61 protein-coding genes (1 of these 61 running past the window's edge) are annotated in these 57,671 nt (G+C 48.3%); 8 read left to right on the forward strand and 53 right to left on the reverse strand.

Annotated features, from left to right (window positions below):
* The coding region (locus H6A34_RS02465; RefSeq protein ID WP_205103261.1) for an ATP-dependent Clp protease ATP-binding subunit at positions 1 to 1,774 on the reverse strand (1,774 nt) is incomplete at its 3' end.
* A 447-nt stretch (positions 1,775 to 2,221) separates the two neighbouring features.
* Positions 2,222 to 3,118 (reverse strand): YitT family protein, encoded by an 897-nt coding sequence (locus tag H6A34_RS02470; RefSeq protein ID WP_021947688.1) that lies wholly within the window; start codon positions 3,116 to 3,118, stop codon positions 2,222 to 2,224.
* Positions 3,119 to 3,710: 592 nt separating this feature from the next.
* On the opposite strand from H6A34_RS02470, the gene ilvA reads away from it, so the two are divergent.
* Together ilvA and H6A34_RS02480 are read left to right on the forward strand one after the other, a co-directional pair.
* Complete coding sequence (gene ilvA / locus H6A34_RS02475) at positions 3,711 to 4,904, forward strand: threonine ammonia-lyase (RefSeq protein WP_205103262.1); 1,194 nt, start codon at positions 3,711 to 3,713, stop codon at positions 4,902 to 4,904.
* Between the two features lie 204 nt (positions 4,905 to 5,108).
* On the forward strand, positions 5,109 to 5,483 hold the full coding sequence (locus tag H6A34_RS02480) for a RidA family protein (protein ID WP_021947691.1): 375 nt from the start codon (positions 5,109 to 5,111) through the stop codon (positions 5,481 to 5,483).
* Between the two features lie 85 nt (positions 5,484 to 5,568).
* Here H6A34_RS02480 and H6A34_RS02485 read toward each other — a convergent pair whose 3' ends face one another.
* The 5 genes from H6A34_RS02485 to H6A34_RS02505 form a co-directional block, all read right to left on the reverse strand.
* Positions 5,569 to 5,859: a winged helix-turn-helix domain-containing protein gene (locus tag H6A34_RS02485; protein ID WP_021947692.1), complete on the reverse strand. Its 291-nt coding sequence runs from the start codon at positions 5,857 to 5,859 to the stop codon at positions 5,569 to 5,571.
* Positions 5,860 to 5,870: 11 nt separating this feature from the next.
* Positions 5,871 to 6,431: a hypothetical protein gene (locus tag H6A34_RS02490; RefSeq protein ID WP_205103263.1), complete on the reverse strand. Its 561-nt coding sequence runs from the start codon at positions 6,429 to 6,431 to the stop codon at positions 5,871 to 5,873.
* Positions 6,409 to 7,038, reverse strand: coding sequence for a hypothetical protein (locus H6A34_RS02495; RefSeq protein ID WP_205103265.1), 630 nt, complete (start codon positions 7,036 to 7,038; stop codon positions 6,409 to 6,411). The genes H6A34_RS02490 and H6A34_RS02495 overlap by 23 nt, the downstream gene beginning before the upstream one ends.
* A 4-nt stretch (positions 7,039 to 7,042) precedes the next feature.
* Entirely contained in the window at positions 7,043 to 7,654 is a 612-nt protein-coding gene (locus H6A34_RS02500; RefSeq protein ID WP_205103267.1) for a hypothetical protein, read from the reverse strand.
* A 77-nt stretch (positions 7,655 to 7,731) separates the two neighbouring features.
* On the reverse strand, positions 7,732 to 8,118 hold the full coding sequence (locus tag H6A34_RS02505; RefSeq protein WP_205103269.1) for a DUF2141 domain-containing protein: 387 nt from the start codon (positions 8,116 to 8,118) through the stop codon (positions 7,732 to 7,734).
* A gap of 816 nt (positions 8,119 to 8,934) precedes the next feature.
* On the opposite strand from H6A34_RS02505, the gene H6A34_RS02510 reads away from it, so the two are divergent.
* On the forward strand, positions 8,935 to 9,378 hold the full coding sequence (locus H6A34_RS02510) for a DUF1810 domain-containing protein (RefSeq protein ID WP_021947697.1): 444 nt from the start codon (positions 8,935 to 8,937) through the stop codon (positions 9,376 to 9,378).
* Between the two features lie 34 nt (positions 9,379 to 9,412).
* A complete protein-coding gene (locus tag H6A34_RS02515; RefSeq protein WP_205103270.1) occupies positions 9,413 to 10,165 on the forward strand; it encodes an arginase family protein in 753 nt (250 codons plus the stop codon).
* A gap of 275 nt (positions 10,166 to 10,440) precedes the next feature.
* Here the strand turns inward: H6A34_RS02515 and rplQ are convergent, their stop codons facing one another.
* The 38 genes from rplQ to H6A34_RS02705 all read right to left on the reverse strand — a co-directional run bounded on the left by rplQ (position 10,441) and on the right by H6A34_RS02705 (position 34,069).
* Positions 10,441 to 10,959 (reverse strand): 50S ribosomal protein L17, encoded by a 519-nt coding sequence (rplQ, locus tag H6A34_RS02520; protein ID WP_205103271.1) that lies wholly within the window; start codon positions 10,957 to 10,959, stop codon positions 10,441 to 10,443.
* Positions 10,960 to 11,033: 74 nt separating this feature from the next.
* Positions 11,034 to 12,026 (reverse strand): DNA-directed RNA polymerase subunit alpha, encoded by a 993-nt coding sequence (locus tag H6A34_RS02525; RefSeq protein WP_021852514.1) that lies wholly within the window; start codon positions 12,024 to 12,026, stop codon positions 11,034 to 11,036.
* Positions 12,027 to 12,038: 12 nt separating this feature from the next.
* A complete protein-coding gene (gene rpsD / locus H6A34_RS02530) occupies positions 12,039 to 12,644 on the reverse strand; it encodes a 30S ribosomal protein S4 (protein ID WP_021947617.1) in 606 nt (201 codons plus the stop codon).
* A gap of 76 nt (positions 12,645 to 12,720) precedes the next feature.
* Positions 12,721 to 13,110: a 30S ribosomal protein S11 gene (gene rpsK, locus H6A34_RS02535; protein ID WP_021947616.1), complete on the reverse strand. Its 390-nt coding sequence runs from the start codon at positions 13,108 to 13,110 to the stop codon at positions 12,721 to 12,723.
* Positions 13,111 to 13,119: 9 nt separating this feature from the next.
* Complete coding sequence (gene rpsM, locus H6A34_RS02540) at positions 13,120 to 13,500, reverse strand: 30S ribosomal protein S13 (protein ID WP_205103272.1); 381 nt, start codon at positions 13,498 to 13,500, stop codon at positions 13,120 to 13,122.
* A gap of 32 nt (positions 13,501 to 13,532) precedes the next feature.
* The gene (rpmJ, locus tag H6A34_RS02545) at positions 13,533 to 13,649 is read right to left on the reverse strand and encodes a 50S ribosomal protein L36 (RefSeq protein ID WP_006950529.1); all 117 of its coding nucleotides are present in this window, start codon (positions 13,647 to 13,649) and stop codon (positions 13,533 to 13,535) included.
* Between the two features lie 14 nt (positions 13,650 to 13,663).
* Positions 13,664 to 13,882 carry a translation initiation factor IF-1 gene (infA, locus tag H6A34_RS02550; RefSeq protein ID WP_021855189.1) on the reverse strand — a complete coding sequence of 73 codons (219 nt, stop codon included), beginning with the start codon at positions 13,880 to 13,882 and terminating at the stop codon, positions 13,664 to 13,666.
* A gap of 6 nt (positions 13,883 to 13,888) precedes the next feature.
* Positions 13,889 to 14,689: a type I methionyl aminopeptidase gene (map, locus tag H6A34_RS02555; protein ID WP_021948236.1), complete on the reverse strand. Its 801-nt coding sequence runs from the start codon at positions 14,687 to 14,689 to the stop codon at positions 13,889 to 13,891.
* A gap of 19 nt (positions 14,690 to 14,708) precedes the next feature.
* Positions 14,709 to 16,052 (reverse strand): preprotein translocase subunit SecY, encoded by a 1,344-nt coding sequence (secY, locus tag H6A34_RS02560; protein WP_021948237.1) that lies wholly within the window; start codon positions 16,050 to 16,052, stop codon positions 14,709 to 14,711.
* A gap of 4 nt (positions 16,053 to 16,056) precedes the next feature.
* Positions 16,057 to 16,503 carry a 50S ribosomal protein L15 gene (gene rplO / locus H6A34_RS02565; protein WP_021948238.1) on the reverse strand — a complete coding sequence of 149 codons (447 nt, stop codon included), beginning with the start codon at positions 16,501 to 16,503 and terminating at the stop codon, positions 16,057 to 16,059.
* 26 nt (positions 16,504 to 16,529) lie between these two features.
* Complete coding sequence (rpmD, locus tag H6A34_RS02570; RefSeq protein ID WP_205103273.1) at positions 16,530 to 16,706, reverse strand: 50S ribosomal protein L30; 177 nt, start codon at positions 16,704 to 16,706, stop codon at positions 16,530 to 16,532.
* Between the two features lie 11 nt (positions 16,707 to 16,717).
* A complete protein-coding gene (gene rpsE, locus H6A34_RS02575) occupies positions 16,718 to 17,230 on the reverse strand; it encodes a 30S ribosomal protein S5 (RefSeq protein ID WP_205103274.1) in 513 nt (170 codons plus the stop codon).
* A gap of 6 nt (positions 17,231 to 17,236) precedes the next feature.
* Entirely contained in the window at positions 17,237 to 17,581 is a 345-nt protein-coding gene (gene rplR / locus H6A34_RS02580) for a 50S ribosomal protein L18 (RefSeq protein ID WP_205103275.1), read from the reverse strand.
* 18 nt (positions 17,582 to 17,599) lie between these two features.
* On the reverse strand, positions 17,600 to 18,166 hold the full coding sequence (gene rplF / locus H6A34_RS02585; protein WP_205103277.1) for a 50S ribosomal protein L6: 567 nt from the start codon (positions 18,164 to 18,166) through the stop codon (positions 17,600 to 17,602).
* Positions 18,167 to 18,182: 16 nt separating this feature from the next.
* Entirely contained in the window at positions 18,183 to 18,578 is a 396-nt protein-coding gene (gene rpsH, locus H6A34_RS02590; protein WP_205103279.1) for a 30S ribosomal protein S8, read from the reverse strand.
* Positions 18,579 to 18,639: 61 nt separating this feature from the next.
* The gene (rpsN, locus tag H6A34_RS02595; RefSeq protein WP_205103281.1) at positions 18,640 to 18,942 is read right to left on the reverse strand and encodes a 30S ribosomal protein S14; all 303 of its coding nucleotides are present in this window, start codon (positions 18,940 to 18,942) and stop codon (positions 18,640 to 18,642) included.
* 5 nt (positions 18,943 to 18,947) lie between these two features.
* A complete protein-coding gene (gene rplE, locus H6A34_RS02600; protein WP_205103283.1) occupies positions 18,948 to 19,502 on the reverse strand; it encodes a 50S ribosomal protein L5 in 555 nt (184 codons plus the stop codon).
* Complete coding sequence (gene rplX, locus H6A34_RS02605) at positions 19,502 to 19,822, reverse strand: 50S ribosomal protein L24 (protein WP_205103285.1); 321 nt, start codon at positions 19,820 to 19,822, stop codon at positions 19,502 to 19,504. The genes rplE and rplX overlap by 1 nt, the downstream gene beginning before the upstream one ends.
* Before the next feature lie 19 nt (positions 19,823 to 19,841).
* Positions 19,842 to 20,207: a 50S ribosomal protein L14 gene (gene rplN / locus H6A34_RS02610; protein ID WP_205103287.1), complete on the reverse strand. Its 366-nt coding sequence runs from the start codon at positions 20,205 to 20,207 to the stop codon at positions 19,842 to 19,844.
* Between the two features lie 2 nt (positions 20,208 to 20,209).
* Positions 20,210 to 20,476 (reverse strand): 30S ribosomal protein S17, encoded by a 267-nt coding sequence (gene rpsQ, locus H6A34_RS02615; RefSeq protein WP_205103288.1) that lies wholly within the window; start codon positions 20,474 to 20,476, stop codon positions 20,210 to 20,212.
* Positions 20,477 to 20,478: 2 nt separating this feature from the next.
* Positions 20,479 to 20,673 (reverse strand): 50S ribosomal protein L29, encoded by a 195-nt coding sequence (rpmC, locus tag H6A34_RS02620; RefSeq protein ID WP_021948419.1) that lies wholly within the window; start codon positions 20,671 to 20,673, stop codon positions 20,479 to 20,481.
* A 2-nt stretch (positions 20,674 to 20,675) separates the two neighbouring features.
* On the reverse strand, positions 20,676 to 21,104 hold the full coding sequence (gene rplP, locus H6A34_RS02625; RefSeq protein ID WP_021948418.1) for a 50S ribosomal protein L16: 429 nt from the start codon (positions 21,102 to 21,104) through the stop codon (positions 20,676 to 20,678).
* 14 nt (positions 21,105 to 21,118) lie between these two features.
* Positions 21,119 to 21,838 (reverse strand): 30S ribosomal protein S3, encoded by a 720-nt coding sequence (gene rpsC, locus H6A34_RS02630; protein ID WP_021948417.1) that lies wholly within the window; start codon positions 21,836 to 21,838, stop codon positions 21,119 to 21,121.
* An 8-nt stretch (positions 21,839 to 21,846) separates the two neighbouring features.
* A complete protein-coding gene (gene rplV / locus H6A34_RS02635) occupies positions 21,847 to 22,251 on the reverse strand; it encodes a 50S ribosomal protein L22 (RefSeq protein WP_021948416.1) in 405 nt (134 codons plus the stop codon).
* 34 nt (positions 22,252 to 22,285) lie between these two features.
* A complete protein-coding gene (gene rpsS, locus H6A34_RS02640) occupies positions 22,286 to 22,552 on the reverse strand; it encodes a 30S ribosomal protein S19 (protein ID WP_021852537.1) in 267 nt (88 codons plus the stop codon).
* A gap of 17 nt (positions 22,553 to 22,569) precedes the next feature.
* Complete coding sequence (rplB, locus tag H6A34_RS02645) at positions 22,570 to 23,397, reverse strand: 50S ribosomal protein L2 (protein ID WP_205103291.1); 828 nt, start codon at positions 23,395 to 23,397, stop codon at positions 22,570 to 22,572.
* Between the two features lie 9 nt (positions 23,398 to 23,406).
* Positions 23,407 to 23,700, reverse strand: coding sequence for a 50S ribosomal protein L23 (gene rplW / locus H6A34_RS02650; protein ID WP_021948575.1), 294 nt, complete (start codon positions 23,698 to 23,700; stop codon positions 23,407 to 23,409).
* 16 nt (positions 23,701 to 23,716) lie between these two features.
* Complete coding sequence (gene rplD / locus H6A34_RS02655; protein ID WP_021948576.1) at positions 23,717 to 24,346, reverse strand: 50S ribosomal protein L4; 630 nt, start codon at positions 24,344 to 24,346, stop codon at positions 23,717 to 23,719.
* Positions 24,346 to 24,960, reverse strand: coding sequence for a 50S ribosomal protein L3 (gene rplC, locus H6A34_RS02660; protein ID WP_205103292.1), 615 nt, complete (start codon positions 24,958 to 24,960; stop codon positions 24,346 to 24,348). The genes rplD and rplC overlap by 1 nt, the downstream gene beginning before the upstream one ends.
* A 23-nt stretch (positions 24,961 to 24,983) precedes the next feature.
* Complete coding sequence (gene rpsJ / locus H6A34_RS02665) at positions 24,984 to 25,289, reverse strand: 30S ribosomal protein S10 (RefSeq protein ID WP_021947902.1); 306 nt, start codon at positions 25,287 to 25,289, stop codon at positions 24,984 to 24,986.
* 97 nt (positions 25,290 to 25,386) lie between these two features.
* Complete coding sequence (fusA, locus tag H6A34_RS02670) at positions 25,387 to 27,504, reverse strand: elongation factor G (protein WP_205103294.1); 2,118 nt, start codon at positions 27,502 to 27,504, stop codon at positions 25,387 to 25,389.
* A 24-nt stretch (positions 27,505 to 27,528) separates the two neighbouring features.
* Positions 27,529 to 28,005, reverse strand: a complete 477-nt coding sequence (gene rpsG, locus H6A34_RS02675) for a 30S ribosomal protein S7 (protein ID WP_021947904.1) — start codon at positions 28,003 to 28,005, stop codon at positions 27,529 to 27,531.
* A gap of 148 nt (positions 28,006 to 28,153) precedes the next feature.
* A complete protein-coding gene (gene rpsL, locus H6A34_RS02680) occupies positions 28,154 to 28,534 on the reverse strand; it encodes a 30S ribosomal protein S12 (protein ID WP_021851960.1) in 381 nt (126 codons plus the stop codon).
* Between the two features lie 376 nt (positions 28,535 to 28,910).
* Complete coding sequence (locus tag H6A34_RS02685; protein ID WP_021947905.1) at positions 28,911 to 29,228, reverse strand: DUF3467 domain-containing protein; 318 nt, start codon at positions 29,226 to 29,228, stop codon at positions 28,911 to 28,913.
* Between the two features lie 29 nt (positions 29,229 to 29,257).
* Positions 29,258 to 30,346, reverse strand: coding sequence for a tryptophan--tRNA ligase (gene trpS, locus H6A34_RS02690; protein ID WP_205103295.1), 1,089 nt, complete (start codon positions 30,344 to 30,346; stop codon positions 29,258 to 29,260).
* A 189-nt stretch (positions 30,347 to 30,535) separates the two neighbouring features.
* On the reverse strand, positions 30,536 to 31,768 hold the full coding sequence (locus tag H6A34_RS02695; protein WP_205103296.1) for a Cof-type HAD-IIB family hydrolase: 1,233 nt from the start codon (positions 31,766 to 31,768) through the stop codon (positions 30,536 to 30,538).
* Between the two features lie 279 nt (positions 31,769 to 32,047).
* Entirely contained in the window at positions 32,048 to 33,238 is a 1,191-nt protein-coding gene (locus H6A34_RS02700) for a mechanosensitive ion channel family protein (protein ID WP_021947908.1), read from the reverse strand.
* A 111-nt stretch (positions 33,239 to 33,349) separates the two neighbouring features.
* Positions 33,350 to 34,069 carry a hypothetical protein gene (locus tag H6A34_RS02705; RefSeq protein ID WP_205103297.1) on the reverse strand — a complete coding sequence of 240 codons (720 nt, stop codon included), beginning with the start codon at positions 34,067 to 34,069 and terminating at the stop codon, positions 33,350 to 33,352.
* Positions 34,070 to 34,634: 565 nt separating this feature from the next.
* Here H6A34_RS02705 and H6A34_RS02710 point away from each other — a divergent pair.
* From H6A34_RS02710 to H6A34_RS02720, 3 genes are all read left to right on the forward strand, one after another.
* Positions 34,635 to 35,873, forward strand: coding sequence for an InlB B-repeat-containing protein (locus H6A34_RS02710; protein WP_205103298.1), 1,239 nt, complete (start codon positions 34,635 to 34,637; stop codon positions 35,871 to 35,873).
* Entirely contained in the window at positions 35,873 to 37,987 is a 2,115-nt protein-coding gene (locus H6A34_RS02715) for a pectinesterase family protein (RefSeq protein WP_205103299.1), read from the forward strand. The genes H6A34_RS02710 and H6A34_RS02715 overlap by 1 nt, the downstream gene beginning before the upstream one ends.
* Positions 37,988 to 38,079: 92 nt before the next feature.
* Positions 38,080 to 40,197, forward strand: a complete 2,118-nt coding sequence (locus H6A34_RS02720) for a pectate lyase (RefSeq protein ID WP_205103300.1) — start codon at positions 38,080 to 38,082, stop codon at positions 40,195 to 40,197.
* Between the two features lie 552 nt (positions 40,198 to 40,749).
* On the opposite strand, the gene H6A34_RS02725 is transcribed toward H6A34_RS02720, so the two are convergent.
* The 5 genes from H6A34_RS02725 to H6A34_RS02745 are packed head-to-tail and all read right to left on the reverse strand — an operon-like array spanning position 40,750 to position 46,551.
* On the reverse strand, positions 40,750 to 42,798 hold the full coding sequence (locus H6A34_RS02725; RefSeq protein WP_205103302.1) for a hypothetical protein: 2,049 nt from the start codon (positions 42,796 to 42,798) through the stop codon (positions 40,750 to 40,752).
* 56 nt (positions 42,799 to 42,854) lie between these two features.
* A complete protein-coding gene (locus H6A34_RS02730) occupies positions 42,855 to 43,490 on the reverse strand; it encodes a hypothetical protein (RefSeq protein ID WP_205103304.1) in 636 nt (211 codons plus the stop codon).
* A 23-nt stretch (positions 43,491 to 43,513) separates the two neighbouring features.
* A complete protein-coding gene (locus H6A34_RS02735) occupies positions 43,514 to 44,326 on the reverse strand; it encodes an Omp28 family outer membrane lipoprotein (protein ID WP_205103306.1) in 813 nt (270 codons plus the stop codon).
* A gap of 5 nt (positions 44,327 to 44,331) precedes the next feature.
* Positions 44,332 to 46,011 (reverse strand): DUF6029 family protein, encoded by a 1,680-nt coding sequence (locus H6A34_RS02740; RefSeq protein ID WP_262896348.1) that lies wholly within the window; start codon positions 46,009 to 46,011, stop codon positions 44,332 to 44,334.
* A gap of 51 nt (positions 46,012 to 46,062) precedes the next feature.
* On the reverse strand, positions 46,063 to 46,551 hold the full coding sequence (locus tag H6A34_RS02745) for a TlpA family protein disulfide reductase (RefSeq protein WP_021947918.1): 489 nt from the start codon (positions 46,549 to 46,551) through the stop codon (positions 46,063 to 46,065).
* 1,002 nt (positions 46,552 to 47,553) lie between these two features.
* On the opposite strand from H6A34_RS02745, the gene H6A34_RS02750 reads away from it, so the two are divergent.
* A complete protein-coding gene (locus H6A34_RS02750) occupies positions 47,554 to 49,131 on the forward strand; it encodes a DUF4595 domain-containing protein (RefSeq protein ID WP_205103308.1) in 1,578 nt (525 codons plus the stop codon).
* A gap of 127 nt (positions 49,132 to 49,258) precedes the next feature.
* On the opposite strand, the gene rpoC is transcribed toward H6A34_RS02750, so the two are convergent.
* The 3 genes from rpoC to rplL form a co-directional block, all read right to left on the reverse strand.
* Positions 49,259 to 53,593, reverse strand: a complete 4,335-nt coding sequence (rpoC, locus tag H6A34_RS02755) for a DNA-directed RNA polymerase subunit beta' (protein ID WP_205103310.1) — start codon at positions 53,591 to 53,593, stop codon at positions 49,259 to 49,261.
* A gap of 39 nt (positions 53,594 to 53,632) precedes the next feature.
* Positions 53,633 to 57,445 carry a DNA-directed RNA polymerase subunit beta gene (gene rpoB, locus H6A34_RS02760; RefSeq protein ID WP_205103312.1) on the reverse strand — a complete coding sequence of 1,271 codons (3,813 nt, stop codon included), beginning with the start codon at positions 57,443 to 57,445 and terminating at the stop codon, positions 53,633 to 53,635.
* A gap of 187 nt (positions 57,446 to 57,632) precedes the next feature.
* Positions 57,633 to 57,671 carry the end of a 50S ribosomal protein L7/L12 gene (rplL, locus tag H6A34_RS02765; RefSeq protein WP_205103314.1) on the reverse strand. The gene runs 342 nt beyond the window's last position, so 39 of the gene's 381 nt are visible here — the last part of the coding sequence; its start codon lies off the right edge, out of view; it ends in the stop codon at positions 57,633 to 57,635.

The following is a 57,671-nucleotide window of genomic DNA, read 5'->3' on the forward strand; positions in this document are numbered from 1 at the left end:
GGTCTTGCAGGCCCGCGCGGCTGCGTCGTACGGCGTCGCTCACGGCGGTGATGGCCTCATCCTGGCCTATGACACGCTTGTGGAGCTCCTCCTCAAGATGCAGAAGCTTGTCCTTTTCGCTCTGCATCATGCGGGTAACGGGTATGCCCGTCCAGCGGCTTACCACCTCGGCGATATCGTCGGCGGTAACCTCCTCGCGTATCATAGCGTTGCCGTCCTGGGTCGAACGGAGCTGCGCCTGTATGCTATTGATGTCGTCCTCAAGCTGTTTCAGGCGGCTGTAACGAATCTCAGCCACACGTTCGTAGTTGCCTTCACGCTCCGCGCGCTCGGCCTCGAAGCGCAATTGCTCCATCTGTTGCTTGTCCTGCTGTATCTTGTTGACGAGCGCTTTCTCGCTCTCCCACTTCGCGCGGTAGTTCTTCTCCTGGTCTTTCAGCTCGGCGATGTCCTTGTCAAGCTGCGCGATTTTCGACTGGTCGTTCTCCCGCTTGATGGCCTCACGCTCAATCTCGAGCTGCTTCAGACGGCGCGTTATCTCGTCAAGCTCCTCTGGAACGGAGTCACGCTCCATCCTAAGTTTTGCCGCAGCCTCGTCCATCAGGTCGATAGCCTTGTCGGGAAGGAAGCGGTCAGAGATGTAGCGTTCAGACAACTTGACGGCAGCTATGCACGCATCGTCCTGGATACGCACCTTGTGGTGGTTCTCGTAACGCTCCTTCAGGCCACGCAGAATGCTTATCGCGCTGAGCTCGTCGGGCTCGTCCACCATTACCGTCTGGAACCTCCTTTCAAGAGCCTTGTCCTTCTCGAAGTACTTTTGGTACTCGTTCAGCGTGGTGGCACCAATGCTGCGCAGCTCTCCACGGGCAAGAGCCGGCTTCAATATGTTGGCCGCGTCCATCGCGCCTTCGCCTCCGCCAGCGCCCACGAGGGTGTGAATCTCGTCGATAAAGAGTATTATGCGGCCGTTGGAGTTGGTCACTTCCTTGATGACGCTCTTCAAACGCTCCTCAAACTCGCCCTTGTATTTCGCCCCGGCAACGAGCGCTCCCATGTCGAGAGAGTAGAGTTGCTTGTCCTTCAGGTTCTCGGGCACGTCGCCACGGACAATCCTTTCGGCCAGTCCCTCGACTATCGCCGTCTTACCAGTACCCGGTTCGCCTATCAGAATAGGGTTGTTCTTTGTACGGCGCGACAGAATCTGGAGCACACGGCGTATCTCGTCGTCACGCCCGATTACGGGGTCGAGCTTGCCTTGGCGGGCCTCCTCTACGAGGTTTTTCGCGTATTTCTCGAGCGACTGGTAGTTGTCGTCGGCCGACTGCGACTGCACTTTCTGTCCCTGTCGCAGCTCGTTGATGGCCGCGCGCATGTCTTTCTCGGTGCAACCTGCGTCCTTCATTATTCGTGACGCCGTTGAGTTGACCGTAAGCAGGGCAAGCAAGAGCGGCTCTACGGACACGAACTCGTCGCCCATCTTCTCCGAAATCTCCACCGCACGCTGCAATACCGTGTTGCTGTCGTTGCTCAGATAGGGTTGTCCTCCCTGCACACGGGGCAGGCGGTTGACCTCCCTGTCGAGCACGTTCTCAATCTGCATGGCGTTAACTCCCAGCTTCTGGAAGATGTAGTTAGCCACGTCCTTGGCCTTCGCCAACACTCCTTTCAGCAGGTGTACAGGTTCAATGGCCTGCTGGCCGTTGCGCTGCGCCGTGTTGACGGCTTCCTGAACGGCCTCCTGCGCCTTAATAGTGAATTTGTCGAATGTCATATATCTGATCTCCTTTCTTTATTTTTCGTTATACGGATAATCTGCGGACGAGGCTTCATTCAGACCTCAATCCGCTATACGTAGAGTCAAATAGCGTGCCCAAAGGATATTTATGCCATTTTGACACACAATAAGACAGATTGTCAAACACGTATAACAACAAGACCCAAGACACTCTACGAATAAACAAAAGACGGCAAACGGTCACGCGAAAGACCGTCTTTTACACGATAAAAGGCCGTCTTTTGGAATGCAAAAGATGGCCTTTTAAATTCATAACAAAAGCCCGTCATCCGATAACACATCATAACCCGCACAGCAAGCTACGGTCTGTATCGCAATGAAAAGCGCAGTATTTGCTTACAGTTTTCGGTCATGGAGAATGGGAAAGGCACTCCGTTACCTCTTTACTTACAGCTTTTCTTCATGATAAAACAGCCCTAAAGCCTATTTCATCTTGTCGAATCCCTCGCCGAACACGCCGTGGCAGAAGGTCTGCGAGACGATGGCCTCGGGGTCGATAATCTTTATCGTGGTAAGTATCCCGTGCGACTCGTACTTGCGGGCGAGTACGATAAGAATGTCGACGTCGTGCTTTGAGTACCAGCCTTTGCCCTGAACAACGGTCACTCCACGGTGAATCTTGTTGTTAATCATGTCGGCTATCTGCTCATACTTCTTCGAAATGATGATAAACTGCATTGTCTGGCGCGAGCCGTTGACCACGTAGTCGCATACATAACTATATATAATGGTGAAAGCAATGCCGTAAACAATCGGTTCCATGCTGTGGAAAAGGAAGTACGACGACGAAATGATACACGTGTCGATGAGCTGTATGGCGCGCCCGAAGTTCATGTGGAAGTACTTGTTGAGCATGGCAATGATGATGTCCGTGCCGCCGGTGGAGCCGTTATGCGCGAACACCAGTCCGAGACCGGCGCCGCTCAGCACGCCTCCTATAAGCAGGTGCATGAACTTGTCCTCACCTGCCGTCACCATGGGGTACGCCTCGAACACGGGCTGCAGCGCACCAATCATGGCCGAAAGGATGGTTACGCCGATGATGGTGCGCACGGTAAACTGCTTGCTAAGCGTACGGTAGGCGATTATCACCATGATGATGTTGATACCCCAGATTGACAGTGCCGGCGGTATCTTGAACCCATAGAACAGCAAGGCGGCAATACCCGACGCGCCACCCATCACGATTTGGTCGGGCAGGATGAACGCCGTATAACCGAACGAATACATAAGAATGCCCACACAAAGGAAAAAGAGGTCCTTCATAGCTTGCTTCTTCATCTTGATGTGCAGATGAGTAATGTCTTTTATTTTATTCATGACGCGATATTATAACTTTTGCAAACTTACATAAAAAAATCCATATCCGTGCCTTTCGGCATGAATAAAATTTTATTTGCCGGTAAACGTGCATGTGGACGACATTCACCCGTAAGGCAGACAACAGCCCAAGGCCGAACATACAGTATCCTCCTTTAATACAGGCGGCAGCGTTCCTGACCGAGGCAGAGCGCGGCTTGCGAGACTGTATGCTACCGTCTGGATTATAAAATGCAGGCAATTGGATTGGAAGGCATTATAAGAAATAAGCCCGCGGATAATGTTTTGCCAATCAACAGATTAGCCGATGAACCGCAAAAGGCCACCTTTCGCATTCCAAAAGGCCGTCAATCGGGCGCTAAAAGGCCATGTTTCAGCGTGTAAAACATGGCCTTTTACAACGGCTCTGATTATCAAGCACTTACACTACGGCGGCAGAACGAGGAACTGACGGCGGCCTCCACGCCCGTAAAACGGACGTCGTGACACGTCAGGCCAATACGTTAAATACGTGAAAATATCATGGCACAAACTGCAATTAAACGGAATATTTGTTGTAATTTTGCGGTATTAAATCTAATCATCATAAGTTATGCTTAATTTAGACGACCTTTACAAAGCACGCTATGTGCTGAGTAAAATACTTCGGCATACCGACCTTGTGCATGCGCCGAAGCTTAACCCCGAGAGCGACATATACCTTAAACCCGAGAATCTGCAGATAACAGGCTCGTTCAAGGTTCGCGGCGCGTATTACAAAGTGTCGCAGCTCAGCGACGAGGAGAAGAAAAAAGGTGTCATTGCCTGCTCTGCCGGCAACCACGCGCAGGGCGTTGCGCTCGGCGCTACAAGCAACGGCATAAAGTCTATAATCTGCCTGCCCGAGGGCGCGCCGATAAGCAAGGTGGAGGCCACACGCCGCCTCGGAGCCGAAATCTGCCTCGTACCGGGCGTGTATGACGACGCCTACAAACGTGCGCTTCAGCTGCGCGACGAGCACGGATACGCGTTTGTTCACCCCTTTAACGACGACCATGTAATAGCCGGACAGGGCACCATCGGCCTTGAACTGCTTGACCAGCTGCCCGACATCGAGGCCGTTGTAGTGCCCATCGGCGGCGGCGGACTGATTAGCGGCGTGGCTTACGCCATCAAGTCGTTGAAACCCGACGTCAAGGTGTACGGCGTACAGGCTGCCGGGGCGCCAAGCATGTACCAGAGCATACACGACAACCAGCCCGTGACTCTCGGCAGCGTAGCCACCGTTGCCGACGGTATAGCCGTGAAAACACCGGGCGACCTGACCTACGAAATATGCCAGAAATACGTTGACGACATAGCTCTCGTGAGCGAAGACGAGATTTGCGCCGCCATACTCCGCCTGATAGAAGAGGAGAAGATGGTAGCCGAAGGCGCCGGAGCGGTAAGCGTTGCGGCGGCGATGTTCAACAAAGTGCCCATCAAGGGCAAGAAGACCGTCTGCCTGGTGAGCGGCGGCAACATCGACGTGAACATCCTCAACCGCGTCATCAACCGCGGACTCGACAAGGACGGACGTATCTGCACGCTGGCAATGGAGCTTGACGACAAGCCCGGACAGCTGCTTGAAGTCATCGAAGTGCTGGCCTCACTGGGCGCCAACGTGCTCAGCGTACACCACGAACGCGGCGTTTACGGCCAGAACATCAACGCCTGCGAACTGCACGTACGCCTCGAAACACGCAACCACGAACATGTAGACGCCATCAAGGAAGGACTACAGAAGAAAGGATTTAAGCTGAAATAAACCTATTATACGGTAGTTATCAGGAGTAAACAGGAGTTAGTCCGCTCCGCGGACAGGAGTTAACGGACATTAGCCTTGTACATAATTAACGGTTAAAGCCACAATAAACAACGGCAAGACAAATGTCTGTTAACTCCGGCGAGCGCAGCGAGCTAACTACGGATAACTCCCGTTAACTCCATAACCTATTAAAAATAAAAAACAATGAAAGCATTACATTCAGACAAAGCGCCTAAGGCTTTAGGCCCGTACAGCCAGGCAATAGTTGCCGGCGGATTCGTATTCGCATCAGGCCAGGTACCCATCGACCCCGCAACGGGCAACTTCGTAGAGGGCGGAATAAAGGAGCAGACACGCCAGTCGCTCACCAACGTAACCAACGTTCTTGCCGAGGCAGGCATCGACCTGACCCATGTTGTCAAGACAACCGTATTCCTTTCAGACATGGATAACTTCGCCGCAATGAACGAAGTGTACGCTACGTTCTTCAAAGAGCCCTACCCCGCCCGCTCCGCCGTTGCCGTAAAGACACTGCCCAAAGGCGCTTTGGTAGAGATAGAAGTGGTGGCAGAACTTTAAAAAGGTGAAAAAGTGAAAGGGTGAAAAGGTGAAAAAATTTTTTTATAGTAATAAGAATTCATGTTTTTTTCACCTTTTCACCCTTTCACTTTTTCACCTTTAAATATTCTTTTATCGTTTCCACGTATTCCTCAAACGCCTGCATGCCCTCCGAGGTGAGGCGGCACGAGGTGTTGGGGCGCTTCCCCACGAAGCTTTTTATTATGTCAATGTAGCCTGCCTTGCGCAGTTTCTCAAGCTGTACGCTGAGGTTTCCGGCCGTAGCTCCCGTCTGCTCGCGCAGGTAGACGAAGTCCGCCTCGCCCACGCTGACGAGCAGTGACATCACCGCAAGGCGCAGTTCGCTGTGCAATAGAGGGTTCAACGGTTTCAGCATGGACGTCGGTTTTAGTTCTTTTTCTTAGCTATGTCGAAGCCGCACATTATGCATACGGCGAAGAACAGGCAAAAACAAGAAATTCTTGAACTGCGCATTGCCGCAGTGTCGGCAAAGGTCATGACGCTCCACACCATTCCCCAATACGCCATAACGAGCACACTCTTGTCCTTGAACATGCCGCTAAGCATGAACAACGCGCACGAAAGCGGCAACACCATCAACGCAAGTATCAGCCGAGGGGCGTCGAACACGCCGTAAACCGCCGATATAATGGCAAGCCAGGCAAAGTATTTCCAACCCTGCCTTACGATACGTCCCACGATTGTCATCGGCTTGCGCCACATCTTCTCATGCACGTACGGCACGCCATAAGCCACCACGGGAACCACTATCCACAGCCCCTTAACCCACTCCGGCGTGCCAATCCATTCAAGAACGGTAAGCACCAGCCCCATCACTCCATACAAAGTAACGAAGTTAAGACGGCTGATCTCCGCCTTGCGCGAACGCTCTATCATGTCGGAAATAAGCCTAAGGCTCTCCCGTTCATTCAGTTTCTCGTTCTCCATTTTGCTTCCATACTTTATATTTGATGACTATTCCAGGCACAACAAGGCACACCAAGCCTACCATTGCCATGTCAAACGCCTGCTCTGTACCGCTGTCCTGCAAGGCCCAGCCTGCCCCCATGAGTGACATTGCGGAAAAACCGTAGTTCTCTTTGACATTCATCACCGTTGTTTGCACAGCCGACGCAAGGGCAAACAGCAACATTACGATAGGATAAATGGGCACATAAGGCCATTCATGCGCCGCTTTGTTTGGGATACAACTGAATATCACGGCGAAGACGGAAATCATCGCAAAATACATCCACGTCCATCTTATCACCTGTGAGGCAAACGTATGAGCCTGCCCTCCGTCGTACCTCCGCTTCAAGTTTATCAGGTAATAACACCAGCCTATGCCACCCATCACAACCCAAAGCAAGTTCCAAAGCGGCTCGCCCGTAGCTCCCCACGCCCACGACACGGCAATACCCGTAATACAGATAAGCACGCCCCACACTATCATTGGTGTTGCGGCATCGTTCATAACGTCACGCCTACTACGCCATATGGCGTCTCTTATTATCTCAAGGCTGCGCTCAGCGGCCAGTTTCTTATTGTCGTCCATACCGTCAATTGTCCTTTCTTGATTGCAGGTTGAGCTTTATTCCCGGTATGACAAGCTGCGTTACGGCCGACACTGCAACGCAAAGAGCCTCATAAGGACCGGGATACAACAGGGCGAAGTTCATCCAAATGACGTTGCCACCGATGAGGACGCCATACGTCTTGTCCTTCATCACGTAGGCCGTCACTGCCGAGGCGAACGTAAGCAGCAGTATGGTAACGGCCGTGATGGGCAGGTGCGTGCCATAGACCGACGCATCGCTTGACAACATCCCAATTACGGCAACCGCCACGGCAAGTATGCCGAACACCGTCCAAGTCCATCCGACGAGCTTCCATACGTACGAGCTGGGGCGGCTCTCGTTGCGCTCCCTGCGGTTCATCAAGACCTGAATGACCCATCCCACGACGCACATGGCGAACCAAAGCATGTTCCACACCGCTGTGCCCGTAAGCCGCCAGAGCAGGCACACAATGCCGCCCGTAATGCAGGTAAGCACTCCCCACATTATCATCGGCGTGCCGGCGTTGCGCTCTACGTCGCGGCGGCCCAGCTCGATGGCATTGCTTATTATCTCAAGACTGCGCTCAACGCTCATTTTCCCATCATTTTCCATAATTCGTTTCGTTGTTTAAGAGGGATGGGGAAAATGGAGTCAACCCCATTTTCCACCATCACCTGCAGGTTTATTACTCACTTACCGCGTTTCCGGCGCACTTTCTCAATGATGTTCTCAAGGCTCACGGTAACGCTGCCGGTGTCTTTCGAAATATCGAACTTTTCAATACAAACATACTCTTTGGGCAGTTCGCCGTCCATGTCGCACGTCATATTGCCGTTAGCGTCGTGCAAAACGTAGAACACCACGTCGCCGTCGGGCACGTTGCTTACCGTCACTTCGGTCTCGCCGGCCACAGCCTGCGCCATGCCTGTCTGCCCCTTGTTGGTAGCAATGAGCACTTTGCCACTGCAGTTAGGCACGTTCTCCACCTTTACCGTCACATTGTTCTGCGCCATTGCGCCTGCCGACGCCATTAACGAAAGCGCCGATAAAACCGTAATTGAAATCCATTTATTCATTACTCAAAATTCTTTTAATAGTTAACAACTCAATTTTATTCTCACCGCCTCAGACCGTCGCCCCTGCAGCAGGCAACAGCCTGGGCCAAATCCGGATTTCATCTGTAGATTCGACAGCCGTCGTCAACACCCCTGCGGGTAATAGTCAATCCTGCCGTCTCTTAACAATGCAAAGATAAATAAGTTTATAATATAAACCAAATAAACGTAAAATAAAGAGCGTTCAATTATTAAACATTAACACACAAACAGTTATTCTACCATTAATCAGCCATCAATTTAACAACAAGAAACAATCAACAATACAACAAATAACACCTGACAACACCACCGAACACGTCAAGTAAAAAGGCCATTTGAGACTAACGGCGTAACGCCCTGACACTCAATGCATTATAAAAGACCGCCTTTCGCCTTGTAAAAGGTGGCCTTTTAGGAGCTAAAAGACGGCCTTTTGGAACGCAAAAGGCCGTCTTTTGGGGTTCTTCCGCAGTTCTTGTTGGATAAAGTTAAGTATTACAGTTCGGTATAAGAATAATACTTCTTTTGAATAAAGAACTTACATTGTTTTGTAGTTCAAGCTGTCGAAGCGCGGAATGACAGATACCCACCGACAGCTTGCAGTAGGATTATTATCACATCATCATTATACCGAACTCACGTTAAGTACTATAATCATGACCTCGGAGGGAGCTATGGCGCTATGATAAGCATAGCGCTCAACAACGTGAAATACTGTTATTTATCAATATCTAAAGCGCTAACAAAACGAATATTTGAGTATATTTGCAGACAACAAAAAACACCGACAGACTTATGGATTACGACTTACGGAGATTTATCAAGGCGCAAAGCCTGCCGTATTCAGGGTATTCCACGGCACTGGAAGAAATCAAGGCAGGACGCAAACGCTCGCATTGGATATGGTACATATTCCCGCAACTTAAAGGGTTGGGGCATAGCTACAACGCCGAATACTACGGCATAGCGGAGCGTGAGGAGGCCGAAGCCTACCTTGCGGACGCCACGCTCGGCTTACGGCTTAGGGAGATTTCACTGGCGCTGCTCGCCGTTAACGGCAAGTCGGCAAGTGAAATTCTCGGCGATATAGACGCCATGAAAGTAAAATCAAGCATGACACTGTTCGACGCCATCTCCCCGGGCGACGTCTTCGCCGCCGTTATCGACAAATACTTTGACGGCAAACGCGACGGACTCACCCTGAAAATGCTTGACAGAAAACAGTCAGACCGACCGTAGCCGCCAACGGTATATAAGATAAACGTAGGTACTAATGGACAAGAAGGTTATCATCATGAACTTCTCCGGCGTGTATTCCGAGGAGCCGTTCGCCCTTAATCCACGCTTCACCCACCTTGACTGCACCCATCTGCACGGTACCGACTGCTATTGCGACAAGGACGGACAACGCGCCATACGCCGCATAATCGCGCCCTACCCTGCACAAGGCATACACTTCATCGACTCAGGCGACTACCATTATGTAACCAAATTCTGGACAGACAAGATTTCAATTCCGTTCTCATTAGTACTGTTCGACCACCACACGGATATGCAACCGTCACAGTGGGGCGGCATGCTGTCAAGTGGCGGGTGGGTGAAAGACATGGCTGACACCAATCCCTTACTTAACCACGTCATCATATTAGGCATTCCCGAGGCAAGTGTGGCGTCAATCCCCAAGGCTTATCACGACAAGGTTAAGGTGGTTACCGACGCGCAACTGCACAGCCATGCCGTTTCAAGCCGGTCGCTCGCCATCGCCGAAACGCTGTACATATCCATCGACAAGGACGTACTCGACACCAATTCAGCCCGCACAAACTGGGACCAAGGCACGCTTTCACTAGACGAGATGAAACGCATACTGTACCTTATCATGAAGCACGAACAGGTAATAGGCATTGACGTCTGCGGCGAATGCCCCGCCACACTCGGCCTGTTCAGTACTGACAATGGCATTATCATTGACGACAACGCGAACCGTGAGCTGCTCGAAATGTTCAGACAGCAGAGATTATTCTGAACAACAAGAGTTCGATACAAGCTTAATCCTTGTAAAGGGCAAAATATATCCACCATTGCGCTGACATAATAAATATATCTGACAGATAATGACTGCCGTCTGTCAGCGCATAACCATCTGGTAAACAACAAGATGACTACATAAATGACAGCTGACAGAGAAAACGGGAATATCCATCAATGTAACCCAGTTAACAAGACAGCAACCAGAAAACAAAAGCGCTCCTTCCCGTCACGGAAAGGAGCGCTATCATAGAGATATACTTCTTAATCAGATTATTCAGCCTTAGGAGCTTCTTCTGCAGGAGCTTCAGCCTTAGCCTCTTCAGCTACGGGAGCCTCAGTTGCCTGTGCTTCAGGAGCAGCAGCCTCGGCAGCCTTCGAGCGGCGGCTACGACGAGTCTTCTTGGCTGCCTTCGGAGTCTTAGCCATGTTCTCGTCATAATCAACGAGCTCGATGAAGCATATATCAGCAGCGTCGCCCTGACGGGTTCCGAGCTTGATAATACGTGTATAGCCTCCGGGACGGTCAGCTACCTTAGTAGAGATTTCCTTGAAAAGCTCTGTTACCGCATACTTGTTCTGCAAATAACGGAACACGACACGACGAGAAGTTGTGGTGTCGGTCTTTGAACGGGTAATCAAGGGCTCTACATAAGCCTTGAGAGCCTTGGCCTTTGCGAGAGTCGTAGTGATTCTTTTGTGCATTATCAGCGAAACAGCCATGTTTGCGAGCATAGCCTTACGGTGAGATGCAGTACGACTCAGATGGTTGAATTTCTTGTTATGTCTCATTTTTTCGTTAATTCTTTTTGGAATAATCGCAAGCCGTGGCCACCGCCACACAGCGGTGGCCTACGTTAGAGCGGTTATTCTTTGTCTAATTTGTACTTTGATATGTCAGTTCCAAACGACAGATTCAGACTCTCGAGCAAATCATCAAGCTCTGAAAGCGATTTCTTACCGAAATTGCGGAACTTCAAGAGGTCTGTCTTGTTATACTGTACCAAGTCTCCGAGAGTCTCGACGTCAGCAGCCTTCAGACAGTTGAGTGCACGAACTGAGAGGTTCATGTCTACAAGCTTGGTCTTGAGCAACTGGCGCATGTGGAGAACTTCCTCGTCGAATTCCTGGTTGCCCTCAACGTCGTTGTTCTCAAGAGTGATCTTCTCGTCAGAGAACAGCATGAAGTGGTAAATCAGTATTTTAGCGGCTTCTTTCAGCGCATCTTTCGGGTGAATGGAACCGTCCGTCGTAACTTCAATAACCAGTTTGTCGTAGTCTGTCTTCTGTTCAACACGATACGGCTCAACCGAATATTTCACGTTACGGATCGGAGTGTAAATAGAATCGATAGGAATAACGTTGACGTCAGTGCAGAACTCACGGTTCTCGTCTGCGGGTACGTAACCGCGGCCTTTGTTTATGGTAAGGTCTATCTGCATTGAGGCTTTGGCATCTAAATGACAAATCACCAAATCAGGGTTTAACACTTCAAATCCAGTCAGATACTTACCTATGTCGCCGGCCTTGAACTCGGTAGAATTCTCCACGGTGACACTAACTTTTTCGTTCTCGAATTCTTCTACTACTTGCTTGAATCTTACTTGCTTCAAATTCAAGATAATGTTGGTAACATCCTCTTTTACGCCAGGTACAGAGGAAAACTCATGCTCAACACCCGCTATGCGGATAGTGTTGATAGCATAACCCTCAAGCGATGAAAGGAGAATGCGGCGCAGCGAGTTACCGATGGTAACACCGAAGCCAGGCTCAAGAGGACGAAACTCGAACTTGCCGAATTTGTCGTTAGCCTCCAGCATTACTACTTTATCAGGTTTTTGAAATGCTAATATCGCCATTAATTTAATGATTTATTTAGAATACAACTCAACGATTAACTGTTCCTTTATGTTCTCGGGAATATCGGCGCGCTCCGGTTTGTGCAGAAGCTTACCGCTCTTTGTATTCTCGTCCCACTCAAGCCAAGGATACTTGCTATGGTTGAATCCTGCGAGAGCTGCCTCGATTACTTCGAGAGACTTAGACTTCTCGCGAACGCCTATAACCTGTCCGGGCTTAACTGAATATGAAGGAATGTTGACAACCTGTCCGTCAACCACGATATGCTTGTGGCCTACAAGCTGGCGAGCAGCTGCACGTGTAGGAGCTATTCCGAGACGGAACACAACATTATCAAGACGGCATTCAAGACTCTGAAGCAAAACCTCACCGGTAATGCCCTCAGCCTTTGCTGCATGCTCGAACAAGTTACGGAACTGGCGCTCAAGTACACCGTATGTGTATTTAGCCTTTTGCTTCTCTGCCAACATGACACCGTACTCAGACATCTTTCTGCGACGGTTGTTGCCATGCTGTCCAGGAGGGAAGTTTCTTCTGGACAAAACTTTGTCCGCGCCAAAGATCGGTTCTCCAAAACGGCGCGCGATTTTTGATTTCGGTCCTATATATTTAGCCATAATATTTTTAATTTGCTTTCAGCCATTCCGCATATCCTACACGGATACACGGAATGAATATTAAATGTGTACTTGATTAAACTCTTCTTCTCTTCGGAGGACGGCAACCGTTGTGCGGTAACGGCGTTACGTCTACAATTTCGGTAACCTCTATACCTGCACCGTGTACGGCACGGATAGCTGACTCGCGGCCATTACCCGGTCCCTTAACGAATGCCTTTACCTTGCGAAGTCCGAGGTCGTATGCTACTTTTGCGCAATCCTCTGCGGCCATCTGGGCTGCATACGGAGTGTTCTTCTTTGAACCGCGGAAGCCCATCTTGCCAGCTGAAGACCAAGAAATCACTTGACCTTCGCTATTTGCCAAAGATACAATAATGTTATTGAACGAGCTATGTACGTGAAGCTGACCCATTGCGTCAACCTTAACGTTTCTTTTCTTGGATGTTGCTGATTTCTTTGCCATAACTAATTATTATTTAGTAGCCTTTTTCTTATTAGCAACAGTCTTCTTCTTTCCCTTGCGGGTACGAGCATTATTCTTTGTACTCTGACCGCGAACCGGAAGACCGTTACGATGACGTATACCACGATAGCAACCAATATCCATGAGTCGCTTGATGTTCATCTGGATCTCAGAACGGAGATCACCTTCTACCTTGTACTCAGCGCCGATAATCTCACGGATTTTAGCTGCCTGGTCATCAGTCCACTCGCTGACCTTCAGGTCACGGCTTACGCCTGCCTTATCCAATATCTTTGCTGAACTACTTCGACCTATACCATAAATATAAGTCAATGCGATTTCGCCACGCTTATTCTGGGGCAAATCTACTCCAACAATTCTTATTGCCATTTTAGTTAATGATAAATTAAATAATTAATGTTTTAACCCTGACGCAACTTGTACTTAGGGTTCTTCTTGTTGATAACGAACAGGCGACCTTTACGACGTACGATCTTACAGTCGGGTGTACGTTTTTTCAATGATGCTCTTGTCTTCATATATCTCTACTAAATTATTTGTATCTGAATACTATTCTGCCCTTTGTCAAATCATAAGGACTCATCTCAACCTTGACCTTATCACCAGGAAGGATCTTGATATAATGCATCCTCATTTTCCCAGAAATATGGGCTGTGATTGGACAGCCATTCTCCAACTCTACGCGGAACATTGCATTGGATAATGCCTCTACTATCGTTCCGTCTTGCTCAATTGCATCCTGTTTTGCCATTCTTAATTAATGTATATTTCCTTCTAATTGTTCTATCTCTTCAAACGAAGACAAAATCTCCGACTCTCCTCTGCGCACAGCTATCGTATGCTCGAAATGAGCAGCAGGCTTACCGTCACGAGTCTTAATCGTCCAACGATCAGGCATCATGCAGATTGACCTGTCTCCCATTGTTATCATTGGCTCAATCGCAATGCACATACCGGTTTTCAACAATACGCCGTTACCACACGAGCCATAATTCGGTATTGACGGGTCTTCATGCATTTTCCGGCCAATTCCATGTCCAGTCAATTCACGTACGACACCATAACCGAAAGACTGACAATGTTCTTGAACTGCATTCCCGATATCGCCCACATGCTTACCAGCTACGGCATTTTCAATTCCCAGAAAAAGAGCCTCCTTAGTAACCTTCAACAGTTGTTTTACCTCAGGAGCCACTTCGCCAACACAAAAAGTATAACATGAGTCTCCATTGAAACCATCAAGCATTGCGCCACAATCTACCGATATAATATCACCATCCTTCAGAACAGTTTTATCGTCAGGTATACCATGGACAACAACATCATTTACAGATGTACAGATACTACCGGGAAACGGATTACCATAAGGATTCGGGAAATTCTTGAAGGTTGGTATTCCTCCATTATCCCGTATAAACTCTTCAGCAATCTTGTCCAATTGGAGTGTTGTAACACCCGGCGCGATATGGTTAAATATCTCACCGAGTGTTTTAGCTACTAGTTGATTTGCCTTTCGCATCAACTCGATTTCATCTTCTGTCTTGAGAAATATCTTCATTCAGTACAGAAAAATCAAATCAATATGCAGAAACAGTATTGTTGCGTCCACGAACGCGACCTGAATTGAGCAATCCATCATAATGGCGCATCATAAGATGGCTCTCAATCTGCTGCAGGGTGTCAAGTACGACTCCCACAAGGATGAGAAGCGATGTGCCACCAAAGAATTGCGAGAACGCATCCTGTACATCCAGCAATCCAGCAAGAGCCGGCATTATCGCAATGAATGCGATGAACAAAGAACCAGGCAGTGTTATACGTGACATGACGGTGTCTATGTAATCCGCCGTATCCTTACCAGGCTTTATGCCGGGGATGAATCCATTGTTACGCTTCATATCCTCTGCCATTTGGGTAGGATTCAAAGTTATTGCCGTATAGAAATACGTGAAAGCAATAATCAAAATTGCAAACACTATATTGTACAACAAACTTCTGTGATCCATCAATGAGCGAAGGAAATAACCGCTTTGATCCGTTGAATACTGCACAATTGCCAAAGGAATGAACATCAACGCCTGGGCGAAAATGATAGGCATCACATTGGCAGCAAAAAGCTTCAACGGAACGTACTGGCGTGCACCACCATATTGTTTATTTCCGACAAGCCTCTTTGCATACTGCACAGGTATCTTGCGAGTACCTTGCACCAAAAGCAATGACGCACATACGACAATGTAAAGAATAAGTATCTCGACGATGAACATGATGATACCACCACTGGTGATAGCGGTGAAGCGAGAGCTGACCTCCTGGATGAAAGCCTGGGGCAGTCGAGCTATAATACCAATCATGATTATCAAAGAAATACCATTGCCGATACCCTTGTCTGTTATACGCTCACCAAGCCAAAGCACAAACATACTGCCAGCAGCGAGTATGACTGTTGCAGGAATGATGAATACAGACCAGTCAATTCCTGACGACAAAGCTCCGTATGCCTGCACCTTAAGATTCATCAGATACGAAGGAGCCTGGAACAAAAGAATTGCAACGGTCAAAATTCGTGTATACCAGTTGATTTTCTTCCTTCCACTTTCTCCTTCACGCTGCATCTTCTGGAAATAAGGCACAGCCACTGCAAGAAGCTGCATGACAATGGAAGCCGAGATGTAAGGCATTATACCCAACGCAAAAATAGAAGCATTGGAAAATGCACCACCGGAGAACATGTCCAACAGCGACATTAAACCGCCGCTGGTCTGAGATTGCAGCTTCTGTAACATTGACGGGTCGATACCGGGCAGAACCACGAACGAGCCGAAACGATAAATTGCTACAAACAGTATGGTTATGAGGATTCGCTGGCGCAAATCCTCAATTTTCCAACAGTTCTTCAGTGTCTCAATAAACTTTTTCATTTACTTAGATTATTGTTGTGTTACCACCTGCTGCCTTGATTGCATCTTCGGCAGATTTTGAAAAGGCGTTAGCCTCTACTTCAAGCTTAGCCTTAAGCTCACCGTTGCCAAGAATCTTGACCAACTTCTTACCATTAGTCAGACCGGCAGCTTTCAATTCGTTAATGCCAATCTTTGTAAGATTCTTTGCCTCAGCAAGAGCCTGAAGCGTTGAAATATTAACCGCAAAATACTCTTTGTGGTTGATATTCTTGAAGCCTGCCTTCGGGACACGACGCTGCAAAGGCATCTGGCCTCCTTCGAAGCCAATCTTCTTCTTGTAACCAGAACGAGCTTTAGCACCTTTATGACCACGAGTTGACGTGCCACCAAGGCCAGAACCTGGGCCACGGCCCAGACGGCGACGTGAATGTGTAGAGCCTTCAGCTGGTTTCAAATTATTTAGTTTCATAATCGTTCCTTTTTAAAATGTCATTATTACTCAATAACGGTTACCAGATGATGAACCTTCCTTATCATACCACGAAGTGAGGGAGTGTCCTCACACTCCACTACTTGAGATATCTTGTGCAAGCCCAATGCGGCAAGCGTACGTTTCTGGTCCACAGGAGCACCGATTTTACTCTTGATCTGCTTAATCTTTATTGTTGCCATTTTACAGTCTCCTATCCTCTAAATACTTTATCCAGACTAATACCACGTGTCTTGGCTATTGTGTAAGCATCACGCATTTGGCTCAGCGCAACGATTGTAGCCTTAACAAGGTTATGAGGGTTAGACGAGCCCTTAGACTTAGCAAGGACATCTTTTACGCCGACACTCTCAAGAACGGCACGCATAGCACCACCGGCAACAAGACCGGTACCTGCTGCAGCAGGCTTGAGGAATACCTGAGCTCCTCCAAAAGTAGCCTCAATTTCATGAGGAACAGTACCCTTGAGAATAGGAACCTTTACGAGATTCTTCTTAGCAGCCTCGACACCTTTAGAAATGGCGGCTGTAACCTCACCAGCCTTACCAAGTCCCCAGCCGATAATACCATTGCCGTCACCGACTACAACAATCGCAGCAAAAGTAAAGGTACGACCACCCTTGGTAACTTTAGTAACACGGTTAATAGCAACCAATCTGTCTTTTAATTCAACGTCGCTATTTATTTTAACTTTATTCATTGCCATAATCGATTAAAAATTAAGTCCACCTTTACGTGCTGCATCAGCCAATTCCTTTACTCGGCCATGATAAAGGTATCCGTTACGGTCGAACACGACCTTAGAGATTCCTGCTTCTACGGCCTTTTTAGCAATAAGCTCGCCTACCTTGGCAGCCTGCTCGCACTTCGGCATAGTCTCCATTCCGAGAGAAGACGCAGCTACCAATGTGTTGCCTGTGATATCATTGATTATCTGGACATAAATCTGTTTATTGCTGCGGAAAACACTCATCCTCGGACGTTCAGCCGTACCGTTTACACGCTTACGGATTCTGAACTTTATCTTAATACGTCTTTCTATTTTCTTTGTTGTCATAATCGTAAAATGTTAAAGTTACTTAGCAGCGGCAGTCTTACCAGACTTTCTGCGGATGACTTCGCCTTGGAACAATATACCTTTGCCTTTATAAGGTTCAGGCATACGGAAAGAACGGATTTTTGCACAAATAAGTCCGAGCAATGCTTTATCGCATGATTCCAATATAATAACAGGGTTCTGATTACGTTCAGACTTGGTCTCAACTTTAACCTCGCTTGGCAATTGGATGAAAATCGGGTGGGTATATCCTAAAGCGAACTCTATGATATTTCCTTGATTTGAAACTCGATAGCCGACACCGACAAGCTCAAGCACTTTCTTATATCCTTCGCTTACACCTACAACCATGTTGTTGACAAGTGCACGGTAAAGACCGTGGAAGGCTTGCTTCTGCTTATAATTTACAGGACTGTTCTCGTCAATTTCAAACAATATGTGATTATCTTCTATCTTGACGATAATCGAAGAGTCTACTTTCTGAGAAAGCTCTCCCTTCGGGCCCTTTACATTTACAACGTTGTTATTGAGAGTTACCGTAACTCCAGCCGGAATACTAATTGGTAATTTTCCTATTCTTGACATATCTTTTTCCTCCCAATTAATATACGAAACAAAGTACTTCACCACCGATCTTAAGAGCGGCAGCTTCCTTGTCTGTCATTACACCTTTGGATGTAGATATAATCGCAATACCCAATCCGTTGATAACTCTCGGCATATCCTTATAACCGGTATACTTACGCAAACCCGGTGTTGAAACCCTCTTCAAGCACCTTATTGCGTTTTCCTTGGTTGCGGGGTCATACTTAAGCGCAACCTTAATGGTTCCCTGGGGGCCATCCTCTATAAACTTGTAGTTAAGGATGTAGCCTTTCTCGAAGAGAATCTTCGTAATCTCTTTCTTCAAGTTTGAAGCCGGTACTTCGACAACACGGTGATGAGCCATGATGGCGTTTCTCAACCTCGTCAGATAATCTGCTATTGGATCTGTCATAATATAATTGTTTAATTAATCGGGACTACCCCGACAATATTAAATAAATTTCTCTGAATGCTTACCAACTTGCCTTCTTCACGCCTGGAATGAGACCAGCTGATGCCATCTCGCGGAACTGGATACGTGAAAGGCCGAATTGACGTATATAGCCCTTTGGACGTCCAGTTATCTTGCAACGGTTATGCAAGCGGATTGGGTTTGCATTACGCGGAATGCTCTGCAGCTTGCGCGCTGCATCATAAGCCTCGGCAGGATCATTGGTTGTAGCGATGATTTTCTTAAGAGCCGCACGCTTCTCAGCATATCTTGCGACCAGTTTAGCACGCTTTACCTCACGGGCTTTCATTGATTCTTTTGCCATATCTATTAATCGTTTTTAGCGTTCTTGAAAGGTAAACCAAATGCCTTAAGGAGTGCGTAACCCTCTTCGTCTGTCTTAGCAGAAGTTACGAAGGTGATATTCATACCCTGAATCTTATCGATGGTGTCGATATTGATTTCCGGGAAGATTATCTGCTCCTGGATTCCGAGAGTATAGTTTCCACGTCCGTCAAACTTGCTTTCGATGCCCTTGAAGTCACGGATACGCGGAAGAGCGATACGGATAAGTCTCTCAAGGAACTCATACATACGCTCACGGCGCAATGTTACCATAACACCGATAGGCATCTTCTTACGAAGCTTGAAGTTGGCGATATCCTTCTTTGAATATGTAGCGACAGCTTTCTGTCCTGTTATAGTGGTAATCTCATTGATAGCCACATCGATAATCTTCCTATCTTGCGTAGCATCACCGAGACCTTGATTTACCACGATTTTCTTCAGGACAGGAATCTGCATCTTTGAAGAATAATTAAACTGTTTTTGCAGCGCGGGAGCTATCGTCTCCGCATATACCTTCTTTAATTCAGCTGTATTCATTATTTAATTTCCTCCCCTGATTTTTTTGCGATACGAATCTTCTTGCCATCTTCCGTTCGCTTGATGGCGATACGAGTAGCCTTACCGCTCTTCGGGTCAACCAGGCTCAAGTTGGAGACATGTATCGGAGCCTCCTGCTTAATTATACCACCCTGCGGATATTTAGCGCTGGGCTTCATGTTCTTGGACACCATGTTGATGCCCTCGACAATTGCGCGCTGCTTCTCCACCAAAACCTTAAGCACCTTTCCGGTCTTGCCTTTGTCCTCACCGGCCAAGACAATCACCGTGTCATTTTTCTTTATATGTAACTTGTTCATTACTTAATCACTTTAAATGTTAGAGAACCTCTGGTGCCAAAGAAACGACTTTCATGTTAACTGCACGGAGCTCACGGGCTACCGGACCGAAAATACGGCTTCCGCGAAGTTCTCCTGCATTATTCAGCAACACACAAGCATTATCGTCAAAACGGATGTATGAGCCGTCAGCACGACGAATCTCTTTCTTTGTGCGAACAATCAAAGCCTTAGATACTGCACCCTTTTTCAAATCACTTGACGGAATGACGCTCTTGACAGCAACGACAATAACGTCACCAACACTTGCATAACGACGGCGCGTACCACCCAATACACGTATGCAAAGAGCTTCACGTGCACCGCTGTTATCACATACTGTAAGTCTTGATTCTGCCTGTATCATAATTACTTAGCTTTTTCAATTATTTGAACTAATCTCCATCTCTTTGTCTTACTCAAAGGACGGGTTTCCATAATGAGCACTGTATCACCTACATTAGCCTCATTCTTCTCATCATGTGCATGGTACTTCTTTGTCTTCTGGACAAACTTACCATATATTGGGTGCATCTCCTTGAACTTAGCTGCAATAACAATGGTTTTATCCATCTTGTTGCTGATAACGACACCCGTTCTTGTCTTTCTTAAATTTCTCTTTTCCATCTGAACCATTGTTATTTATTAAGCTCTCTTTGACGAAGAACTGTTTTCATGCGTGCTATATCACGACGAGCGGCCTTAATCTGAGATGGATTCTCCAGCGGCGTGATTGCGTGATTCAACTTCATCTGATGGTATTTCGCAACCTCTGCCTCTAACCTTTCAACCAAATCCTTGGTTTCGAGCTCTCTTATTTCTTTAATCTTCATAATTAAGCGTTTTTATCGTAATCACGTCTAACAACAAATTTTGTCTTTACAGGCAACTTCTGTGCGGCAAGACGGAGAGCCTCCTTAGCCACGTCAAAAGAAACGCCTTCAACTTCGAAGAGAATACGTCCAGGGGTCACAGGTGCCACCCAGCCAGCGGGATCACCCTTACCTTTACCCATTCGGACGTCAGCAGGTTTGCGTGTTATTGGTTTGTCAGGGAATATACGAATCCATACCTGACCTTCACGTTGCATATAACGATTGACTGCGACACGGGCAGCTTCTATCTGGCGGCTATCCAACCATTTAGCCTCAAGCGTCTTGATACCAAATGAGCCGAAAGCCAATTGCGTACCTCTGTGGGCGTTGCCTTTATTGCCGCGCCCATCCTGAGGTCTTCTATATTTTACTCTTTTTGGCTGTAACATGATAGCTTCTTTCTTTAACGGTTATTGTTCCTCTTACGATTAACTCTTGATTTGCCGTTAGTACGTCCGCTCTGCTTTTCCTGAGCGAATGTCATGGTAAGATCACGCTTACCGTATACTTCGCCACGGCAGATCCAGACCTTAATACCTAACAAGCCGACCTTAGTAAGGGCCTCTGCCTGGCAATAGTCAATGTCCGCACGGAATGTATGCAGAGGAGTACGTCCCTCCTTATACATCTCCTTACGAGCCATCTCGGCACCATTAAGACGTCCTGTTATTTGAACCTTAATACCTTCGGCTCCGGCACGCATCGTATTAGCTACAGCCATCTTTATTGCACGGCGATAAGCTATCTTACCCTCAACCTGTCGTGCAATGTTATTAGCTACGATTGTTGCATCAAGCTCAGGTTTCTTTACTTCGAATATATTGATTTGAATCTCCTTATCGTAGAGTTTCTTCAACTCTTCCTTCAATTTGTCTACATCCTGGCCGCCCTTACCTATTACAAGACCTGGACGTGCCGTGCAAATGGTGATCGTGACAAGTTTCAGCGTACGCTCAATGACGATACGAGATACACTGGCTTTAGCCAGACGTTCGTTCAGGTATTTACGGATCTTCATATCCTCAACGAGGTTGTCTCCAAAGTTCTTGCCTCCGAACCAATTTGAGTCCCAACCTCTAACAATACCGAGACGGTTACTTATCGGATTAACTTTCTGTCCCATTCTGCTTTTTATTTTTCGTCATTAGTTTTGGCATCAACAAACAAAGTCACGTGATTACTGCGCTTGCGAATCCTGTAACCGCGTCCTTGCGGAGCCGGCCTCATACGCTTCATGGTAACGCCTTCATCAACAAAAACTTTTGATATATAGAGTTCGCCGTCTTCTGCTTTGCGGTCATTCTTAACTTCCCAGTTTGCGATGGCAGAGCGGAGAAGCTTCTCTACGTCGGCTGCAGCAGCCTTCTTCGAGAATCTCAAGATGCCAAGAGCACGATTAACCTCCATTCCGCGGATCATGTCAACGACATAACGCATTTTACGCGGAGAAGAAGGCACGCCTTTAAGCTTTGCGAAGTACAATGTCTTGCGGGCTTCTTTCATTTTTTCAGCCGCTATCTTTTTTCTTGCTCCCATTATATTATCTTTTTATTTTCAATGGTTTGCCTGTTTACTTCTTATTACCTGCGTGTCCTCCGAAGCGGCGAGTCAATGAAAACTCACCAAGCTTGTGGCCAACCATGTTCTCGGTAATGTAAACAGGGATAAATTTGTTTCCGTTATGAACTGCAACAGTGTGACCTACGAAATCAGGAGAAATCACTGATGCTCTGGCCCATGTCTTAACGACACTCTTCTTGCCACTCTCGTTCATCGCGAGAATCTTCTTTTCAAGCGACACGTTGATATATGGACCTTTTTTTAATGAACGACTCATAATTTACTCTTGTTAACTTATTTTTTATTAGCTCTTTCAATGATATACTTGTTAGAAAGCTTCTTCGGTGCCCTCGTCTTAAGACCTTTAGCATACAAGCCCTTACGTGAACGGGGATGTCCTCCGGACTGACGTCCTTCACCACCACCCATCGGGTGATCATGCGGGTTCATGACAACACCACGGTTGTGAGGACGACGGCCAAGCCAACGAGAACGTCCGGCCTTACCAGACTGTTCAAGAGCATGATCCGAGTTACCAACACTACCTATAGTAGCTTTACAAGCGCTCAATATCTGGCGTGTTTCACCAGAAGGGAGCTTAACAACGCAATAACTGCCTTCACGAGAAGTCAACTGAGCAAAATTACCAGCCGAACGAACGAGCAACGCACCCTGCCCCGGACGTAATTCTATATTGTGAATCACTGTACCAACGGGAATGTTTGCCAAAGGAAGCGCATTACCAATCTCTGGCGCCGCGTCCTTTCCAGACATCAGGGTTGCACCTACCTGCAGTCCGTTAGGAGCAATAATGTAACGTTTTTCACCATCTGCATAATACAACAAAGCAATACGTGCCGAGCGGTTCGGATCGTATTCTATTGTCTTCACTACAGCAGGAACACCATCTTTCTCACGTTTAAAGTCGATTAAACGATACTTTCTCTTATGACCGCCACCGATGTAGCGCATTGTCATTTTTCCAGTATTGTTTCGACCGCCGGTAGAACGTTTACCGTAAACGAGAGACTTCTCTGGTACGGATGCAGTAATCTCCTCGAACGTACCAATAATCTTGTGTCTTTGACCCGGGGTTACCGGTTTAAATTTACGTACTGCCATTTTTTATTTTCAAATATTGCTGTAAAAATCAATTGTATCGCCCTCCTTAAGAGTAACGATTGCCTTCTTAAATGCGTTCTTCTGGCCCCTGATCAGTCCGGCCTTGGTATAGCGGCTCGAGCGCTTACCTGCATAGCGCATCGTATTAACGTCTTCAACCGTAACGTTATACAAATCCTCGACTTCTTTCTTTATTTGGAGTTTGTTAGCCTCAGGACGAACAACGAAGCCGTAACGGTTTGGTCGCTTGTCTGTAATCTTGGTCATCTTCTCAGTGACCAACGGTTTTATTATAAATGCCATATTTACCTTTCTCCTTTTACTTGTTCAAGATTTCATCGATTATCTTCAGCGAGTTTTCAGTCATGACAAGAACATCAGCATCCAAAACCTTATAGGTATTGAGTGATGACGCCATCATAACTTCTGCACGCTGCAAATTTCGAGCCGACAAATATACGTTTTTATTTGATTCCGGCAAAACGAAAAGCAGTTTCTTACCGTCAACTTTAAGATTTTTAGTAATATTTACAAAATCTTTTGTCTTCGGAGCGTCCAAATTGAAATCTTCTACTACAACAATGGCATCTTCCTTAGCCTTATAAGACAAAGCGCTCTTACGTGCAAGAACGGTTACTTTATGGTTCAGCTTAATGCTATAGTCGCGGGGCGTCGGACCGAACACACGGCCACCACCCTTAAGCAACGGAGAATTGATGTCACCACGACGTGCACCACCGCCACCCTTCTGACGACCAAGCTTACGTGTAGAACCTGCATGCTCACTTCTTTCCTTAGCCTTAGCCGTACCCTGGCGCAAGCTTGCCATGTAACGCTTAACGTCAAGATAAAGAACGTGGTCGTTGGGTTCAATTCCGAAGACAGATTCGTTTAACGTAACCTTTCTTCCGGTGTTTTCACCTTTGATATTTAATACGTTAATTTCCATTATTTCTCAATTAAAACGGTTGAACCTTTGCAACCAGCAACACTACCTTTCACAAGGATGAGGTTATGCTCCGGTATTACTTTTAACACTCTGAGGTTCTGAGTTGTTACCCTATCGCCTCCCATTTGGCCTGCCATGCGCATTCCCTTGAATACCTTTGCAGGATAAGAACATGCACCGATTGAACCCGGCTTACGCGCACGGTCGTCCTGACCGTGAGTGCTTTGGCCTACACCGCCGAAGCCATGACGCTTCATTACACCTTGGAAGCCCTTACCCTTTGACGTACCTACAACGTCTACGAAGGTAGAATCGTTGAAGATATCAACGGTGATTACGTCACCAAGGTTGTACTCTTCATCAAATTTGAACTCGGCCAAGTGTCTCTTCGGTGTTGTTCCAGCCTTCTTGAATACGCCCATCATAGGCTTTGTGGTGTTCTTTTCCTTTGCTTCACCAAAGCCTAATTGAACAGCCTTGTAACCGTCCTTCTCAACGGTCTTGACCTGGGTAACAACACAAGGACCAGCTTCGATAACAGTGCACGGCACATTCTTGCCGTCGGCACTGAAAACGGATGTCATTCCGATTTTTCTTCCAATTAATCCTGGCATTTCAATTAATATTAAAAATTATACTATACTTTGATTTCAACCTCAACACCGCTCGGCAACTCAAGTTTCATGAGTGCATCTACTGTTTTAGCCGTAGAGCTGTAAATGTCTATAAGGCGCTTGTAGTCGCTCAATTGGAATTGCTCACGCGATTTCTTGTTTACGAAAGTACTACGGTTTACGGTGTAAATTCTCTTGTGTGTCGGCAGTGGAATAGGACCACTTACAATAGCTCCCGTTGCCTTTACCGCCTTCACGATCTTTTCTGCTGACTTGTCTACCAATTTGTGGTCGTAAGACTTCAGCTTGATTCTGATTTTCTGACTCATGTTTTTTAATTTATTATTTTAAATTAATTACAAGAGAAGAGGTACGCCCGTTAAGAGTCATTCGCTAACGTGACGCCTCGTTCTCCTGTTTATTTGATTATACCAAATCTACACGGCCCTTGATTTCCTCGAGCACAGCCTTAGCGATTGTGCTTGATACAGGCGCGTGGTGATCATACTCCATAGAGCTCGTTGCACGGCCGGAAGTAATGGTACGAAGTGCCGTTACGTATCCGAACATCTCAGCCAATGGAACCATTGCCTTGATTATACGTGCACCACTACGGGTCTCGTCCATACCTTCTACTTGACCACGACGCTTGTTCAGGTCACCGATTACATCACCCATGTTCTCCTCCGGAGTAACGACCTCGAGCTTCATGATAGGCTCCATCAACACCGGACCTGCCTTAACGCACGCGTTCTTGTAAGCATTGATAGCTGCGATCTCGAATGACAACTGGTCAGAGTCTACCGGGTGGAAAGAACCGTCAAGCAACGTAACCTTGAGGCTGTCCATAGGATATCCGCCAAGCACGCCACTCTTCATTGCAGACTCAAAACCTTTCTGGACAGAGGGGATAAACTCCTTGGGGATGTTACCACCCTTAACCTCGTTGATGAACTGCAATCCGCCCTCTTTGTAATCCTCGTCAATCGGGCCAACGTTTACAATAATGTCAGCAAACTTACCACGACCACCGCTCTGCTTCTTGTAAACCTCACGCAGGTTGACAGTCTTGGTGATAGCCTCCTTATAGTTAACCTGAGGCTTACCTTGGTTACACTCAACCTTGAACTCTCTCTTCAGACGGTCGAGAATAATGTCGAGGTGAAGCTCACCCATACCAGAGATAACGGTCTGGCCACTCTGTTCGTCTGTATGTACAGTGAAGGTTGGGTCTTCCTCTGCAAGCTTAGCAAGACCGATACCAAGCTTATCAACGTCAGCCTGGCTCTTCGGCTCAACTGCAATACCGATAACCGGATCCGGGAATGTGATTGACTCGAGCACAATAGGATGAGCCTCATCACAAAGAGTATCGCCAGTACGTATATCCTTGAAACCTACGCCGGCACCGATATCACCTGCATCGATAACTTCCATAGGAACCTGCTTATTTGAGTTCATCTGGAACAGACGGCTTACGCGCTCTTTCTTACCTGAACGTGTATTGTAAAGATAAGAACCAGCCTCAACCTTACCTGAATAAACGCGGAAGAACACCAAACGGCCTACATACGGGTCAGTTGCAATCTTGAACGCAAGAGCAGAAGTAGGTTCTGTCTCTGACGGCTTGCGATCCTCCTCCTCACCTGTAACAGGATTGGTTCCAACGATGTTAGGAGTATCGAGAGGCGAAGGCAAGAATGCGCATACATAGTCAAGCAAGGTCTGCACACCCTTATTCTTGAATGACGAACCGCAAAGCATTGGGGTGCACTGCATTGACAGTGTTCCTTTACGGATAGCTGCGATTATTTCCTCCTCTGTAATAGAGTTGGGGTCTTCAAAATATTTCTCCATCAGGGCCTCATCGTACTCAGCCGCACTTTCGAGAAGCTTTCCACGCCACTCTTCAGCCTCGTCCTTAAGATCTTCAGGAATATCGTCTATCTCATACTCAGCGCCCATAGTCTCATCATGCCAATAGATAGCCTTCATTTTGATGAGGTCTACAAGTCCCTTAAAGGTCTCTTCACTACCAATAGGCACAACCAAAGACACAGGGTTAGCGCCGAGAACATCCTTCATCTGGCGGAGAACGTCAAAATAGTCTGCACCTGAGCGGTCCATCTTATTGACGTAGCCAAGACGTGGAACGTTATACTTGTCTGCCTGGCGCCATACAGTCTCCGACTGAGGCTGAACACCACCTACGGCACAGTAGGTAGCAACCGCACCGTCAAGCACACGCAAAGAGCGCTCTACTTCGGCGGTAAAGTCAACGTGTCCCGGAGTATCAATCAAGTTAATCTTGAATTGCTTGTTGTCATAGTGCCAATAGCATGTGGTGGCAGCAGAGGTAATGGTAATACCACGCTCCTGCTCCTGTGCCATCCAGTCCATTGTAGCGGCACCGTCATGCACCTCGCCAATCTTGTGAGTCTTACCCGTATAGAACAGGATACGCTCAGAAGTTGTCGTCTTACCGGCATCAATGTGGGCCATGATACCGATATTGCGAGTCAAATGTAAATCTTGCTTTGCCATGTTTCTTTTTACCTAACTATGTTGTTAAAACCTGAAGTGAGCAAATGCACGGTTAGCCTCAGCCATGCGGTGCATATCCTCCTTGCGCTTGAACGCGCCACCCTGATTGTTATAAGCATCCATGATTTCGGCAGCCAGCTTGTCCGCCATGGTCTTGCCACCACGTTTGCGTGCGAAGTTTATCATGTTCTTCATTGAGATGCTCTCCTTACGGTCAGGACGGATTTCTGTAGGAACCTGGAAGGTAGCACCACCAATACGGCGGCTCTTAACCTCTACCTGTGGAGTGATATTGTCAAGGGCAGTCTTCCATATCTCAAGAGCTGACTTTTCCTCGTTAGCCATCTTCTCCTTTACGGTATCCAATGCTTTGTAGAAGATTTCATAAGATGTATTCTTCTTTCCGTCATACATCAGATGATTAACGAACTTCGAGACCTTCTGGTCGTTGTAAACGGGATCCGGAAGGATCACACGCTTCTTTGGTTTTGCTTTTCTCATTTCTCTTTTTGAAATTAATTCTGCATGGGGCTGTTCTCGTTCTTCAGCTTTCCCTCCGGAAACGCTTACTCAACCTTTATAACAAATCTCCAGCAAAACGATGATAAAAATGTCTATTGTGTCCTTAATTTATACTTTCAGGCTAATATTATTTCTTTGCCTTAGGACGCTTTGCACCATACTTTGAACGGCGCTGTGTACGGTTAGCAACACCTGCGGTATCAAGTGTACCACGAACAATGTGATAACGCACACCGGGAAGGTCCTTTACACGACCGCCACGTACGAGTACAATAGAGTGCTCCTGAAGGTTGTGGCCCTCTCCAGGAATGTAGGAGTTGACTTCCTTCTGGTTTGTCAGACGAACACGGGCAACTTTACGCATTGCCGAATTAGGTTTCTTCGGGGTTGTTGTGTAGACACGAACACATACGCCACGACGCTGAGGACATGAATCCAAAGCCGGCGATTTGCTCTTGTCAACAAGCGCCTTTCTACCTTTTCTTACCAATTGTTGAATTGTAGGCATTGTTGTTATTTTTTTTAGTTATATATTGTTTTTATTATTTTCTTGAATCCAAGACGGCCAGGACACAGGCCGTATTTGGGCTGCAAAGGTACAAATAAATATTCAAATTACCTAATTATAAAGAATTCAAAAAGCCTATACCCTTATAATATTTAAACAATATAGGCTTTATTAAAATAAATTAACTTAAATACAACTATTTCAACACGCTTTGAAACATACTAAGGCTGCATGAGTTATACAAAGGTATTACAACTACATGTCAGCGTAAAGATATATCCGGCAGCAAACACGCACCAGACTAAGCGCTTGACTTACCCCGAACGGAAGACTAAACTGCTTTAACAAATGTCCGTCCGGGGCAAGTCTCCAGCTATTAAGCTTCGCCCTTATTTATGTTGAAAGGCGCTATCGTTCCCTTTTCCTGCTGTGGCAGTTTGATTTGTCCAAACGCATTCTCGTATCTTACTATATTATCCTTCAGTGCCATAAGCAAGCGCTTGGCGTGTTCTGGAGCAAGAATCACCCGCGACTTTACCATTGCCTTTGGCACACCCGGGAGTATACGGGCGAAGTCGAGTATAAAATCCGAACTTGAATGGGTTATAATTGCAAAGTTGGCATACTCGCCCTGAGCTACTTCCTGCGGCAATTCAATCTGAAACTGCCCTTGTTTGTTATTGTTGTTGTCCATTGTATTTATATATTATAATAAGGTATATTTCATTTATTACTGTACTTTTCGGCCTGCTGGCGTATAAGTTCCATATCGTCAAAATAATTTATCTTCATGGCGTCACGCACATCATGCAAAGTCTGCGCCGCAACCTCACGGGCAGCCTCCGATCCTTTCTTCAAGATATTATACACCTCAGGGATGTCCTGCTCGAACTCGTGGCGGCGCTGACGCATAGGTTCAAGACGCTTATCAAGCACCTTGATAAGGAACTTCTTGCATTTCATATCGCCCAGTCCTCCACGGCGGTAATGATCTTTCAGCTCGTCAAGGGTCTTGTACTCGGGCCAGAACTCGGCAAAATCGTCAGGCGTACTGAATGCGTCGAGATAGGTAAACACAGTGTTACCCTCAACCTTTCCCGGATCCTCTACGCGCAAGTGACCGGGGTCAGTGTACATGCTCTTGACCTTCTGCTGCATTTCCTTCGACGAGTCTGACAGGTAGATACAGTTGCCGAGGCTCTTGCTCATCTTCGCCTTGCCGTCAGTACCCGGCAGACGGCAGCACACCGAGTTGGTTGGCAGCATGATTTTCGGCTCCACCAACACGTCGCCGTATATGTAGTTAAAGCGTTTCACGATTTCGCGCGTCTGTTCGAGCATTGGCTCCTGGTCTTCTCCTGCCGGCACGGTAGTAGCCTTAAATGCTGTTATGTCGGCAGCTTGGCTTATTGGATAAGTGAAGAAACCCACGGGAATGCTTGCCTCGAAATTGCGCATCTGTATTTCGGTCTTTACCGTCGGATTGCGCTGCAGGCGCGATACGGTCACCAGGTTCATGTAATACACGGTGAGTTCGGCCAGTTCAGGTATCATTGACTGCACGAAAAGCGTGACTTTCTGCGGATCAAGACCTGCCGAAAGGTAGTCAAGAGCCACCTCAATGATGTTCTGGCGCACTTTCTCCGGATTGTCGGCATTGTCTGTCAGGGCTTGCACATCGGCAATAAAGACGAACATGCGGTCGAAATCGCCCTCGTCTTGAAGCTCAACGCGACGGCGAAGCGAACCTACATAATGTCCGAGATGAAGGCGGCCCGTAGGACGGTCGCCGGTAAGTATGATTTTTCCCATCAATGTTTACGTTTTTGATTATTCCACGTTTTATGATGTGCAAACTTACGAAAAATCCACGAAACAGACAAAAAAGTATGGTTTTAAAAATACAAAGAGGCATATCAGCACCGCACGTTGGACATTAAATAGAGCAACTACGATACTGATTATGCCTTATTCTTTCTTCCTCCGGAGACCTCCAACAGTTTATTTTTTCTTTAAAATACTGTTCACCACACGTATGCTCGACACGAGTTTGTTGGTTGAAGTGAACACGTCAACATTCCAGACATGCGACGAACGGCCACGGTGTATTATTGTGCCCACGGCCCGCACAGTGTCCCCTTCATGCGCCGACGATACATGATTGCCGCTCACCTGCATGCCCACAACAATTTCATCCGGCTGGCAAGAAATCATCGAGCCAAGCCCGGCTACGGTTTCGGCCAGGGCCAGCGTTGCCCCGCCATGCAGAATGCCGAAAGGCTGGCGCGTGCGTTCGTCAACGGGCATGGTGGCCTCTATTCGGTCTTGCGAGGCGTAAGTGTACTGTATGCCGAGATTGCCCATCAAGGCATGGCGCGTCTGCGAGTTCAACATATCAAGCGGTATTTCAGAGGCATGCACCTCGGAAAGAATGAGCTTTTCTACCGCCTGCGCCACACCGTCCTCATCATTTGATGCAGTAACGTAATCGGCGCATATCTTAACCGAGTCTTGCGCGTGTCCCATAGCGACACCTACACCGGCAAGCTGAAGCATGGTAACGTCAGCTACGCCGTCGCCTATGGCTATCACCTCGTCATGCCCAACGCCCAACATTCCCATAAGCACACCCAAAGTATTGGCCTTGTCTACGCCGAAAGGTACCACTTCAAGGAAATACGGTTCTGACGGGAATACGTCAAGCACACCAGCAAGCCTCCGCTTCCAATGCTTTTCCAATCCAAGCAACGCCTCTTGGTCGTCGCTTACCAGCACACACTTGCACGGGCGGAAATCTATTGCTATGGAGAACTCTTCCTCCTCCACTATTTTAAGGTTGTTCAACTGTGCCTCACGGCGAACGTGCGCATTGTCAGCGTTGTCCGTAAGCAACGTACCGCCGTTGTAAGTGAATATCGAAAAACCGTTTTTCCGCGCCTTACGTTCCAGATATGGTATCTGCTCAGGGTTTATGCGACGCTCGAACATCACCTCGCCGCTGTCGGCCTTGACTATCTTGCTTCCGTTGTACGACATTATATAACCGCCGAAGTTGTCCAGCTCAAGCATCTTTGCCAACGGCAGCAGACCCGACGTAGGTCTCCCGGAGGCAAGGACGATGCGCACTCCCATGTGCTGCACTTTAACCAGGGCGGACAGCGTACGCTTGGTAATTTGCTCAGCGCTGTTAAGCAGCGTACCGTCGACATCGAGCACTAATAACTTATATTTCATAGTATTCCGTATTTTGGGTTTGCATCCACAAATATAGCGAAAGGTGAGCGCAACGGCAAGAAAAGACAATGTTTTTTGACATGACATTGCCGAACCGCATCTTATATTCGTGTCAACAAATATACGCAAAGATTACGGAATCCGGTTATATTCTGCCGATTATTTCAGATTAAAAAACGTTTAGAGACGCATTCGTAAAAAAACTATAATCGCACGGCACGGATACCAACCTGCCGCAACCCGCGCAACCGCCCTGGAATACATATTCCCGCGGCAGCATCATCCCTTCAGGTCCGTACCGGCCGGGCGCTGGAATATGCTCAGGCCGAACTCGCGCGCCATTACGACTGCGTAATCGAGCATCGAGCTTTGGAACATCTCAAACGGAGCCCACTCGGTAAACGAGCAGAAACAGTAAAGCTCCACGGGCAGCCCCTCGGGCGTAGGCTGGAGCATGCGCACCATTATCATGAGGTCTTTGTTCACGTCGGGATGGCTACGCATATAGCCTATCATAAAGTCCCTGTACACCTGCGTGTTGCTGACGGGGAACCCTGCGTCGGCATACTGGCTCGCTGACACATAGCCTTTCTCGACGAAACGCGCGATGTCATCGGCCGAACAGAAGCGCACGGTATTTGCGTCGATGTTGACCGACAGCTTCATGCGCCGGCCGCCGGCCGCCCACATGCCGCGCCAGTTCTGGAAACTGTCGCTCACGAGGAGGTAAGGCGGAATGGTGGTTATCGTCTTGTCGAAGTTCTGCACCTTTACGGTTGTGAGCGACACCTCGCGCACATAGCCGTTAGCTCCATATTTCTGCATTGTTATCCAGTCGCCGGGGCGCAGCATGTCGTTGGCCGTAAGCTGGACGCCGGCCACGAGACCAAGGATTGTATCCTTGAAAATCAGCATGAGGATGGCTGCCGAAGCGCCCAGGCCGGCCAGCACGCTTATCGCGCTTTTGTCGATGATAATGCTTATGATAAGTATAAGACCGACGACGAACGCCAGCAGGTCGAACATCTGGAACACGCCCTTGAGAGGACGGTTGCGCAGCTTTTTGTGCTCCTCGGATATTTCGTAGAGCGAATGGAGGAAGGCGCTGACGAAAAGCAGTGACACCACCACAAGGTATATATTGCATACCTTGAGCAGGAACGACAGCAGTCCGGGCGAATGGGTGAGCACAAGCGGCAGCGCGACATACCAGATTACGGGCGGTATGATACGCCTGAAGGCCTTCATCACACGGTGGTTGAAGATATAGTCGTCCCACTTGGCCTTTGTACGTTCGGTAAGTTTCTGAACCGCCGGCATTACAATAAAGCGGAACACGGCCGTACAAACGTAGGAGAACAGTGCCACGGCAAAAGCCGCGGTAAGCGGATACAGCCACGTCAGCATGCTCTCCGACACGCCTGCGGTATGCCTGAGAAAGTCGAGAATAAATACATCAAAACCGTCCATCGGGGTAGTATTCTTGGTTATTCAGTACGCAAAAATAAGCAATATTATCGAAAAACGGAAAAAACAAAAGCGAAAAGAAGGCGTCTTGCATGTCACCGCCACTGCGGCACATCACAACCCCGAGCGGATTAAGGCGTATGCCTTGCGCGTCAGTCCGGCGTCGCGCGAGTTGAGGTAGACGTGCCGCCCGCCGCGTGTGACAACCCTTACGAACGGTCCGTCGCCAGAGTATGAATGGAGCGTCAGGCTGCGTCCGTCGGCCGTCTCGAATCGTCCGAGGGCTACGCCGTTAAACGAATAGCCGTTGGTGCGCCGCTCGATATACGGCATTTTGTCGACAAGCATTACCGTTGATATGCTGTCCAAAGGTATTGTCTCGCCATAGCTGCCGCTTATATTAAGCCGTCCGTCGGCCACGGTAACGTCAAGGTCTTGCGTGGAATTGATGAAAATCGGCAACAACGACACTACTACAACCACCGTGACACAGCACAGCGCAAGGGGCAGCACAATCCTGTCGCCCATCACCTTGCGCCCTGTCACAGCGCCCGCTACGCCCACCACAAACATCGGCAGTACCAACGAGCAGAAGTAAGCCACGTCGGCCGACAGCAGCGCGGACACAACGCCGCCCACGAAAGTAACCGCGGCGGCCACGAAAAGCATGCGCCTGAGCCTGCGCCTCACGACAACGGCACGGTAGGGCATGCCCTCTCCTGCCCCATCCTGTGGCTTGCGGGCCTCGCCGAACATGCAGCAGCCCACCTCGAAGAGCACAAACGCGACCATACCCGCAGGTATCAGCATTATCAATACGTCAACAATGTCCATATACCTATCATTTTATTCCATGCGCAAAAATAACAAAATATGTCGAGAAATGCAAACGCAAGAACAACGTTTGGCGGCATGAAGCAGTCCCATTGGCACCAAGCTTGTAATGCGCTGACAGCCAACGGCTTTGCGAAAGGCCGCCTTTCGCAAGACAAAAGGCGGCCTTTCAGCGTGCGATTGACGGCTTTTTGGAAGACAAAAGGCCGCCTCTTGCAAACCGACTGGTTCCCATGCTCCCGGCAAACAATATCAAAGCGGCAATTTACTGACAAACCGCCCCGGACTAAGAGGTTAAACCGACCGAATAAAAAAACATTAAAAATTTTAATAAAATTACGCCTCGTGTGTATATTTATTCTTACCTTTGTGGCAAACAAACTGCATACCTAATATCGAAAGCACATTTCATATCCGCCAGGACTGCAGGAACAAAGCCGACACGAACTACCATACAGACTAATACCAGGCTACGGTTGCATGACCGCGGCAGCGTGCCACGATGGCTACAGATGAATACTTTACTTACCACAGTTATATAATTACCTATTCAATTAAACAAACTATGTACAAGAAAAATTTAAAGGCAATCGGCTATGCGCTGATTTTGCTATTGGGATGGGCAAACTGTCCCCTGCCAGTATGCGCGCAGACGGTTAACGAGAGTGTCACGGCTACATGGCCGTTCGACGAGGGCACGGCTGGCCAGACGGCCTCCTTCACGCCCGAGGAAAGCAGTACGTATTTCAACAACAACTATGTACAGGTTGGCTCTAACCTGAGTTATTACAGGGCAAAAGCCGCCAACGGCGATGGCGAACCCGTACAGACAACGTTCCAGCCGGGCGAACAAGACAGCGGCCCGACGGACAACAACGCCGTTGAATTCATGATTGTGCCGAAAACCGGACTCAGTTTCACTCCTACAAAAGTGTCGTTCGTAAGCTCAAAGTTCGGAACTGGTGGCGGCAAGCTTGACATTTCATGGGTCAACTCCGACGGTTCTACCGTAAGTCTGGCGACAGGTGAAAGCCCGTCGCGCGAGAACGGCAGCGACCCGAACGAGACTTTCGGCGGACAATACAGCACTCCGTTCAGCTTCAACGTTACCGGAGCGGCAGCGTCGACGGGTGCCTGCGGACTGCGCGTCAACATCTATAGCCTCGGTGCCAATAAAGACCTCGGCTTCGCCAACGTAGTAATCGAGGGAACGATAAGCGGCACGATACTTGACGTAAAGCAGTGCAACCTGACCGTACAGGTCAGTCCCGAAGGCGCGGGCACGGTAAACGTTGTGCCAGTAGGCAACGTGTTTGACGAAAATACAGCCCTTACGTTCACCCAGACGCGCAACTTCGGCTACAGGTTTACGGGCTGGAGCGTGTCTGACGGCACTACATCCGAAGAGGCTGAGCTGGCTTACACCATCACCGGCGACGTGACCGTAACGGCCAACTACGAGCGCATTAACACCTACGCCCTTAGCTACGGCGCCACTGGCGGCGGCCGCGACTACATGATTTCGCCCACCCCGACACCTACGGTGGTTGACGGAAAGAACATGTACGAAGAGGGAACGGAAGTTACTCTTACCGCTACGGGCAACTACATTCTCGACTTCTCCAACTGGAGTACAGGCGAGACAACGCCCGAAATAAAGGTTACGATGGACCAGGACAGGAACGTCACGGCTGCATTCGCCGCATCGAAGGACGTCATTGCTGGCTGGGCTTCTATCTCACGGGCAATAACGGCCGTAAAGCCGACTTCTACGCTGACGAAAACGACGCCGACGCGCTTGTAATGCGTAACGAAGCGGGCGAAAGCCGGGGATGGCTTGACCGCAGCGTAGTCTCCGGCGGCGACGAAGGACGCGGCGCGGCAAGAAACTGGCAGACTGACGGACTCGGCACGTTCTACTGGCAGACACAGGTGAACGCTGCCGCATTCAAGGACATCAAGGTGCATGCGGCGATGATGTTCAACTACAACACACTGTCAAGGCAGGACGTTGAGTGGTCGCTTGACGGCCAGACATGGAACAAAATAGGAACATACGAACTGACAACGGCGAAACAATACGTTGAAAACACGTTCGACCTGCCGGCCGAAGCAAACAACCAGGCCACCGTCTACATACGTTGGAAGGGCGACAAGACGGCCGACCCCACCGGCACAACATCTGACAACGACGGCATTTCGATAGCCGACATATACATAACGGGCACGCCCGAGATAATCAATGACGGCATGGCACCCAAGCTGGAGAGCACAGTCCCGGCGGAAGGAGCCACCAACGCGTCGGCCAACGGCCGCATTGTGCTAAACTTCGATGAAAGGGTTAAGATGGTTGAAGGCACCGTAGCAACGCTCGGCACGCAGGAACTGCAGCCCACGGTGTCAGGACAGACTGTAACGTTCGAGTACAAAGGCCTTGACTACGCCACCCCATACACATTCACATTGCCGGCAAACAACGTCAGCGACCTTACCGACAACTTCATCACCGACGAGATAACAGTCAACTTCACCACAATGACACGACCTACGGTTACCAAGGCCGAGTTTGACTTCATCGTGCCTGACGACGGCACTATAACCGAAGCGCTGGCTGCGGCAGCCGCGCGCGAGGACGAATCAAAGCGTTTCTACATCTTCGTTAAACAGGGAGACTACGTCATTCCCGCCTCTGAAACATCAAAAGTTGAAGGCACAAACTATCCCCATCCGGCAACGATAGTGAACACGCCAAACGTGTCAATCATCGGCGAAGGCATGGACAACACCTCTTTCGTGAACACGGTTCCATACACAGAGCCTGGAACTACCAACCCGATTGAGGGCCTCGGCAAGTGCGAGACATTCAGATTTGAAAGCCAGGCTACCAATATGTACCTGCAAGACGTGACCATCAAGAACGGGCTTCAGGACAACACGGGTCGCGGCGCGGCTCTGGAGGACGGCGGAGACAAGAACGTGTTTAAGAACGTTCGCCTCTACGGATACCAGGATACGTACAACTCAAGGAACAACAGCGGGCGTTATTACTTCGAGGGAGGCGAACAACGCGGACGCACTGACTTCCTCTGCGGCGGCGGAGACGCTTACTTCAACGGCGTAACGCTCGTGATGTGCGAGGCCGGAGGTTTTCTCGCAGTGCCCAGCACACCGAAAAAGTACGGCTACATCTTCATGGACTGCACCATCAAGGGCGAAAACTCTGACGTTGACGGCAACTATTCGCTCGGTCGTCCTTGGGGCGACGGTACTCCGATAGCACTCTACATCAACACCAGGATGGAGGCTCAGCCCACTGCGGAAGGATGGAGCGAGATGGGCGACGGATACCCGGCACGCTTCGCCGAGTACAACTCGACAACAGCGTCAGGCACCGTAATCAGCCTCAACGACCGCAAAAAGACTTTCGGCGACGGACATGAAAACAATCCGGAGCTTACCGAAGAAGAGGCCGCTTTCTACACCGTGGCCAAGGTAATGGGCGAAGGCGACGACTGGGATCCGACCGCAATGACCGAACAAGCGTCCGCGCCGACCAACGTTTACATAGAAGGCACACAGCTGACATGGGACGACAACCAGTACGTTCTCTGCTGGGCAGTATGCAAGGACGGTAAAGTGGTTGACTTCACGACCACTCCCGAATATACCGTTGACGACGCATCAGTCACTTACTCGGTACGCGCTGCCAACCAGATGGGCGGACTCGGCGAAGCAACCGTTGCCGAAATATCGACCGGAATAAACGAAATTGACGGCACGGAAACCGGCGAAGCCGTAAAGACCGAATACTACAGCATTGACGGAGCACGTGTAAGCAGCACCACCCGCGGCGTAGTGATAGAGGTGAAGACCATGGCCGACGGCAGCAAGACGACCAAGAAAATCATTAACAAATAACCGTTTACATAATCCGGCCGTGCCGGCATGGACACCCTCCACGCCCACACGGCCGGAATAAACTTACCTAACAACTTAAAAGAATCAAGAGTATGCTAAAGAGAATTTTACAATCGCTGCTGACAGTGATGACGTTATTCGTCGCCGGCAGTATTCAAGCACAGACTCCGGCCTTCCCCGGAGCGGAAGGTTTCGGCCGGTACACCACGGGCGGACGTGGCGGTACGGTGTATCATGTCACCACGCTTGAGGACACGGGAACGCAAGGATCCTTGCGCTGGGCATGTAACCAAGAGGGCACCCGTACAATAGTTTTCGACGTTTCGGGCACTATACACCTTAAATCAGAGCTAAGACTGAGACATGAGAACGTGACAATAGCCGGACAGACGGCGCCGGGCGACGGCATTTGCATAGCCGACTATCCGTTTGTAATCTCGACAGACAACGTCATCATACGCTTCATCCGCTTCCGCTTGGGCAACAAGGAAGTGGCCAACCATGAAGGTGACGGTCTTGGTGGCATGGATCTTGAGAACATTATCATCGACCACTGCTCCGTAAGCTGGAGCATAGACGAATGCCTTTCAGTCTATGGAAGCAAGAACTTAACAGTGCAATGGTGTATAGCATCGCAAAGCCTGCGCGAGGCAGGACACTCAAAAGGCCGTCACGGATACGGCGGCAACTGGGGCGGTTCAGGCGCTTCGTACCATCACAACCTGATAGCCCATCACGACTCACGCACTCCGCGCCTTGGCCCGAGACCAAGTACACAGACCGATGAGCGCATGGACATGCGCAACAACGTTATCTACAACTGGCACGGCGAGGGCTGTTACGGAGGCGAAGCGATGAACGTCAACATCGTAAACAACTACTACAAGCCGGGTCCGGCAACCGACGGGACGACAAAACAACAGCGCATAGCGAAAATCGGAATACGAACAACCGACTATTGCACAGAAGACGACGGCAGTTGGAACGAATGGCAGCCGACATGGCACAAATGGGGAACGTTCTACGTCAACGGCAACGTAAACCCTGCACAACCCAACGTAACGCAAGACAACTGGACATACGGAATATACAACCAGTTTGACAATAACAGCAAACTTGACAACATGCTTACGGACGAGGCGAAAGAAGAAATGCGCCTTGACGCCCCGATTACGTTTACCAACGTTACTACACACTCAGCCGAAGACGCCTATGAGCGGGTACTCGAATACGCCGGAGCCTCACTACGCCGTGACTGGGTGGACGAGCTGATAGTAAATGACACCCGCAACGGACAGGCTACCTGCACAGGTACCAAGAGCAACATTCCCGGAATTATCGACTCGCAGGACGACCTGAAGCAGGCATTCACCGATGCGGGCGACGACTGGAGCGCATGGCCCGAACTCGAAAGCGAGCCCGCACCGACTGATACCGACCAGGACGGAATGCCAGATGAATGGGAAGACGCCAACGGACTTGACAAGAACAATGCCGCAGACGGCGCCACGATAGGCGCAGACGGATACTCCAACCTTGAAAAGTACATGAACAGCCTTGTACAAGACATCATGGACGGAGGCAACGAAGGCGGCACAATGCTCAGCGGTAACGAAGAGTATGATGGCGAAGGCGGCGGCGACGAACCGTCACAGAGCGTAGTATATGTATTGGACAACACCACATACACCACGTCTTCAGCAGACGGATATACATGGAACTTCAACAACGGGTTCAGCGTAAGCAACGAGGCCGGCAAGGCATACGGCAAAGAAAGCGGAACAGACCTTGTAAAATACTCGGCCGAACAATTTACGATAAACATTCCCGAAGGCAAGAAAGTGACCAAAGTCAGCTTCTACGGATACAACAAATATGCAGACAAAGACAGCTACATTGCAGAGCTTAACGGACTGGAATACGGCGAGACAGACTATGTTTTCCCGGCGAAGGACAACGACCAGGCCGTTTACAGAACTCATGACATAGAGCTGGCGACACCTGCCGAAGGAAGCATGACGTTCACAATAAAGGGTAAACAATGCGCCCTGAAGATAAGCCTCTACACCGACATATCAACAGGTATCAGCGACATCACAGTTGAACGCAAGCCCACAGGCAAGATATACAACCTGCAAGGCATGGAGGTTAAGGAGCCTTTGCGCCCCGGAATATACATCCGCGACGGAAAGAAATTCATAAAAAGGTGAGAAAGTGAGACGGTGAGAGAGTGAGGACGGGCAGAAAAGGCCTGCCGGGATGCACCTATACAACCGTCGGAACAGAACACCGAACGCAATTAAAAACAGACAGTTAAAGCCGTTAAGGCAATGCGTAAGAGCCGTCCAAACGACATGTTTGGACGGCTCTTTTCACATCCTGCCAACTGTCTGATAATCAACGGCTTTGCGAAAGGCGGCCTTTTACCTTTCAAGAAACGGTCTTTTAGAGGACAATAGGCCGTCTTTCAGAAAGCAAAAGGCCGCCTATTACGGTTCATCAGCAGTTCAGGTGTATTACAACGAACAGCAAAAAGTCCTCAAAGATGTTGGAATTACAATACATACTTTATCCAACTAATCGGCAAATAGCCCCGTCCTGAAAATCAACTGATTTCCGTGTGCATGACAGACGACCATATTATCGTACGCATGTAAGCAACGGTTGCCATTTACGCAGCCAAGAATCATCATGCCACAAAAAAATTGCAGGACACGATATCGTGCCCTGCAAAATCTGTATTAACAACTAAAAAGTGATAATTACTTCACAATCACCTTGCGTGTTGTTCCGTCAGACATCTTAACGATGTTCACGCCCTTAGTCGGAGCAGCCAGCAGCGTGCCGTCCAATGAGTAGCGTGCAACTTCAGTTGCGTTCTCTTCTTCAGTTGTAATATTTTCAATACCTGTCGTATAAGCTGCAATTTCCTTTTCATCAGCGTTTACAATCTCGCCCGTCTCGGTATTGATAAGCATTGCAACAACCTTCAGTTTAGACTTGTCTTGGATAAGTTCATTGCCCAAATAATAGCCTTGTATACCGTTAGATACATCAAACGTCGTAGTTGCCGTCTGCTTTTCTTCCATTACAATCGGAGCTTTCAAAGTCGGTTCCGTTGGCATAAGGTTCTGCGAAGCCAAAGCTACATGGTCATAAACCATATCCTTTACATATACACCTTGCAAAGAACCATATCCCGGTATATTAACCTCATCAACCTCACCCTTTGTCAGCCATGCATCAAGATAAGATTCACCTGTAGCCATGTTGCCATACATATAACTGCTACCGTTATATTGCCACCAGTAATACTCACTGCCTTGCAGACCGTCGCTCAACAGTACATAAGCCAGTGCATACGGTGCATCGTCACGGTTATAAAGGAAGGTAACGTCTGTGTTTACGTTAATCTCCGTTTGGTTTTCGTTCCACTGCGGACTTACCGCAACCTCTGCCTCGGCTGCCCCACGCAGGGCCTCAAACCCGTCAAGTATGCCTAAGTACGCCGATCCTGAACCGTAATAAGGATCAAACAGATACATATTACCCGTTCTATTCAACAATGCGCTTGGAACACCAAGTGAAATTTTATTAGCCTGGAAATATCCAGTCATATCATCGTATACAACTGTCTCCATCGGGTCTTCATAATTCACTGAAACGTGCGGAGATATGCCTATGAACTCGTCGGGATACGTGTCAGCCAAAGCAGCCATGCCTGCATAGCCTCGCGGACAATTCGGACAACCGGTACCCGTGAATTCCTCAACTACTATCTTCTTAGCCACATTCCTTGATACAATCAGCAACGAGCCTGTGGCAGAAAGCACGCTCTCATTACCTTCATTGGCTTGACCGTTGACTTTGGTTATAGTAATTTCCTTGTTGAAAGAGCCTGTCTCACTTCCGGCTTCAACTTGGAATGTAACATCTGCCATCTCATAAAACATTGCTGGTTCATCAAGCGTCACAGTATTCTCTTCTGAAACTTCGCCCGTAGTAACATCTTTCACTGTGTAGCTCAACGAAGAGATATCGTTTACACCAAGGTTTTTCACAGACAGACGTACATTTGCCTTACCGTCCTTTGCTGCAACGACCTTGAAATCAGTGTCATTCAATGTAACGGCGTTACTCAAGAAGTTGTCGCCAGACAATTGGATCATGGTCAACAAGTTGCCTGATCCGAAACCGTACATGGTATCCCAACCAGTGTCTTCGCCGTCGATTGTCATGTTCATAAAAGCGCCTCCCTCGATATCGTCGCCGCCATCAAAAGCAACAGGATACAGTCCATATTCAGACCCAAGATCTGTCACGTCAAACGAATAGCCGACATAGCAACCTCCCTCAGGAATTGTATAATTCTCAGGCATTGCCAAAAAAGGCTCTCCGGTGGTAAACAGGTCACCGGTAACGGTGACGTCGGTAATATAATCACAAGTGCTTGCGTTTACGGTAGTCGGCAACTGGTCTGCAATCCAACACTTCACATTGCCAACGCAACTTCTATCCACTATGTAAGAAGCAATGATGTCAATCTTGTTTCCTGCAAATTTGCCAGGTACAAAAATGGCACAATCATAATGAGAGGCATAGTTTTTACCACCACCAATCAATCCTATACTGCTACCATAAGCATAAGTAAACACCACACCGTCAGTGCTTGCACGAGTAGCAGGAGCTTTCATCATCACATTATTATACTTGTGAGGAAAAGCTTTCTCGTATTTCTGCAACTTCTGGGCATTTGCCAAGCTACAGAAGGCAACGAGAACCGTTACTAAAGAAAGTAATTTTTTAACCATAACACATTAAGTTTTAAAGGTTAAACATTAAGTTAATAAAATACATATTAAGGTTGTTATCTTAATAATTTCTTTTCAGTTGTGCCATCAGAATACTTAATTATGTTTATTCCTTTCTGCTGGCAGTCAAGTTGTTGACCACCAAGAGTGTAGTATCCTACGACTGTTTTATCTGTTGATGTCTGCACATCGTTTATTCCTGTCGGGTCTGAATAAACATAGTTTACAGTTATCTCACTGCCGCCTTGTATCGAATACTTCACGTTGAAACTGCCATAATTACCAGTTCTAACTCTCATCCATTCAGACTTGGTATCCATTGTCTCACCTGCCGCAAGAGGAACTGCATCACAATCTATGACATCACTTATTGGATATTCGGCAATTCGGTCATTTAGCGGAACAGGAACGCAGTCGCCGAAACCGCATATCTGGAACTGGCCTGACGGCATGTTTTCTATTGAACAACTTACGGCGCACGAAGTTGAAGAGTTTGTCATGTTTTTAACATATACACCTGAATGAATGGTTCCGATTCCCGTAATACTTGAAAACTCAATATTGTCACGCACTACAGTAGAACCTGCTGGTATAACGTTACCACCAGCATCGACAAATTCAACAGTATTTCCTTGTGCAAAAACAGCTAAACCTGCCAATAACGCAAAACAAAGTGTAAAGATTCTTTTCATATTGATTTTATTTGTTTAAATAATTATTCCTCTTCATTATCATTCATTATCGCAGCTTTTACTACTTGCTGTACTCCACTATCATTGTAAACAAAAGCCACAACCGAGACATTTTCAGGATTCCAATCTGTCGGAATGTCATACGTAAAAGTGTTAGTCACGCTTTCACCTTCATCCAAATTGAAGTCATCACCCCACGTTCCGTTTACAGCAGCACGGAAAACGTGATTGTGTACGTAGTTCATGTTCTCACTTCCGTCAAGCATTGTTTGAAAGGCTGTTATCCCATCCTCTACAAGCCAAACCTGAAGTTTGCCGGACGTTGTACCATTTGTACCAAGCGACGACACGCTGATATCAAGCGTTCTGCTGCTTTCGTCATAAGCATTACTTATCTCCATTGACAACGTTGCCTGCTTTGAAATCTCGTTTCGCACCGAAGTTGCCCATTCACTCCATTGCAATATGCCAGATGAACGGTTGATAATACCTGCAGGTTGCGTTGTTATACCCCAATGATAGAAATACTCATCGCCCGTTTCCGTCAACAAACCTATATTATCTCCAAAGCCCTCGAATCCTGTAGGACCGCTATGTATGCCCACCGCGATTATTACCGAGTCACCATAATCAGATATAAGACTTTCTATTTCCGCAGCAGCGGTAGGACAGTTGGGACAAAGTTGGCCCGTGAAATCTTCCAACAGAATCGCACGATTTACGTCCGCGGGTTTCACGTAGATAAACCTCTCGTCCTCCGAAATGTCGTTGCAGGCGGCAAAGGCAAGGGTTAAAACGCAGATGGCAGTGCTATATATAAGTTTCAGATGTTTCATTTTGTTTAGAAATTATAATTGTAAGAGAGTGTAAAACCACGACTCGAGGGCACACGGCGGCATACTCCGCCGGCACAGTTCCAGCCTTCACGTGTGCGTCCGTAGCCTAATTGCACACGGTGTGAACCGTTATTGTAGGAAACATATCCCTGGTAATAGTGAACGTTTGTTCTGCCGCTATTGTACATATCGGCCACGGTAAACATCCAGTGGGGCAGGAACGACAGCTCCAACAGTCCGTAGAGCCAGTCGCCGTCGTCATCGTCAGTGCTAAGGTATTGCAGCTCGCCGCGCAGTGTCAGCTTCCTGTTTATGCGGTATTTTGCATCGGCAATGAAGATGTCTGAATGCACCATGCCGCCCTCTCCCTCAACGATGGTCTGGTTATAAAACTGGTTCATGTACATGAGGTTAAGCCTGAACGCACGAGAGAAAGGCTTTTCGATCTGGATGTTGAAGTCCTGGTAGTAAGTCTCGTCACCCCATTTCCAGAACGCCGAGCCATAGCCGTCAGTGCCGCTGAACGTGCCGTTATAAGGATTTACGGCATGGTTGTTGCGGTCAATGGCGTGTACGTGCGAGAAGTTAACTTTCACGTTCATTCCATATTTTCCTCCAAGGGCGGTATTTCGCTTGAAGCGGTATCCCAGTTCGGCCTGATATGCCCACTCGCCGTTAGGCTGCGTGGCATACGGATAAAGCGCCGCGAGGGCATAAGTATGCTCAGTCGTGAAAGCCGGCAGGTGGTTGATTGACGAGGCTATGGCGCTGGTCTCGCCCCTACGGCTGCGGAACACCATAGCGTCGCTACGCTTTGCCTGCACCAGCAGGCTGAGTCCGCTCTTTGAATACGAGGCCGACAGCATGGCGACATTGCCCTCACGGTAGATGTAAGGATAGCGTCCGTCAAAGGTAGGGTCTTGTCCTTTCCACGCATATTCGGCAAGAATGTTGAAGCCGCCTTTCTGAAGGCTCGCCCTGACGTCAAACGCGTTGACAGACGTAGGGAAATTAAGCTTGTGTGAAGTTCCGATAACAAGGTCTTCGTCTTTCTCATACTTGTTCACCCACGAAGCCCCCAAGGTAAGGTAAGTGCCCTTATCAGAAAGAGCCTTGAACCATTGGTCGAAGTTCAATTCGAGGTCGGCGCCAGTCACCCAGCCATTGTTGTGCGCCCAGAAACGGCGCTGCTTGCCGGAGAGAATCTTAGCCGTAACACCCTTGACAGGACGAACGACGAGGCGTCCGCCAAGTAGTGAGTTGTCAATACCAAGAGTGCGCTCCTCGTATGTACGGAGAATGAAGCCCGAACCGAACTGTTCGTAGAAGTTACCCAACGTCAAATCCCATGATTTAAAGTGTGCCTTAACATACACATAAGGGACACCCCAGCCCTTAAACCCTTTCTCGTCGTAGAACGTTGGCAACGGGTGTTTAACGAACTCGAAACGTGCGCCGGCGTCAATGTGCTCGCTCGTGACGTTCACGTCTGCATAGGTATTGGTCAGTCCCCATTCGTTATACCCCTTGGCGTTGATAGTTTTATCCTCTTCAGGTATGATAATGTCGCTCTGTATACTTCCGCTTACGTTAATCTTGTTGCCCCCGTCGTCTTGCGCGGCTGAGCAAACAGGCATGGCTATGGCGGCCAGCAGGCAGAGCAGCTTGCTCGATGTTGTTGCCATCAGTGGTTTCTCTCTAATTAAAATGAATATTCTTAAATCCCGATTGCAGGCTTATTTTGCCTGAAGCTCCCTCACTTTTTCTATAAGTTCTTCTTCAGCGCCTTCTACGTAGCCGTTATGGCGATAGGCGATTTTTCCGTTACCGTCTACTATTATAGTATAAGGTATTGTCTGAACCCCGAGTGAACGCTTGAAGTCACCATTCGGATCAAGCAGCACGTCGTATGTCCATCCGTGGCTGTCGACCAGTGGTTTCACCTTATTTACGTTCTGGGCCTGGTCAATCGACACGGCGATAACCTTCACGCCAGTCTCGGCCTGCCAGTCTTCATACACTTCACTGATGGCTGTAAGCTCGCGGTTGCAGGGCTTGCACCACGTAGCGAAAAAGTCTATTATAAACGGCTTACCATTGTTTGAAAGCGTATCAGTCCTTACAGTCTTACCGTTGATATCTTTCAACGTTACCGAAGGAATCTGGGCTTCAGCCGCAAATGAAAAACTGAAAGCTAAGACAAATGAGATAAAAAACTTTTTCATGTCTAAAGTGTATGATAAGTTAATAAAAAATTACGGATTTCATCAAATTTCCAAATTGTTACATTTCACAAGCAAAAATATAAAATTCATAAAAAGAAGCATATAAACATACAGTTAATTTTTACTAACAATCGCAGTAATAATTGGGTGTAAAAGAACAGTTTAATCATTAAAATCCCGTTAAACATCTAACAATCAGAGATTTAGAGCAGACATACATGCGCTGGTTCATATCAAACGTTGAAAGGGCAAATCGTTGTTAAATACCAATAGTATTATTTTATTTTAGTAAAAATCCCAAACTTAGCCGACATGCAAAATAGTAAAACATACCGAAAAAGACTAACGTAAAAACAACTTTGGCCAGCATTCTGCAAGTCCGATTACAACAGGTGGTGACAGCCTGATAATCAACGGCTTTGCGAAAGGCCGCCTTTTACCTTCCAAGAGACGGTCTTTTAGAGAACAAAAGGCGGCCTTTCAGCGTGCGGTTGACGGCCTTTGGGTTTCATCCGCAAATGTGTTGGATAAGCCGCCTTTGACAATGCGGCACACAACCATTACGATTCCAGACGAAAACCTTACAAACGCACTACGAGAAATGCGTGTTTAACGTTTTTTTACTCTCCATGATTATGTTTCTGCAAAATAATTAATACTTTTGCACCGCAAATCAGAATTATCTGACAAGGAGATTACATTACCTCGGCAATTCGGCATGGCCGTTGTAGCCATGGCTGAAAGTAATGGGACGGCTCTTCTCCTTAAACACAGACGAAAACATCTGCGTCCCGTCTTGCAGAATTAACATGGACTGAACCCACAGGTTTAGAGGGGTGAGCCAAGTATAATTCTATGCAATTGACAGGAAGATTTGCCGCAGTACACACGATTGCACACATTCTCACGACACACGCACCGACGACCGCCAATGGCTGTCGGGCAACTCACTGCGCACTTAACCAACCAAATAATCATATATTCAACAAAAAACAAAAAATCATGAAGAAGTTAAATCTGTTTTTCATGGCCATGACCATGCTGTTCATGGCCGCAAGCCTCACAGCCTGCAGCGACGATGACAACAACGGCGGAGGAGGAGCTGACCTGCCCACTCCGCAATACGAGCAGGTAAGCGGCAAGTACGCTATCACATCGGAAGGTTCTCCTTACGAGAGTATCGAACTAAGCGCCAGCGGCAACTACATCGTGACCCTAAACTACAGCGGAGGTTACTACGCCGCCGACAACACTTCGGCAAACCGCATATCCACAAACCACCACAAGTCGCTATTAAGCGGCGGCGCACAGACGCGCGCCACGCAGGATGGGAACGTGATATACGGAACATTCACCAGTCTCGGCGAGAATGAATACGCCCTTGAAGGTTTCGGCACGATAAAGCTTGACTACACAGGCAGTGACGTAACTGGTATAGAAGTGACGACACAGGGTGGACAGACCACGCAGTACACTGCCGAAAAACAACCCGTAATGGGCGACGACAACATGACAAGCTCACTCTGCCGCACATGGAAGATAGAGAAAATACATGATGTGTACTATGACAAGGAAACCGGCAAGACCGATGACGTTACCGTAACACCCGAAAATCCAGGTGAAACAGGTTATGATATGCCCATCGAGGTTATGTGGTCTAAATCGGGCACGTATTTGGTTTCTTACCGCGACGGCAGCATAGGCATAGCCGAGTGGAAATGGAAAGACCGCGGCGCAGGCCAACTGTACTATGCGTGGGATGGCGAATGGACGGGCGACTACGCCACGATAACATTCGACAGAAACAGGGCCGTAATACATGACAAATGGGAAGACGAATACGGACGTGACGAGTCGTGGACTTACCTCGTAGCCGTAGACGCCCCTGAAACGCCCGGCACCGACCTGCCCGAAGCACAGTCACCTCTGGCAAACGTGTTCACCGGCAAACTGCTCAAGCAGATGGGCGACGACCAGTTCTTCTACGAAAACGGCTATCTGACGCAAATAACAAACGACAAAGAGACAATCACCTTCAACTACAACTACGCGACGGGCGCAGACGGCCCTGACGTTTACGTGACTATGAGGGGAGACGGCGACGACGATTTCGCCATAACGCTTAACGAGCAAGGCTTCGCCGAGAAGATTGTACAGACAAGCTACGACCAATACGGTGAGAATGTGTACACAAAGACATTGGAATACGACGCCGACGGCCACCTCACGGCCATGAACGACGACCGCAACGGCCGCCTGTACGACCTGACTTGGACTGACGGCAACCTGACAAAAGTACACTGGCTATCCGACAGCGGCAGCGAGCACACATATACATACACCTACGGCGACCAGGCAAACACCAACTGCCTGCTGTTCTACTACAAGGTGTACTCGGTTGACATCGACGAGGTGCAATGCCTCTACTACGCCGGCCTCTTGGGCAAAGCTCCCAAGCACCTGCCCGAATTGGAGACAAGCGACAGCGGCAGCACAACCACCTTCACGTGGACCGACAACAGCCTGACAGTAGACGGCGACGACTATCATCCTACGGAGTTCAGCTTCTACGAAGAATAAATAAACACTACGTGGGTTCTATATAAGAACGTACAACAACATTCAAATCTCAACCAGCACAACACAACGAAAAAATCGGCGCGGAACATTTTGTTCCGCGCCGATTTTGCTATATGTACAGGCCTGCTTATTCAGCCTCAGCCTTCTCTTTCTCGCTGTAATCGATGACGTTCTTGCGGTTGGCCTGCATACGGTCATAATCTTCCTTTGAGCCGACAATGATTTTGTCAAACTCGCGCAGACCGGTACCTGCCGGGATGAGGTGACCACAGATAACGTTCTCCTTCATTCCCTCGAGATAGTCTACCTTGCCGCGGATGGCAGCCTCGTTGAGCACCTTTGTCGTCTCCTGGAACGAAGCGGCAGACATGAAGCTCTTGGTCTGGAGAGCTGCGCGCGTGATACCCTGGAGTATCTGTGTTGACGTAGCGGGCACGGCGTCACGCACCTGAACGATCTTCAAGTCGCGGCGCTTCAGCGTAGAGTTCTCGTCGCGCAGTTTGCGTGCGGTAACAATCTGACCCGCTTTCAAGGTCTCGCTGTCACCTGCGTCAACGACAACCTTCTTGCCCCAGATACGGTCGTTCTCCTCGGCGAAGTCGAGCTTGTCGACGATTTCCTGCTCGAGGAACGTAGTGTCGCCCGGATCGTTAATCTGCACCTTACGCATCATCTGGCGCACGATTATCTCGAAGTGCTTGTCGTTAATCTTAACGCCCTGCAGACGGTAAACGTCCTGCACCTCGTTGACGATGTACTCTTGAACAGCGGTCGGGCCCTTGATGGCGAGGATGTCGTTAGGAGTAATCACGCCGTCAGACAGCGGTGTACCGGCACGAACGGCGTCATGCTCCTGCACAAGGATTTGCTTGGACAGAGAAACGAGGTATTTGCGCTGTTCGCCAGTCTTTGACGTAACGATAATCTCACGGTTACCACGCTTAACCTTACCCATTGTAACCTCACCGTCGATTTCACTGACAACGGCAGGGTTAGACGGGTTACGTGCCTCGAACAGCTCGGTAACACGGGGAAGACCTCCGGTGATGTCACCAGCCTTACCTACGGTACGCGGTATCTTCACAAGGGTAGCACCGGTCTTGACAACCTGTCCGTCCTCAACGACAACGTGTCCTCCCACAGGGAAGTTATAGGTACCTACCACTTCACCGCTCTCGTCAATAATATCACAGGTCGGAACCTTGCTCTTATCCTTCGACTCGGTGATGATCTTCTCGGTAAGACCTGTGGTGTCGTCGGTCTCGGAGTGGAATGTCACGCCATCAATAACATCACGGAACTTAAGTTTACCGGCATATTCGGTTACGATAACGGCGTTGAACGGGTCCCAGCGTGCGATGATGTCACCTTTCTTAACTACAGAACCTCCCTTGAAGTAAAGAGAACTACCATACGGAACGTTCAATGTAGAAAGTACGATGTTCGTATGCGGGTCGACGAAACGGATTTCAGCCAGACGGCTTACAACCATCTCGCACTGAACCTCGCCATTCTCTCCCTGCTCAACAAACGGAACAGTACGAAGCTCGTCGAACTCGATACGGCTGTCGTTCTTGGCAACGATAGACGCGTTAGCTGCAGCGTTGGCAGCCACACCACCGGCGTGGAACGTACGGAGGGTAAGCTGTGTACCGGGCTCACCGATAGCCTGCGCGGCGATGACGCCTACGGCTTCACCCTTCTGTACCATGCGGCTGGTAGCCAAGTTGCGTCCGTAACACTTCATGCAGACACCCTTCTTGCTTTCGCATGTGAGCACCGAACGAATCTCAACGCTCTCTATCGGGCTGTCCTCGATGGCCTGCGCGATAGGCTCGGTTATCTCCTCGCCGGCCGCAACGATAAGTTCGCCGGTAGTAGGATGTATAATGTCGTGAACGGAAACACGGCCGAGAATACGCTCATAGAGCGAAGATATAACCTCATCACCGTTCTTCAATGCCGTACAAACAAGACCACGGAGCGTACCGCAATCCTCCTCGGTAATAATAACGTCATGCGATACGTCAACAAGACGACGGGTTAGGTAACCTGCATCGGCTGTCTTCATAGCGGTATCAGCAAGACCCTTACGTGCACCGTGGGTAGAGATGAAGTATTCGAGCACGCTCATACCCTCCTTGAAGTTTGAAAGGATAGGGTTCTCGATAATCTGCGCGCCTTCGGCACCTGCCTTCTGCGGCTTGGCCATAAGTCCACGCATACCTGCCAACTGACGTATCTGGTCCTTAGAACCACGGGCGCCGGAGTCAAGCATCATGTAAACGGCGTTGAAACCCTGGTCGGCTTCGGTCATCTCTTTCATCAAAACATCACCAAGCTCGTTGTTTACGTGCGTCCAGGCATCGATAACCTGGTTGTAACGCTCGTTGTCAGTGATGAATCCCATGTTGTAGTTGTCGGTAATCTGGCGAACTTCCTCGTTACCTTTTTCCACAAGGGCAACTTTCTCCTTCGGTATGATGATATCGTCAAGGTTGAACGAAAGTCCTGCCAAGTATGCCATGCGGTAACCCAGGTTCTTGATACCATCAAGGAACTCACAGGCACGCGCAAAGCCAACGGCCTTGATTACATCTGCAATGATGTCGCGAAGACTCTTCTTTGATATAATCTTGTTGACAAAACCTATTTCATCCGGCACAATGCCGTTTACTATCACACGGCCGACAGAAGTATCAACCATATGGCTGTAATAGTTTCCGTACTTGTCTACATCCTTGACAACGACCTTAACTTGAGCGTGGAGATCACACTTGCCCTCATTATGGGCTATGATAGCCTCTTCAGGCCCGTAGAAGGTTAGTCCTTCGCCCTTTGCCCCGGGACGTATCTTTGTGATATAATAGAGTCCAAGCACCATATCCTGTGATGGCACAGTAATAGGAGCACCATTAGCCGGGTTAAGGATATTATGGCTCTGGAGCATGAGGATTTGCGCCTCAAGCACAGCCTCGTTGCTCAACGGGAGGTGAACAGCCATCTGGTCACCGTCGAAGTCGGCGTTGAATGCAGTACATGCCAACGGATGCAACTGGATTGCCTTGCCTTCGATAAGTTTTGGCTGGAAAGCCTGTATACCGAGACGGTGCAGTGTAGGCGCACGGTTGAGAAGCACAGGGTGACCCTTCATTACGTTCTCAAGAATATCCCAGATTACGGGCTCACGACGATCGACAATCTTCTTCGCGCTCTTGACGGTCTTAACAATACCGCGCTCGATGAGCTTACGGATGATAAACGGCTTGTAAAGCTCGGCTGCCATCAACTTCGGAAGACCGCACTCACCCATCTTCAGTTCAGGGCCGACGACGATTACAGAACGTGCAGAATAGTCAACACGCTTACCGAGAAGATTCTGGCGGAAACGTCCCTGCTTACCTTTCAATGAATCAGAGAGTGATTTCAACGGACGGTTTGACTCGCTCTTGACGGCGCTGCTCTTACGTGAGTTGTCGAACAAGCTGTCAACAGCCTCCTGCAACATACGCTTTTCATTACGCAGGATGACCTCAGGAGCCTTGATTTCCATCAACCTCTTCAAGCGGTTGTTACGGATAATAACACGACGGTAAAGATCATTCAAGTCTGATGTAGCGAAACGCCCTCCATCAAGTGGCACAAGTGGACGAAGCTCAGGCGGAGTGACAGGGATAATCTTCATTATCATCCACTCCGGTTTATTTATATTACGGCTCGCGCGGAACGCTTCAACTACCTGCAGACGCTTGAGGGCTTCGGTTTTACGCTGCTGTGAAGAATCACTGTTTGCACGGTCGCGAAGCTCGTATGACAGAGAATCAAGGTCGATGTTCACGAGCAAGTCGTAAATAGCCTCGGCACCCATCTTGGCAACGAACTTGTTGGGATCAGTGTCGTCAAGATATTCATTGCCGTCGGGCAGGTTGTCCATTATATCAATATATTCGTCCTCGGTAAGCAAGTCCATCTTATGTGAACCGTTCACCTCGATACCCTCTGAATCTTTCCTGCCTTCCATAACGCCGGGCTGTATCACGATGTATTTCTCGTAATAAATCACGGAGTCAAGTTTCTTCGTAGGAAGGCCAAGGAGATAACCTATCTTATTAGGCAGCGAACGGAAGTACCATATATGCGCTACGGGTACGACGAGCTCGATGTGCCCCGTACGCTCACGGCGCACTTTCTTTTCCGTAACCTCTACTCCACAACGGTCGCAGACAATGCCCTTATACCTTATTCGCTTATATTTACCGCAAGCACATTCATAATCCTTTGTCGGGCCGAAGATACGCTCGCAGAAAAGGCCATCGCGCTCGGGCTTGTACGTACGGTAGTTTATTGTCTCAGGCTTGGTCACCTCGCCATAAGAATTTTCGAGGATTTCCTCAGGCGACGCAAGACTGATGGTTATCTTCGTAAAATTACTCTTTATCTTTGAATCTTTCTTGAAAGCCATATTTCTTATGTTGTAATTGTTATGTAAAGAGTTCCTTTATTAGTCAAGAGTTATGCTTAAGCCCAAACCACGAAGCTCATGCAGAAGGACGTTGAGTGACTCCGGTATTCCCGGTGTCGGCATTGGCTCTCCCTTGACAATTGCCTCATAAGCCTTTGAACGCCCTACCACATCATCTGACTTGATTGTCAAAATCTCTTGCAGAACATGGCTTGCACCGAATGCCTCCAATGCCCAGACCTCCATCTCTCCGAAACGCTGGCCACCAAACTGAGCCTTACCACCAAGAGGCTGTTGGGTAATAAGAGAGTACGGACCGATACTGCGGGCGTGCATCTTATCCTCAACCATATGGCCTAACTTAAGGAAGTACGTGATACCAACGGTTGCAGGCTGGTCGAACGGTTCTCCTGTCTCACCGTCATAGAGGCGCGTAGAACACAGACGCGGCAGTCCTGCCTTATCCGTCCACTCCTGGAGATCATCAAGCTTCGCACCGTCAAAAATCGGCGTTGCGAACTTAACACCAAGACGTTTTCCTGCTGCACCGAGAATAGCCTCGAATATCTGTCCAAGGTTCATACGCGATGGCACACCTAACGGGTTGAGAACCAAGTCTACAGGACGTCCATCCTCAAGGAACGGCATGTCTTCCTGACGAACGATTTTAGAAACTATACCCTTATTACCGTGTCGTCCTGCAAGTTTGTCACCTACGCTGATTTTACGTTTCTTGGCAACATATACCTTAGCCATCTGAAGAATACCAGAAGGCAGCTCATCACCGATTGTTATCGCGAACTTGCGGCGTTTCATCTCAGCGTCAAGCAGCTTGTACTTCTTTATGAAGTTCATGATAAGCTTCTGGATGAGTCCATTCGTATGTTCGTCAGAAGTCCAATTGTTTGACTGGATTCCGTCATACTCAAGATTCTTCAACTGAGCCATCGTAAACTTACTGCCCTTAGTTATGATCTCGGCACCTGTGTAATCCTTGATTCCCATAGATGTCTTGTCATCCGTCAGAGTAAGCAGCTTATCTACAAGAATATCCTTCAGGTCGTCTATCTTGGCTGCGTATTCCTCGTCTATCTTGGCAAGGACAACCTTGTCTTGCTGTTTCGAAGCACGAGTCTTGACTGCACGTGAGAACAGTTTTTTATCAATTACGACACCTGTAAGTGACGGATTGGCCTTCAACGAAGAGTCCTTCACATCGCCGGCCTTATCGCCGAAAATAGCACGAAGAAGTTTCTCTTCCGGAGACGGGTCGCTCTCACCCTTAGGCGAAATCTTACCGATAAGGATATCACCCGGCTCGACACGAGCACCTACACGGATAATACCGTTGTCATCAAGGTCCTTGGTTGCCTCTTCACTGACGTTAGGGATGTCACTGGTAAACTCTTCCATCCCTCGTTTGGTCTCACGCACATCGAGTGAATACTCATCAACGTGCACTGACGTAAGGATATCTTCACGAACAACACGCTCGTTAAGCACGATAGCGTCCTCATAGTTGTAACCCTTCCAAGGCATGTAAGCCACAAGGAGGTTGCGACCGAGAGCAAGCTCTCCGTTTTCTGTAGCATATCCTTCAGTGAGTATATCACCTTTCTTTACCCTCTGTCCCTTATTACAGATAGGACGAAGGTCTATTGTCATATTCTGGTTCGTACGACGGAACTTCGGTATTCTATATTCCTTGAGCGCTGGCTCAAAGCTTACAAATTCCTCTTCCTCAGTCCGGTCGTAGAGTATTCTTATTGTTGTCGCGTCTACATATTCGATAACTCCATCGCCCTCTGCCGTTATCATGGTGCGCGAGTCAACGCATACTTGTCTTTCTATACCAGTTCCTACGATAGGAGCTTCATTGTGCAACAAAGGTACTGCCTGGCGCATCATGTTACTTCCCATCAACGCACGGTGCGCATCGTCATGCTCCAGGAAAGGAATCAGGCCAGCAGCTATTGAAGCAATCTGTTGTGGCGACACGTCCATAAGGTCAACCTGCGACGGCGGAACAACAGGGAAATCAGCATCCTGACGGCATTTTACGACATCACGGATAAACGTTCCGTCATCGTTAAGCGGCGCATTACCTTGGCCGATAATGTGGTCTTCTTCCTCTTCCGCGGTAAGATAAACGATATGGTCATTATCCAAATCAACAACACCGTCCTTAACTTTACGATAAGGAGTCTCGATAAAGCCAAGATCATTAATCTTAGCATAAACACACAAAGACGAGATAAGACCGATGTTCGGGCCTTCAGGGCTCTCAATCGGGCAAAGTCGTCCATAGTGAGTATAGTGAACGTCACGGACCTCAAAGCCTGCACGCTCACGTGACAAACCGCCAGGACCAAGCGCTGACAGACGGCGCTTATGCGTTACCTCGGCAAGCGGGTTTGTCTGGTCCATGAACTGCGACAACGGGTTTGTTCCGAAGAAAGAATTTATAACGCTCGATATTGTCTTCGCGTTTATAAGGTCTGTCGGAGTGAACACCTCATTATCACGCACGTTCATGCGCTCACGTATAGTGCGGCTCATGCGGGCAAGGCCAATCGAGAACTGGTTGCTCAACTGCTCGCCAACGGTACGTACACGGCGGTTGCTCAAGTGGTCGATATCATCTACCGTTGCGTTTGAATTAACTAGCTGTATTAGATACTTGATAATCTCGATTATGTCCTCCTTGGTAAGGATGCGAACGTCCATATCCGTATCAAGACCAAGCTTCTTGTCTATACGATAACGGCCAACCGTACCCAAGTCGTAACGTTTGTCAGAGAAGAACAGATTTTGTATAACCTCACGTGCGCTTGCATCGTCTGCCGGGTCAGCATTTCTCAGCTGGCGATAGATATACAGCACAGCCTCCTTCTCGGAGTTACTGGGGTCTTTCTGCAAAGTATTGAAAATTATCGAATACTTACTTGCAGAATCAGCGTCCTTGTGAAGAAGGATTGTAGACGTTCCACTCTCGAGAATATCATCGATGTTGTCCTTGGTTATCTCAGTCTCGCGCTCCATGATTACCTCATTACGCTCGATTGACACAACTTCACCTGTATCCTCATCTACAAAATCCTCATTCCAGCTCTTCAATACCCTCGCTGCGAGCTTACGGCCGAGAACATCCTTCATGTTCTTCTTTGTAACCTTCACTTCCTCGGCCAAGTCGAATATCTGCAGGATATCCTTATCTGTCTCGAAACCAATGGCTCTCAAAAGAGTAGTAACGGGCAATTTCTTCTTACGGTCGATGTATGCGTACATCACATTGTTGATGTCTGTCGCAAACTCAATCCATGAACCCTTGAACGGAATGATACGTGCAGAATAAAGCACTGTACCGTTTGCATGCACTCCCTGACCAAAGAACACGCCAGGCGACCTATGCAACTGTGATACGACAACACGCTCTGCTCCATTTATTATAAATGTGCCATTATCCGTCATGTAAGGTATGGTGCCAAGGAATACGTCCTGTATGAATGTTCCGAAGTCCTCATGATCCGGATCAGTGCAATACAATTTCATCTTTGCCTTCAGGGGCACGCTATATGTGAGGCCACGCTCCAAACATTCATCAATAGTATAACGCGGTGGGTCAATATAGTAATCCAAGAACTCAAGAACGAAATTGTTTCTCGTGTCGGTTATAGGGAAATTCTCAGCGAATACCTTATACAAACCGTCATTCTTGCGTTCTTCAGGTGGAGTGTCCAACTGCAAGAAGTCCCTGAAAGACTTTAATTGCACATCGAGGAAATCCGGATATGGCATCGGATTCTTCACGCTGGCAAAATTTACTCTGTTATCAACAATTTTTGAAGCCATTACAGATTTATATTACCGTTATAAATGCCACCTTAGAATATTTTGAACGGCTGAAATGATAGTGTTACCAAACTTTGGTGCCGGCCAATATGCGGCGGTGGATGACCGCATAATCAAATAAAGACACAAAAAGGTTAAGACTCTCCGACTGGGAGAATCTTAACCCCTAATATTTCTGTTGACAAAATTATTTCAGCTCAACCTTAGCGCCGGCCTCTTCGATAGC

Origin of the sequence: Marseilla massiliensis (genome assembly GCF_016899855.1) — a bacterium.
Lineage (GTDB): Bacteria > Bacteroidota > Bacteroidia > Bacteroidales > Bacteroidaceae > Prevotella.

Excerpts from the sequence above, each read along its gene's own strand:
- rpsQ (WP_205103288.1), bottom strand. The coding sequence starts at position 20,476 with ATGGTTCAGATGGAAAAGAGAAATTTAAGAAAGACAAGAACGGGTGTC.
- rplB (WP_205103291.1), bottom strand. The coding sequence starts at position 23,397 with ATGGCAGTACGTAAATTTAAACCGGTAACCCCGGGTCAAAGACACAAG.
- H6A34_RS02510 (WP_021947697.1), top strand. The coding sequence starts at position 8,935 with ATGGATTACGACTTACGGAGATTTATCAAGGCGCAAAGCCTGCCGTAT.
- rpsM (WP_205103272.1), bottom strand. The coding sequence starts at position 13,500 with ATGGCAATAAGAATTGTTGGAGTAGATTTGCCCCAGAATAAGCGTGGC.
- ilvA (WP_205103262.1), top strand. The coding sequence starts at position 3,711 with ATGCTTAATTTAGACGACCTTTACAAAGCACGCTATGTGCTGAGTAAA.
- H6A34_RS02515 (WP_205103270.1), top strand. The coding sequence starts at position 9,413 with ATGGACAAGAAGGTTATCATCATGAACTTCTCCGGCGTGTATTCCGAG.
- rpsC (WP_021948417.1), bottom strand. The coding sequence starts at position 21,838 with ATGGGACAGAAAGTTAATCCGATAAGTAACCGTCTCGGTATTGTTAGA.
- rpsJ (WP_021947902.1), bottom strand. The coding sequence starts at position 25,289 with ATGAGTCAGAAAATCAGAATCAAGCTGAAGTCTTACGACCACAAATTG.
- H6A34_RS02695 (WP_205103296.1), bottom strand. The coding sequence starts at position 31,768 with ATGAAATATAAGTTATTAGTGCTCGATGTCGACGGTACGCTGCTTAAC.
- rplQ (WP_205103271.1), bottom strand. The coding sequence starts at position 10,959 with ATGAGACATAACAAGAAATTCAACCATCTGAGTCGTACTGCATCTCAC.
- rpsL (WP_021851960.1), bottom strand. The coding sequence starts at position 28,534 with ATGCCTACAATTCAACAATTGGTAAGAAAAGGTAGAAAGGCGCTTGTT.
- rpoB (WP_205103312.1), bottom strand. The coding sequence starts at position 57,445 with ATGGCTTCAAAAATTGTTGATAACAGAGTAAATTTTGCCAGCGTGAAG.
- rpsS (WP_021852537.1), bottom strand. The coding sequence starts at position 22,552 with ATGAGTCGTTCATTAAAAAAAGGTCCATATATCAACGTGTCGCTTGAA.
- rplN (WP_205103287.1), bottom strand. The coding sequence starts at position 20,207 with ATGATACAGGCAGAATCAAGACTTACAGTATGTGATAACAGCGGTGCA.
- infA (WP_021855189.1), bottom strand. The coding sequence starts at position 13,882 with ATGGCAAAACAGGATGCAATTGAGCAAGACGGAACGATAGTAGAGGCA.
- rplC (WP_205103292.1), bottom strand. The coding sequence starts at position 24,960 with ATGCCAGGATTAATTGGAAGAAAAATCGGAATGACATCCGTTTTCAGT.
- H6A34_RS02740 (WP_262896348.1), bottom strand. The coding sequence starts at position 46,011 with ATGGCAACAACATCGAGCAAGCTGCTCTGCCTGCTGGCCGCCATAGCC.
- map (WP_021948236.1), bottom strand. The coding sequence starts at position 14,689 with ATGAAGATATTTCTCAAGACAGAAGATGAAATCGAGTTGATGCGAAAG.
- rplR (WP_205103275.1), bottom strand. The coding sequence starts at position 17,581 with ATGACAACAAAGAAAATAGAAAGACGTATTAAGATAAAGTTCAGAATC.
- H6A34_RS02750 (WP_205103308.1), top strand. The coding sequence starts at position 47,554 with ATGAAGAAGTTAAATCTGTTTTTCATGGCCATGACCATGCTGTTCATG.
- H6A34_RS02705 (WP_205103297.1), bottom strand. The coding sequence starts at position 34,069 with ATGGACATTGTTGACGTATTGATAATGCTGATACCTGCGGGTATGGTC.
- rplD (WP_021948576.1), bottom strand. The coding sequence starts at position 24,346 with ATGGAAATTAACGTATTAAATATCAAAGGTGAAAACACCGGAAGAAAG.
- rplW (WP_021948575.1), bottom strand. The coding sequence starts at position 23,700 with ATGGCATTTATAATAAAACCGTTGGTCACTGAGAAGATGACCAAGATT.
- H6A34_RS02685 (WP_021947905.1), bottom strand. The coding sequence starts at position 29,228 with ATGGACAACAACAATAACAAACAAGGGCAGTTTCAGATTGAATTGCCG.
- H6A34_RS02485 (WP_021947692.1), bottom strand. The coding sequence starts at position 5,859 with ATGCTGAAACCGTTGAACCCTCTATTGCACAGCGAACTGCGCCTTGCG.
- rplP (WP_021948418.1), bottom strand. The coding sequence starts at position 21,104 with ATGTTACAGCCAAAAAGAGTAAAATATAGAAGACCTCAGGATGGGCGC.
- rplF (WP_205103277.1), bottom strand. The coding sequence starts at position 18,166 with ATGTCAAGAATAGGAAAATTACCAATTAGTATTCCGGCTGGAGTTACG.
- H6A34_RS02735 (WP_205103306.1), bottom strand. The coding sequence starts at position 44,326 with ATGAAACATCTGAAACTTATATATAGCACTGCCATCTGCGTTTTAACC.
- rpsG (WP_021947904.1), bottom strand. The coding sequence starts at position 28,005 with ATGAGAAAAGCAAAACCAAAGAAGCGTGTGATCCTTCCGGATCCCGTT.
- rpoC (WP_205103310.1), bottom strand. The coding sequence starts at position 53,593 with ATGGCTTTCAAGAAAGATTCAAAGATAAAGAGTAATTTTACGAAGATA.
- H6A34_RS02715 (WP_205103299.1), top strand. The coding sequence starts at position 35,873 with ATGCGTAACGAAGCGGGCGAAAGCCGGGGATGGCTTGACCGCAGCGTA.
- fusA (WP_205103294.1), bottom strand. The coding sequence starts at position 27,504 with ATGGCAAAGCAAGATTTACATTTGACTCGCAATATCGGTATCATGGCC.
- rpsE (WP_205103274.1), bottom strand. The coding sequence starts at position 17,230 with ATGGCAATGAATAAAGTTAAAATAAATAGCGACGTTGAATTAAAAGAC.
- H6A34_RS02480 (WP_021947691.1), top strand. The coding sequence starts at position 5,109 with ATGAAAGCATTACATTCAGACAAAGCGCCTAAGGCTTTAGGCCCGTAC.
- H6A34_RS02470 (WP_021947688.1), bottom strand. The coding sequence starts at position 3,118 with ATGAATAAAATAAAAGACATTACTCATCTGCACATCAAGATGAAGAAG.
- H6A34_RS02745 (WP_021947918.1), bottom strand. The coding sequence starts at position 46,551 with ATGAAAAAGTTTTTTATCTCATTTGTCTTAGCTTTCAGTTTTTCATTT.
- rpmC (WP_021948419.1), bottom strand. The coding sequence starts at position 20,673 with ATGAAGATTAAAGAAATAAGAGAGCTCGAAACCAAGGATTTGGTTGAA.
- H6A34_RS02700 (WP_021947908.1), bottom strand. The coding sequence starts at position 33,238 with ATGGACGGTTTTGATGTATTTATTCTCGACTTTCTCAGGCATACCGCA.
- rpsN (WP_205103281.1), bottom strand. The coding sequence starts at position 18,942 with ATGGCAAAAGAATCAATGAAAGCCCGTGAGGTAAAGCGTGCTAAACTG.
- rplX (WP_205103285.1), bottom strand. The coding sequence starts at position 19,822 with ATGAACAAGTTACATATAAAGAAAAATGACACGGTGATTGTCTTGGCC.
- H6A34_RS02505 (WP_205103269.1), bottom strand. The coding sequence starts at position 8,118 with ATGAATAAATGGATTTCAATTACGGTTTTATCGGCGCTTTCGTTAATG.
- rpsK (WP_021947616.1), bottom strand. The coding sequence starts at position 13,110 with ATGGCAAAGAAATCAGCAACATCCAAGAAAAGAAACGTTAAGGTTGAC.
- rpsH (WP_205103279.1), bottom strand. The coding sequence starts at position 18,578 with ATGACAGATCCAATAGCAGATTATCTGACGAGGTTGAGAAACGCCATC.
- rpsD (WP_021947617.1), bottom strand. The coding sequence starts at position 12,644 with ATGGCTAAATATATAGGACCGAAATCAAAAATCGCGCGCCGTTTTGGA.
- H6A34_RS02720 (WP_205103300.1), top strand. The coding sequence starts at position 38,080 with ATGCTAAAGAGAATTTTACAATCGCTGCTGACAGTGATGACGTTATTC.
- H6A34_RS02730 (WP_205103304.1), bottom strand. The coding sequence starts at position 43,490 with ATGAAAAGAATCTTTACACTTTGTTTTGCGTTATTGGCAGGTTTAGCT.
- rpmJ (WP_006950529.1), bottom strand. The coding sequence starts at position 13,649 with ATGAAGACAAGAGCATCATTGAAAAAACGTACACCCGACTGTAAGATC.
- rplO (WP_021948238.1), bottom strand. The coding sequence starts at position 16,503 with ATGAAACTAAATAATTTGAAACCAGCTGAAGGCTCTACACATTCACGT.
- H6A34_RS02725 (WP_205103302.1), bottom strand. The coding sequence starts at position 42,798 with ATGGTTAAAAAATTACTTTCTTTAGTAACGGTTCTCGTTGCCTTCTGT.
- trpS (WP_205103295.1), bottom strand. The coding sequence starts at position 30,346 with ATGGGAAAAATCATACTTACCGGCGACCGTCCTACGGGCCGCCTTCAT.
- H6A34_RS02710 (WP_205103298.1), top strand. The coding sequence starts at position 34,635 with ATGTACAAGAAAAATTTAAAGGCAATCGGCTATGCGCTGATTTTGCTA.
- rplE (WP_205103283.1), bottom strand. The coding sequence starts at position 19,502 with ATGAATACAGCTGAATTAAAGAAGGTATATGCGGAGACGATAGCTCCC.
- secY (WP_021948237.1), bottom strand. The coding sequence starts at position 16,052 with ATGAAAAAGTTTATTGAGACACTGAAGAACTGTTGGAAAATTGAGGAT.
- rplV (WP_021948416.1), bottom strand. The coding sequence starts at position 22,251 with ATGGGAGCAAGAAAAAAGATAGCGGCTGAAAAAATGAAAGAAGCCCGC.
- rpmD (WP_205103273.1), bottom strand. The coding sequence starts at position 16,706 with ATGGCAACAATAAAGATTAAGCAGATCAAGAGTAAAATCGGTGCTCCT.
- H6A34_RS02495 (WP_205103265.1), bottom strand. The coding sequence starts at position 7,038 with ATGGACGACAATAAGAAACTGGCCGCTGAGCGCAGCCTTGAGATAATA.
- H6A34_RS02525 (WP_021852514.1), bottom strand. The coding sequence starts at position 12,026 with ATGGCGATATTAGCATTTCAAAAACCTGATAAAGTAGTAATGCTGGAG.
- H6A34_RS02490 (WP_205103263.1), bottom strand. The coding sequence starts at position 6,431 with ATGGAGAACGAGAAACTGAATGAACGGGAGAGCCTTAGGCTTATTTCC.
- H6A34_RS02500 (WP_205103267.1), bottom strand. The coding sequence starts at position 7,654 with ATGGAAAATGATGGGAAAATGAGCGTTGAGCGCAGTCTTGAGATAATA.